At 63.5% G+C, this 55,817-nt stretch carries 54 protein-coding genes and 1 pseudogene (1 of these 55 cut by a window edge); 30 read left to right on the forward strand and 25 right to left on the reverse strand.

The window, feature by feature from the left end; translation table 11 throughout:
- The first annotated feature begins 129 nt into the window (after positions 1 to 129).
- On the forward strand, positions 130 to 1,158 hold the full coding sequence (locus tag P0R31_RS17360; RefSeq protein WP_275515100.1) for a glycosyltransferase family 2 protein: 1,029 nt from the start codon (positions 130 to 132) through the stop codon (positions 1,156 to 1,158).
- 11 nt (positions 1,159 to 1,169) lie between these two features.
- On the opposite strand, the gene P0R31_RS17365 is transcribed toward P0R31_RS17360, so the two are convergent.
- The gene (locus tag P0R31_RS17365; protein WP_275515101.1) at positions 1,170 to 2,162 is read right to left on the reverse strand and encodes a glycosyltransferase; all 993 of its coding nucleotides are present in this window, start codon (positions 2,160 to 2,162) and stop codon (positions 1,170 to 1,172) included.
- Between the two features lie 381 nt (positions 2,163 to 2,543).
- On the opposite strand from P0R31_RS17365, the gene P0R31_RS17370 reads away from it, so the two are divergent.
- Positions 2,544 to 3,935 (forward strand): O-antigen ligase family protein, encoded by a 1,392-nt coding sequence (locus P0R31_RS17370; protein WP_275515102.1) that lies wholly within the window; start codon positions 2,544 to 2,546, stop codon positions 3,933 to 3,935.
- Between the two features lie 71 nt (positions 3,936 to 4,006).
- Positions 4,007 to 5,152 carry a GNAT family N-acetyltransferase gene (locus tag P0R31_RS17375; RefSeq protein ID WP_275515103.1) on the forward strand — a complete coding sequence of 382 codons (1,146 nt, stop codon included), beginning with the start codon at positions 4,007 to 4,009 and terminating at the stop codon, positions 5,150 to 5,152.
- Positions 5,153 to 5,174: 22 nt separating this feature from the next.
- Here the strand turns inward: P0R31_RS17375 and P0R31_RS17380 are convergent, their stop codons facing one another.
- A complete protein-coding gene (locus P0R31_RS17380; protein ID WP_275515104.1) occupies positions 5,175 to 5,714 on the reverse strand; it encodes an RBBP9/YdeN family alpha/beta hydrolase in 540 nt (179 codons plus the stop codon).
- Positions 5,715 to 5,835: 121 nt separating this feature from the next.
- On the opposite strand from P0R31_RS17380, the gene P0R31_RS17385 reads away from it, so the two are divergent.
- Together P0R31_RS17385 and P0R31_RS17390 are read left to right on the forward strand one after the other, a co-directional pair.
- Positions 5,836 to 6,312: an Lrp/AsnC family transcriptional regulator gene (locus P0R31_RS17385; RefSeq protein WP_275515105.1), complete on the forward strand. Its 477-nt coding sequence runs from the start codon at positions 5,836 to 5,838 to the stop codon at positions 6,310 to 6,312.
- Between the two features lie 103 nt (positions 6,313 to 6,415).
- Positions 6,416 to 7,300 (forward strand): protein-L-isoaspartate O-methyltransferase family protein, encoded by an 885-nt coding sequence (locus tag P0R31_RS17390; RefSeq protein ID WP_275515107.1) that lies wholly within the window; start codon positions 6,416 to 6,418, stop codon positions 7,298 to 7,300.
- Positions 7,301 to 7,364: 64 nt separating this feature from the next.
- Here the strand turns inward: P0R31_RS17390 and wrbA are convergent, their stop codons facing one another.
- Both wrbA and P0R31_RS17400 read right to left on the reverse strand, forming a co-directional pair.
- Positions 7,365 to 7,964, reverse strand: coding sequence for an NAD(P)H:quinone oxidoreductase (wrbA, locus tag P0R31_RS17395; protein ID WP_275515109.1), 600 nt, complete (start codon positions 7,962 to 7,964; stop codon positions 7,365 to 7,367).
- A gap of 154 nt (positions 7,965 to 8,118) precedes the next feature.
- Entirely contained in the window at positions 8,119 to 8,817 is a 699-nt protein-coding gene (locus P0R31_RS17400) for a pirin family protein (protein WP_275515110.1), read from the reverse strand.
- Between the two features lie 115 nt (positions 8,818 to 8,932).
- Between P0R31_RS17400 and P0R31_RS17405 the strand changes: the two genes are divergently transcribed.
- Positions 8,933 to 9,868 (forward strand): LysR family transcriptional regulator, encoded by a 936-nt coding sequence (locus tag P0R31_RS17405; RefSeq protein ID WP_035997402.1) that lies wholly within the window; start codon positions 8,933 to 8,935, stop codon positions 9,866 to 9,868.
- Positions 9,869 to 9,988: 120 nt separating this feature from the next.
- Here the strand turns inward: P0R31_RS17405 and P0R31_RS17410 are convergent, their stop codons facing one another.
- Positions 9,989 to 10,246, reverse strand: coding sequence for a hypothetical protein (locus tag P0R31_RS17410; RefSeq protein WP_193760738.1), 258 nt, complete (start codon positions 10,244 to 10,246; stop codon positions 9,989 to 9,991).
- 501 nt (positions 10,247 to 10,747) lie between these two features.
- Between P0R31_RS17410 and P0R31_RS17415 the strand changes: the two genes are divergently transcribed.
- Positions 10,748 to 11,350, forward strand: coding sequence for a hypothetical protein (locus P0R31_RS17415; protein ID WP_275515112.1), 603 nt, complete (start codon positions 10,748 to 10,750; stop codon positions 11,348 to 11,350).
- A gap of 138 nt (positions 11,351 to 11,488) precedes the next feature.
- The gene (locus P0R31_RS17420) at positions 11,489 to 12,478 is read left to right on the forward strand and encodes a Bug family tripartite tricarboxylate transporter substrate binding protein (RefSeq protein ID WP_275515114.1); all 990 of its coding nucleotides are present in this window, start codon (positions 11,489 to 11,491) and stop codon (positions 12,476 to 12,478) included.
- Between the two features lie 8 nt (positions 12,479 to 12,486).
- Here the strand turns inward: P0R31_RS17420 and P0R31_RS17425 are convergent, their stop codons facing one another.
- Positions 12,487 to 15,102, reverse strand: a complete 2,616-nt coding sequence (locus tag P0R31_RS17425) for an autotransporter outer membrane beta-barrel domain-containing protein (RefSeq protein ID WP_275515116.1) — start codon at positions 15,100 to 15,102, stop codon at positions 12,487 to 12,489.
- A gap of 251 nt (positions 15,103 to 15,353) precedes the next feature.
- Between P0R31_RS17425 and P0R31_RS17430 the strand changes: the two genes are divergently transcribed.
- The gene (locus P0R31_RS17430; protein ID WP_275515117.1) at positions 15,354 to 15,689 is read left to right on the forward strand and encodes a hypothetical protein; all 336 of its coding nucleotides are present in this window, start codon (positions 15,354 to 15,356) and stop codon (positions 15,687 to 15,689) included.
- 6 nt (positions 15,690 to 15,695) lie between these two features.
- On the opposite strand, the gene P0R31_RS17435 is transcribed toward P0R31_RS17430, so the two are convergent.
- The 3 genes from P0R31_RS17435 to P0R31_RS17445 form a co-directional block, all read right to left on the reverse strand.
- Positions 15,696 to 16,163, reverse strand: coding sequence for a YbaK/EbsC family protein (locus P0R31_RS17435; RefSeq protein WP_275515118.1), 468 nt, complete (start codon positions 16,161 to 16,163; stop codon positions 15,696 to 15,698).
- Positions 16,164 to 16,204: 41 nt separating this feature from the next.
- Positions 16,205 to 16,936, reverse strand: a complete 732-nt coding sequence (locus P0R31_RS17440; protein ID WP_275515120.1) for a haloacid dehalogenase type II — start codon at positions 16,934 to 16,936, stop codon at positions 16,205 to 16,207.
- A gap of 159 nt (positions 16,937 to 17,095) precedes the next feature.
- Positions 17,096 to 17,977: a LysR family transcriptional regulator gene (locus tag P0R31_RS17445; protein WP_275515121.1), complete on the reverse strand. Its 882-nt coding sequence runs from the start codon at positions 17,975 to 17,977 to the stop codon at positions 17,096 to 17,098.
- Between the two features lie 150 nt (positions 17,978 to 18,127).
- On the opposite strand from P0R31_RS17445, the gene P0R31_RS17450 reads away from it, so the two are divergent.
- Positions 18,128 to 18,775, forward strand: a complete 648-nt coding sequence (locus tag P0R31_RS17450; RefSeq protein WP_275515122.1) for a hydrolase — start codon at positions 18,128 to 18,130, stop codon at positions 18,773 to 18,775.
- A 223-nt stretch (positions 18,776 to 18,998) separates the two neighbouring features.
- Here the strand turns inward: P0R31_RS17450 and P0R31_RS17455 are convergent, their stop codons facing one another.
- Positions 18,999 to 19,370, reverse strand: coding sequence for a winged helix-turn-helix transcriptional regulator (locus tag P0R31_RS17455; RefSeq protein WP_036021178.1), 372 nt, complete (start codon positions 19,368 to 19,370; stop codon positions 18,999 to 19,001).
- Between the two features lie 161 nt (positions 19,371 to 19,531).
- Between P0R31_RS17455 and P0R31_RS17460 the strand changes: the two genes are divergently transcribed.
- Entirely contained in the window at positions 19,532 to 20,266 is a 735-nt protein-coding gene (locus P0R31_RS17460; protein ID WP_275515125.1) for an SDR family NAD(P)-dependent oxidoreductase, read from the forward strand.
- A 330-nt stretch (positions 20,267 to 20,596) separates the two neighbouring features.
- Complete coding sequence (locus P0R31_RS17465) at positions 20,597 to 23,704, forward strand: ABC transporter substrate-binding protein (RefSeq protein ID WP_275515126.1); 3,108 nt, start codon at positions 20,597 to 20,599, stop codon at positions 23,702 to 23,704.
- An 85-nt stretch (positions 23,705 to 23,789) separates the two neighbouring features.
- Here the strand turns inward: P0R31_RS17465 and P0R31_RS17470 are convergent.
- From P0R31_RS17470 to P0R31_RS17480, 3 genes and pseudogenes are all read right to left on the reverse strand, one after another.
- Positions 23,790 to 24,389: pseudogene (locus tag P0R31_RS17470) on the reverse strand (amidohydrolase family protein); the annotation flags it as partial.
- A gap of 183 nt (positions 24,390 to 24,572) precedes the next feature.
- On the reverse strand, positions 24,573 to 25,097 hold the full coding sequence (locus P0R31_RS17475) for a hypothetical protein (protein ID WP_275515127.1): 525 nt from the start codon (positions 25,095 to 25,097) through the stop codon (positions 24,573 to 24,575).
- 671 nt (positions 25,098 to 25,768) lie between these two features.
- Positions 25,769 to 26,218, reverse strand: coding sequence for a hypothetical protein (locus tag P0R31_RS17480; RefSeq protein WP_275515128.1), 450 nt, complete (start codon positions 26,216 to 26,218; stop codon positions 25,769 to 25,771).
- A 288-nt stretch (positions 26,219 to 26,506) separates the two neighbouring features.
- Here P0R31_RS17480 and P0R31_RS17485 point away from each other — a divergent pair, with 288 nt between their 5' ends.
- From P0R31_RS17485 to P0R31_RS17495, 4 genes are all read left to right on the forward strand, one after another.
- Positions 26,507 to 27,067 carry a hypothetical protein gene (locus P0R31_RS17485; RefSeq protein WP_275515130.1) on the forward strand — a complete coding sequence of 187 codons (561 nt, stop codon included), beginning with the start codon at positions 26,507 to 26,509 and terminating at the stop codon, positions 27,065 to 27,067.
- Positions 27,068 to 27,202: 135 nt separating this feature from the next.
- The gene (locus P0R31_RS41085) at positions 27,203 to 27,997 is read left to right on the forward strand and encodes a serine protease (RefSeq protein WP_430516836.1); all 795 of its coding nucleotides are present in this window, start codon (positions 27,203 to 27,205) and stop codon (positions 27,995 to 27,997) included.
- Positions 27,998 to 28,019: 22 nt separating this feature from the next.
- Complete coding sequence (locus tag P0R31_RS17490; protein WP_275515131.1) at positions 28,020 to 28,754, forward strand: hypothetical protein; 735 nt, start codon at positions 28,020 to 28,022, stop codon at positions 28,752 to 28,754.
- Complete coding sequence (locus tag P0R31_RS17495) at positions 28,745 to 29,353, forward strand: hypothetical protein (protein ID WP_275515133.1); 609 nt, start codon at positions 28,745 to 28,747, stop codon at positions 29,351 to 29,353. The genes P0R31_RS17490 and P0R31_RS17495 overlap by 10 nt, the downstream gene beginning before the upstream one ends.
- Before the next feature lie 105 nt (positions 29,354 to 29,458).
- Here the strand turns inward: P0R31_RS17495 and P0R31_RS17500 are convergent, their stop codons facing one another.
- Complete coding sequence (locus tag P0R31_RS17500) at positions 29,459 to 29,887, reverse strand: hypothetical protein (protein WP_275515135.1); 429 nt, start codon at positions 29,885 to 29,887, stop codon at positions 29,459 to 29,461.
- A 137-nt stretch (positions 29,888 to 30,024) separates the two neighbouring features.
- Here P0R31_RS17500 and P0R31_RS17505 point away from each other — a divergent pair, with 137 nt between their 5' ends.
- The gene (locus P0R31_RS17505) at positions 30,025 to 31,626 is read left to right on the forward strand and encodes a hypothetical protein (protein ID WP_343299325.1); all 1,602 of its coding nucleotides are present in this window, start codon (positions 30,025 to 30,027) and stop codon (positions 31,624 to 31,626) included.
- A 126-nt stretch (positions 31,627 to 31,752) separates the two neighbouring features.
- Here the strand turns inward: P0R31_RS17505 and P0R31_RS17510 are convergent, their stop codons facing one another.
- On the reverse strand, positions 31,753 to 32,637 hold the full coding sequence (locus tag P0R31_RS17510; RefSeq protein WP_036021159.1) for an amidohydrolase family protein: 885 nt from the start codon (positions 32,635 to 32,637) through the stop codon (positions 31,753 to 31,755).
- A 341-nt stretch (positions 32,638 to 32,978) separates the two neighbouring features.
- Between P0R31_RS17510 and ykgO the strand changes: the two genes are divergently transcribed.
- From ykgO to P0R31_RS17525, 3 genes are all read left to right on the forward strand, one after another.
- Entirely contained in the window at positions 32,979 to 33,104 is a 126-nt protein-coding gene (gene ykgO, locus P0R31_RS17515) for a type B 50S ribosomal protein L36 (protein ID WP_006611362.1), read from the forward strand.
- A gap of 116 nt (positions 33,105 to 33,220) precedes the next feature.
- Complete coding sequence (locus P0R31_RS17520; RefSeq protein ID WP_275515136.1) at positions 33,221 to 33,856, forward strand: tetratricopeptide repeat protein; 636 nt, start codon at positions 33,221 to 33,223, stop codon at positions 33,854 to 33,856.
- A 124-nt stretch (positions 33,857 to 33,980) separates the two neighbouring features.
- Positions 33,981 to 34,241, forward strand: a complete 261-nt coding sequence (locus P0R31_RS17525) for a hypothetical protein (RefSeq protein ID WP_275515137.1) — start codon at positions 33,981 to 33,983, stop codon at positions 34,239 to 34,241.
- A 7-nt stretch (positions 34,242 to 34,248) separates the two neighbouring features.
- Here P0R31_RS17525 and P0R31_RS17530 read toward each other — a convergent pair whose 3' ends face one another.
- Complete coding sequence (locus P0R31_RS17530) at positions 34,249 to 34,431, reverse strand: hypothetical protein (RefSeq protein ID WP_028180446.1); 183 nt, start codon at positions 34,429 to 34,431, stop codon at positions 34,249 to 34,251.
- A 328-nt stretch (positions 34,432 to 34,759) separates the two neighbouring features.
- On the opposite strand from P0R31_RS17530, the gene P0R31_RS17535 reads away from it, so the two are divergent.
- Positions 34,760 to 35,716, forward strand: a complete 957-nt coding sequence (locus P0R31_RS17535) for an alpha/beta fold hydrolase (RefSeq protein WP_275515138.1) — start codon at positions 34,760 to 34,762, stop codon at positions 35,714 to 35,716.
- Positions 35,717 to 35,831: 115 nt separating this feature from the next.
- Here the strand turns inward: P0R31_RS17535 and cycA are convergent, their stop codons facing one another.
- Positions 35,832 to 36,227 (reverse strand): cytochrome c-550 CycA, encoded by a 396-nt coding sequence (gene cycA, locus P0R31_RS17540; RefSeq protein WP_275515140.1) that lies wholly within the window; start codon positions 36,225 to 36,227, stop codon positions 35,832 to 35,834.
- 229 nt (positions 36,228 to 36,456) lie between these two features.
- Here cycA and P0R31_RS17545 point away from each other — a divergent pair, with 229 nt between their 5' ends.
- Positions 36,457 to 37,950: an FAD-linked oxidase C-terminal domain-containing protein gene (locus P0R31_RS17545; protein ID WP_275515142.1), complete on the forward strand. Its 1,494-nt coding sequence runs from the start codon at positions 36,457 to 36,459 to the stop codon at positions 37,948 to 37,950.
- A 75-nt stretch (positions 37,951 to 38,025) separates the two neighbouring features.
- On the opposite strand, the gene P0R31_RS17550 is transcribed toward P0R31_RS17545, so the two are convergent.
- Both P0R31_RS17550 and P0R31_RS17555 read right to left on the reverse strand, forming a co-directional pair.
- Positions 38,026 to 38,796 (reverse strand): hypothetical protein, encoded by a 771-nt coding sequence (locus tag P0R31_RS17550; RefSeq protein ID WP_275515297.1) that lies wholly within the window; start codon positions 38,794 to 38,796, stop codon positions 38,026 to 38,028.
- Positions 38,797 to 38,908: 112 nt separating this feature from the next.
- Complete coding sequence (locus P0R31_RS17555; protein ID WP_275515143.1) at positions 38,909 to 40,486, reverse strand: cation:proton antiporter; 1,578 nt, start codon at positions 40,484 to 40,486, stop codon at positions 38,909 to 38,911.
- A gap of 98 nt (positions 40,487 to 40,584) precedes the next feature.
- Between P0R31_RS17555 and P0R31_RS17560 the strand changes: the two genes are divergently transcribed.
- From P0R31_RS17560 to P0R31_RS17580, 5 genes are all read left to right on the forward strand, one after another.
- Positions 40,585 to 41,343 (forward strand): tetratricopeptide repeat protein, encoded by a 759-nt coding sequence (locus tag P0R31_RS17560; protein ID WP_275515144.1) that lies wholly within the window; start codon positions 40,585 to 40,587, stop codon positions 41,341 to 41,343.
- Between the two features lie 309 nt (positions 41,344 to 41,652).
- On the forward strand, positions 41,653 to 43,044 hold the full coding sequence (locus P0R31_RS17565) for a tetratricopeptide repeat protein (protein ID WP_275515146.1): 1,392 nt from the start codon (positions 41,653 to 41,655) through the stop codon (positions 43,042 to 43,044).
- A gap of 367 nt (positions 43,045 to 43,411) precedes the next feature.
- Positions 43,412 to 45,322 carry a propionyl-CoA synthetase gene (locus tag P0R31_RS17570; protein WP_275515147.1) on the forward strand — a complete coding sequence of 637 codons (1,911 nt, stop codon included), beginning with the start codon at positions 43,412 to 43,414 and terminating at the stop codon, positions 45,320 to 45,322.
- Positions 45,323 to 45,442: 120 nt separating this feature from the next.
- A complete protein-coding gene (locus P0R31_RS17575; protein ID WP_275515148.1) occupies positions 45,443 to 45,709 on the forward strand; it encodes a hypothetical protein in 267 nt (88 codons plus the stop codon).
- 192 nt (positions 45,710 to 45,901) lie between these two features.
- On the forward strand, positions 45,902 to 46,648 hold the full coding sequence (locus tag P0R31_RS17580; RefSeq protein WP_275515149.1) for an OmpW/AlkL family protein: 747 nt from the start codon (positions 45,902 to 45,904) through the stop codon (positions 46,646 to 46,648).
- Positions 46,649 to 46,736: 88 nt separating this feature from the next.
- Here the strand turns inward: P0R31_RS17580 and P0R31_RS17585 are convergent, their stop codons facing one another.
- A complete protein-coding gene (locus P0R31_RS17585; RefSeq protein WP_275515152.1) occupies positions 46,737 to 47,432 on the reverse strand; it encodes a DUF1013 domain-containing protein in 696 nt (231 codons plus the stop codon).
- Between the two features lie 263 nt (positions 47,433 to 47,695).
- Between P0R31_RS17585 and ispH the strand changes: the two genes are divergently transcribed.
- Genes ispH through rnhA form a run of 3 tightly spaced genes read left to right on the forward strand, consistent with a single transcriptional unit; the run spans position 47,696 to position 50,115 of the window.
- The gene (gene ispH / locus P0R31_RS17590) at positions 47,696 to 48,664 is read left to right on the forward strand and encodes a 4-hydroxy-3-methylbut-2-enyl diphosphate reductase (RefSeq protein WP_157283056.1); all 969 of its coding nucleotides are present in this window, start codon (positions 47,696 to 47,698) and stop codon (positions 48,662 to 48,664) included.
- Between the two features lie 6 nt (positions 48,665 to 48,670).
- Positions 48,671 to 49,654 carry a homoserine kinase gene (locus P0R31_RS17595; RefSeq protein ID WP_275515153.1) on the forward strand — a complete coding sequence of 328 codons (984 nt, stop codon included), beginning with the start codon at positions 48,671 to 48,673 and terminating at the stop codon, positions 49,652 to 49,654.
- Entirely contained in the window at positions 49,651 to 50,115 is a 465-nt protein-coding gene (gene rnhA / locus P0R31_RS17600; RefSeq protein ID WP_057028258.1) for a ribonuclease HI, read from the forward strand. The genes P0R31_RS17595 and rnhA overlap by 4 nt, the downstream gene beginning before the upstream one ends.
- Before the next feature lie 109 nt (positions 50,116 to 50,224).
- On the opposite strand, the gene P0R31_RS17605 is transcribed toward rnhA, so the two are convergent.
- The 5 genes from P0R31_RS17605 to P0R31_RS17625 form a co-directional block, all read right to left on the reverse strand.
- On the reverse strand, positions 50,225 to 50,710 hold the full coding sequence (locus P0R31_RS17605) for a peroxiredoxin (RefSeq protein ID WP_028180275.1): 486 nt from the start codon (positions 50,708 to 50,710) through the stop codon (positions 50,225 to 50,227).
- Between the two features lie 108 nt (positions 50,711 to 50,818).
- Entirely contained in the window at positions 50,819 to 51,373 is a 555-nt protein-coding gene (locus P0R31_RS17610; protein ID WP_275515154.1) for a DUF924 family protein, read from the reverse strand.
- 15 nt (positions 51,374 to 51,388) lie between these two features.
- Complete coding sequence (locus tag P0R31_RS17615) at positions 51,389 to 53,074, reverse strand: long-chain fatty acid--CoA ligase (protein WP_275515155.1); 1,686 nt, start codon at positions 53,072 to 53,074, stop codon at positions 51,389 to 51,391.
- A gap of 190 nt (positions 53,075 to 53,264) precedes the next feature.
- Positions 53,265 to 54,809, reverse strand: coding sequence for a D-alanyl-D-alanine carboxypeptidase family protein (locus P0R31_RS17620; RefSeq protein WP_275515156.1), 1,545 nt, complete (start codon positions 54,807 to 54,809; stop codon positions 53,265 to 53,267).
- A gap of 189 nt (positions 54,810 to 54,998) precedes the next feature.
- Positions 54,999 to 55,817: the final stretch of a glucan ABC transporter ATP-binding protein/ permease gene (locus tag P0R31_RS17625; protein WP_275515157.1), read on the reverse strand. Its footprint extends 978 nt past the window's final position; only the last 819 of its 1,797 coding nucleotides appear in the window; its start codon lies beyond the right edge, outside the window; its stop codon occupies positions 54,999 to 55,001.

A 55,817-nucleotide genomic window follows, 5' to 3' on the forward strand; every position in this document is an offset into this window, starting at 1 on the left:
CGAACTTGGTGGCTTTGTACCGCGCGGCAGCCGTTCATTCTGAGACGCATCTGTCCCGCGGCGATGTGCCGTCGTGGGACGCGCGATCGAAGCAGGGATTCTTCAATACATCTCGGACATCTAGACCTCATGACATTGATCCCGACAGACCTGTCTGCGGCCCGGATCGCGGATGCCGTGCGCGATCCCAACCGGGAGATCGTGGCGAGCTCTCGCGTCATCGACCTGTCGGTCGGCATCATCGTCTGTGTTCCCTGCTTCCGTCGTCCGCAACACCTGCGCCTAACGCTGGAGTCGCTCGCGAACCAGCGCACTCCGCGTTCCTTTGCCGTCGTCATGGTCGAGAACGATGCGGTGCGGCGCGAAAGCGCGCCGGTTGCCGCGGAGTTTCTGGCCGCTGGAAGGCTCCAGGGCGTCTGCCTCGTCGAGAAGCGGCAGGGGAACTGCCAGGCGATCAATGCTGCCTTCGAGACGGCGCAGCAGCTGTTTCCCGCCGCCACCCGTTTCCTGATGATCGACGACGACGAGATCGCATCAAGCGACTGGCTCGAGCTGATGGTCCGCACCGCGGAGGCGACCGGCGCCGACGTGGTCGGCGGGCCGGTGCTGCCGGTCTTCGACGACGACAGCAAGCCCTGGCTTTCGCGTCATCCCGCCTTCTGTCCCGCCTACGACTACAGCGGTGCGGTGCCGCTGATCTACGGCTGCGGCAATTGCCTGATCACGCGTGCCGCCTTCGAGCGGTTCGACCGTCCCGCGTTCGACCTGCGTTTCAATTTTCTCGGCGGCGGCGACTGCGATTTCTTCGTGCGGTGCCGTGACGCCGGCATGCTGTTCCACTGGACGGCGGAGGCCGTCATCACCGAGACCGTGCCGCGTAGCCGCACCAGCCTCGGCTGGATCGCAAAGCGCGGATTGCGCATCGGCGCGATCAATTATCGTGTGCAGTACAAGGCCGCCTCGAGCGCAGCAGCGCGGGCGCGGGTGTTTGCGCAGATGCTGGGCCGCTTGCCGCTGTCGCTGCTTCGCGCCGCCGCCTTGTTGCCGTCGTCGAAAGCCGTCGTCGCGATGCATCCGGTGATGGTTGCGTTCGGCGCCGCCCTGGCGTCCCTCGGCCTCGAGCCGAAGCCTTACGAGGCCTCGAAGATCGCGTCCTGACGCGGCGGGAACTAGATGCCGAAACGGGCGAGGGCGACCCGGATTGCCGAGCGTGGCAGCGATTTGAGCGACTGCCGGCCGATCATCGCGAGATAAGCGAACGCCTGGCGATACCTGCCGAAGCGGACCGCTTGCATCGCCGAGTAGGTGACGAGGTGAATCTCGGCGGCAAGGCGCAGCCCGGCCGTCATGTGCTCGGGCAATCTCGCCAGGATCAATCCGTCATCGAACACCCGGGCGATGGCCGGGAAGAAGTCCTTCGGCGTCCGGACCGCGGCGTTCATGGTGTTGGCCGTGTGAAGACGATAGTCGAGCAGCAGCTCTGGCGCGAACGCGAACTCCCCGATCGCAGCGAGGCGGCACCAGCAATGCCAGTCCTCGCAATATTTGAGGGACGTATCGAAGCCGCCGATGGCACGGAAAGCTTCCGCGCGTGCGAGCGCGATGCCGCCATTGACGATGAAATTGCCGGCGGCGAGCCGCGTCAGCACGTCTCCGGACGGCTTCCGGCGCCCCTTCAAGAGGCCGCGCCGGCCGATCTGGCGGCCTTCGCTGTCGATGGTGTTGTAATCGCCATAGACGAGAACAGCGCGCGGCGCGCCACGCGCTGCAGCGAGCAGCGCCGCCACCGCGCCGGGGCGCAGGCGGTCGTCGGCATCGAGGAAGAGCAACCACTCGCCGCTTGCCTGTCTTGCGCCGAGATTGCGTGCGGCCGATACGCCCGCGGAATCGTTGTGGAACAAGTGCAGCCGCGAGTCACGCATGCCGCGGACGATCGCAACGGTTTCGTCGTCCGAGCCGTCGTCAACGACGATCACCTCGGTCACCTCGCGCTGCGCCAGTGCGCTGGCGAGCGTTTCGCCGACATAGGCCGCAACGTTCTTGGCGGGAATGACGACCGATACCGATGTGGTCGAGCCCGACGGCAGCGGCTGGCGTACCGCCGGAGCGACGCGTGTGGAGGCCGGCAAATCGAGTACGTCTTCGGCAATGATCTGGGCCACGGTTCGCCTTTAATAGTCTGTTAACCAGAGCGCATCTTGCGGAATGGGTTGATGCGATCGATCTGCAACATCGGCTGCGGATGATACCCACATTGCACCCGGATCGTTGCCGCGAAGGCGTGTGCCGGCGGAGTTTCGTCAATTAGCGTTAAGCCGCTGGCATTAAGCCTGTGGCAAAATTGGTAAGAGTGCGGAGCCGACCCCATGCGAGAATGCGCATCGGACTGCCGCGGATGGAATCCAGTGCCCGCAACGACATTCGAACACGATGCGATGGTCTTGAACCTGTTCTCCTCCGACATGCGTGTCGATCCGACAGGCGTGGGTCAGGACGTGGAGCTCTGCCTGCCTCTGCACCGGCCCCACCAGATGGTTTGAGCCATGCACCGCAGCGCCGCTACCGACACTGACCTCGAGGCCCGATCGTTCGGCCGCGTCCTGCGCGATGCCGTGGCGGAGCTGAACGCCGCGCTGGCGGCGCGCTGCCTCGTCGCCGTCGCGGCCCTGCTGCTGATGCTGGTGACGCTCGACCCGTTCCCAGACCTGCGCAATCCCGATGTCACCACTGTCGTCGGCGGGCGAATGGCGCTGACCTATATCGCCTGGGGGCTCCTGGCTGCAGTCGCGGTGCTGTTCGTTGCGTCGACGGATGCCCCCGCGCTGAAGACCTTGGTAACGCCGCTTCATCTCTGTCTCGTGGGCTGGCTGCTGATCAACATCGTGCTCTCCGAGAGCCGCGGGTTGTCGATCCAGCGCTTTGTGCTCCTCGTCAGCACGACCTCGCTCGCCGTCCTGTTGCCGTTGCTGCCGCCGACGCGGCGCAGCTTCAACCTTTGCCTGGGCAGCGCCGCGCTCGTGCTGCTCGCGCTGTGCTATCTCGGCGTCTTCCTCGCGCCGCAATATGCGGTCCACACGGCGCTCGACGTCACCGAGCCGCAGCTTGCCGGCGACTGGCGCGGCAGCTTTGGCCACAAGAACGTCGCCTCCGCCGTAATGACCATCCTGGTCTATGTCGGCATCTACCTGTCCGCCGTCGGCTCGTTCGTGATGGGGCCTGTGACCGCCGTGCTGGCCGGCACCTTCCTGATCTTCACCGGGGGCAAGACGTCCTCGGTGCTGTGCCTTGCGATCTACGTGCTCGCTTCGCTGGTCTACGTCACGCCAAGCCTGTGGCTGAAGCGGCTCATCTGCTTCGTGCCGCTGATTGCGATGAACCTGTTGACCGTCGGCAGTGTCGTCAGTCCGGTGCTGGCGGCGATGACACGGCTGCTTCCGCTCGATCCCACCTTCACCGGACGCTCCGCGATCTGGGACTTCGCGCTCGCGGCCGTTGCCGAGAAGCCGATCATCGGCCACGGCTATTCTGCGTTCTGGGACGACGTGAGTGCGCGGGCCACCGCGGAAGGAGCCGAATGGGCGACATCGGCGGCGCACAGCCACAATAGCTACCTCGATCTCGCGGTCACGATCGGTCTGCCGGGGCTGCTGCTGGTGATCCTCATCTTCGTGCTCGCCCCGCTCCGCAATTTCCAGACGGCGCAGGCTCACAGCCGCAGTGGCGCGCTGGCCAAGCTGTTCCTGACCGTGTGGCTGTTCGGCCTGTACTACGGTGCCACCGAGACCTTTCTGCTCGAACGACAGAATCCGATCTGGTTCATGTTCGCGCTGGCGGTGGCCGGCCTGCACTTCCTGGCGAGGTTCCAATGCATCGAGCAGACCGAGCCGAAATGCGGACAGCTTGTCGCAGGTGGCAATGATGCCGCGATCGGTTAACGGGCCGTCAGGCTGTGCTCGGCAATAAACATCGGCTATCTGGAGCCATTCAGCAATCGCATGCCCCGCGCATGACCTTCCTCAGCATTGATCAGCCCGACGATTTTGCGTCCAGCGCGTCGGCCATCGCGGTCGATTTCCTGCGTGACTGGCGGCGCGCGGCCTCGCGCCTGAGCGCCGGGCACCGCACCGCCTTCCAGCATGCCGACTGGCTCGGCGCCTGGTACGAGGCGTTTCACGACGTCGCGCCACTGATCGCCGTGATCTCCGATGCTGCCACCGGCAAGGACATCGCGGTCGTGCCGATGATCAGCCATGTCAGGCGCGGCATCCGCATCGTCGAGTTCGCGGACCTCGGCGTCTCCGACAACAACGCACCGATCCTGGCGCTCGATGCCGCGTTGGATGCGGGAACGGCGGACGCGATCAACACGGCGCTGATCGGCGCGTTGCGCGCGCTGCCCGATCGCCTCGATCTGCTCCGCCTGAAGAAGATGCCGGCGGAGGTCGGCGGCAAGCCGAATCCGCTGGTATCGCTCGGCCGGATCGGATCCTCCTCGCTCAATGGCAATCTCGTGTTGATGGGCGACGACTATGGCGGCTATCAGGCCGCGATCAAGCGCCTGCAGATGCCGCGCTGCTGGCGGGTCTTCAGCCGTCATGCCGGTGCGCGGTTCGAGATCGCCGCCGATGTCGCGCGTGCGCACGAGCTGTTGGACGTGATGGATCTCCAGCAGCAGGCACGCATGCAAAAGCTCGGCTCGCGGTTCGTTCTCAACGACGAAACCCATGCGCGATTCTATCGCGAGGTCGTCCGCCGGGGCCTCGCGGGAGGTCATGCCATGGTCTCGGCACTGGTGTGCGAGGAAGGCATTGTCGCCACCGCGCTCGGCGTCAAGCATGGCGCGACCTATGTCCTGCTGCGCATCAGCCATGGCGGCGATCAATGGTCGAGCTGCTCGCCGGGTCTGCTCGTCACCGAGCGCACCATGGCGGCGCTGCATGCGCAAGGCCTGCGCCGTTTCGACCTCAGCATCGGCAATCAGGACTACAAGCGGCGCCTCGGTGCCGAGAGGGTGCCGCTGACCGATGTCAGCGTCGCGCTGTCCTGGCGCGGCCTGCCCTTCGTCTGGCGCGATCACGCCGCGCAGGGCCTTCGGCGCTATCCGAAGCTCGCCTCCCTCGCGGCGAGGGCAATGGGCAAGGGAGTACGCTGACGCCGCGCCGTCTGTTTCGCCATCACCTCGGAAGGCCCGCCCGGAAAGCATCCAGCAACGCGCGTCCTTGCGGCCAGTCGCCGAGCCCGCTCGCGGCATTGATGTGGCCGAGCGCGCCCGGCACGATCAGGCCGGACTGCCAGTCCTGCGCCCGCCGCCGTGTCACCTCGAGCGCTCCATAGGGATCATTCGTGCTCGCGATGATCAGCGCGGGAAAGCGCAACGCGCGGCGGGGGACCGGCTTGAACGCCACAGCTTCCGCGGGAAAATCGCCGCCATCGGGATCGGGCACGGCGACCAGAAAGGCGCCCGCAATCGCGGAGGGGAAGCGCGCGGCCCAGTGCGCCACCAAAAGGCAGGCGAGGCTGTGTGCGACCAGGACGGGCGGCCTGGCGCAGCGCGCGACCGCGTGCTCCAGGGCTTGCTCCCAGTCGTCGAGCTCCGGCTGGTCCCAGCTCGACGGCTGGAATCGCGTGAAGCGCGCATCAGCGCGCTCCCATAGCGTCTGCCAGTGGGTATCTCCGGAGCCGCCGAGCCCGGGCAATGTGATGATGTCGTGCATGAACGTCCGTGATATCTGAGGTGACGCCGCAGTGTGACCGATCGCGGTCCTGCATCACATGGCAAGTCATCGGCGAAATCGACCATCTGCCGATGATCTCAAGGTGGAACGGAGAATTGAGTTGGATCGCTTCGGGAGCATCGATGCCAAGGATTTGAAGATCCTCGAGGCGCTGCAGGCCAATGCGCGCGTGCCGCTGTCCGAGCTCGGCCGTTCCGTCGGGCTGTCCCAGCCGGCCGTGTCCGAACGCGTCAAGCGGCTCGAGGAGGCCGGCATCATCGAGGGCTACGGCGCCCGCATCAACCCGCGCGCCCTCGGGCTCGGCCTGATGGCGCTGGTGCGCCTGCGCACCTCGCACGAGCACATCAAGACCTGCCTCAAGCGGTTCAGCGAAATCCCTCACATCATCGAAGTCCATCGCGTCACGGGCGATGACTGTTTCGTGCTCAAGGTGCTCGTTCCGGCGCCGGAGGATCTCGAGACCATCGTGGATCGCATTGCCGGTTTTGGCGCTGTGACGACCTCGCTGGTGCTGCGGAGCGAGCCCGTGCGGCCGATCGGCAGGGACCTCGTCAGGAAGAAGCCAGAACTGAGTTGAGGCGCGGCCACGTCACCGCGCCGTCACAACGGCCGCGATTGCGCAAGCCTTCCGATGATCGTCCTCGTTGTGTTATCGTCGCTTTCGTTCCCCCGGAGGCGACATGGAAGACCGTTCGGCAAAATATCGTGCATTCTATGCGCAGTTGATTTGCGCGGCGGCGAAGGCTGCGGACCCTCGCCTCGAGCAGGCCTTTCGGACCGTCAGGCGCGAGCCGTTCGTCGGGCCCGGGCCATGGTCGATCGGTCTCGGCGGTCATCCCTATGTGGTGACGCCTGACGATGATCCCGCCTTCCTCTATCAGAACGCGCTGTTGGCGCTGGACCCGGCGCGCGGTCTCAACATCGGCATGCCCGGCGCGCACGCCTACTGGCTCAGCGGCTGCGCCGTGAAGGAAGGCGAGACCGTGGTCCAGATCGGCGCCGGCAGCGGCTACTACACCGCGATTCTCGCGCATCTCGTCGGTCCCGGCGGCCGCGTTTACGCCTATGAGCTCGATGAACGTCTTGCGGGACTTGCGCGCGACAATCTGAAGGACATCGCCCATGTGGACGTGCGCGGACGCTCGGGCATCGCGTCGGATCTGCCGGCGGCCGACGTGATCTATGTCTGCGCGGGCGCGGCACAGCCGGCGGCGGAATGGCTCGATGCGCTGCGGCCCGGCGGGCGGCTGGTGTTTCCGCTCGCGCCCGAAGGCATGCTCGGCGGCATGTTGATGATCACCCGGCCGGATGACGGTGCGATCTGGCCGGCGAAATTCCTCAGCCGCGCCCAATTCATCGGCTGCGCGGGATTGCAGGACGCCGAGGCCGGCCGGCGATTGGGCGAGGCGTTCGCGAAAGGTTGGGAAGGGGTGCAGTCGTTGCGGAGAGAGGGCGCCCCCGACGAGACATGCTGGTTTGCCAGCGAGGGCTGGTGGCTTTCGACGGCGCCCGCACCTCTACCGACGGAGCCGGTTCGGCCTCACGCCGACATCACGCAGATTTAACGGTGACCGTATCCCAATCCCGGATTGGCGGCATTCCCGGCTGAGAATGCCGCCAGGGGTCGCATCAGCCATGCAGCTTTTTGGCGGTCTCCGCGATCTGGCGGCCCTGATAGCGCGCGCCGGCGAGTTCGTTGGCGCTGGGCTGGCGGCTGCCGTCGCCGCCGGTGATCGTGGTGGCGCCATAGGGCGCACCGCCCGTGACCTCGTCGAGCTTCATCTGGCCGGCAAAGCCGTAGTTCATGCCGACCACGACCATGCCGAAATGCAGCAGGTTGGTGATGATCGAGAACAGCGTGGTCTCCTGGCCGCCGTGCTGGGTCGCGGTGGCCGTGAAGGCGCCGCCGACCTTGCCGTGCAGCGCGCCCTTGGCCCAGAGCCCGCCGGCCTGGTCGAGGAAGTTCGCCATCTGCGAGGCCATGCGGCCGAAGCGGGTGCCGGTGCCGACGATGATCGCGTCGTAATTGGCGAGGTCCTCGATCTTGGCGACCGGCGCGGTCTGGTCGAGCTTGTAATAAGAGGCCTTCGCGACCTCGGCCGGCACCAGCTCGGGCACGCGCTTGATGTCGACGGTCGCGCCGGCCTCGCGCGCGCCTTCGGCGACGGCATTGGCCATCGCTTCGATATGGCCATAGGCAGAATAATAGAGGACGAGAACTTTGGTCATGGTGGTCTCCGTTGGGATTGGGTGAGATGAGCCGTTCTGTTCGGTGTCGTTGCCGGGCCTGACCCGGCAACCCATCGCTCTTCGAAAGCTTCATGCGAAGGCGATGGATGCCCGGCTCAAGGCCGGGCATGACGAGTTGGTATGTGGATGAGCTCTAAGCCGCGTCGACGAGCACGAGCTCGGAATCTTCGAGCGCCGTGATCTTCAGCCTGGCCTCGTCGCGGATCGCGGCGCCGTCGCGGGCATTGACGCGGACGCCGTTGATCTCGACGGCGCCTGCCGCCGGCACCAGATAGAGATGCCGCGACGTCTGCGGCTCATACTCCGCGCTCTCGCCCGCCTTCAGCGTGGTGGCGAGCACCCGGGCATCGGCGCGGATCGGCAGTGCGTCCGTGTCGCCCGCAAAGCCGCTCGCGATGGTGACGAGCCTGCCGGAGCGGTCCGCCTTCGGGAACGGCTTCGAGCCCCAGGTCGGCTGTCCGCCGCGCATCGCCGGCTCGATCCAGATCTGGAAGATCCGTGCCCTGGTCGGCTCGAGATTGTACTCGGAGTGGCGGATGCCGCTGCCGGCGCTCATCACCTGCACGTCGCCCGCTTCGGTGCGGCCCTCGTTGCCGAGGCTGTCCTGATGGGTGATCGCGCCCTCGCGCACATAGGTGATGATCTCCATGTTGGCGTGAGGATGGGCGGGAAAGCCGGTGTTCGGCGCGATCTCGTCGTCATTCCACACCCGCAAGGCGCCGTGGCCCATGTTGTTCGGGTCGTAATGGCCAGCGAAGGAGAAATGATGCTTGGCCTTGAGCCAGCCGTGATCGGCGCCGCCGAGTTTTGCGAAAGGTCTGAGTTCGATCATCTGTGCAATTCCTTGATGTCCGATTGACCTCTTGGATAAGCCTTCGCCTGTGGTATAGAAATAGAAACTGTTGAAACGCATTGTTTCCTTAAATGTCCCACTAGGACCGGCTGCCATGGCAAAGCTCCCAGACTTCGAAGCGCTCGCGATCTTCGCCAAAGTCGTGGAGCTGCGATCATTTGCGGGGGCTGCGAGCGAGCTCGGGATGTCCAAGGCCACGGTGTCCAAGGCGGTCACGCGATTGGAGGAGCGGCTCGGCGCCCGGCTGTTCAACCGCACCTCGCGCCGGCTGGCGCTGACCGATGCCGGCCACAAGCTGGCCGAACGCGCGACGCGCCTCTTGGCCGACGGCGAGGCCGCCGAGAACGAGGCGCTGGCGCAGTCGGTGGCGCCGCGCGGCCTGGTGCGGCTCGCCGTCCCCATGACCTTCGGCATCAAGGCGGTGGCGCCGCTGCTGCCCGAGTTCTTTCAGGCCTATCCGGAAGTCTCCGTCGACCTGCATTTGAGCGATGCGACCGTCGACCTGATCGGCGAGGGTTTCGACATGGCGGTGCGGATCGCGCGGCTGCCGGACTCTTCGCTGATCGCGCGGCGGCTCTTCACCATGCCGCGGTACACGGTCGCCGCGCCGTCCTATCTCAAGAAACACGGCCGGCCGACGCACCCGATGCATCTCGCCGCGCACAAATGCTTCAGCTACGCCTATCTCTCCACGCCCAACGCCTGGCACTACACCAATTCGGCCGGCGAGCAGGCCAGCGTGCGCCCGGGCGGCCAGCTTCGCGTCAACAACGGCGAAGCCGTGATGCCGGCATTGATCGCAGGCCTCGGCATCGCCGAGCTGCCGGAATTCATCGTCGGTGAGGCGATCTCGTCGGGCGAGGTTGAAGTCATCCTGAAGGACTGGAAGCAGGCCGAAGGCGCCGTGCACCTCGTGACCCCGCCCGGCGGCCCCCGCCCCGCGCGCGTCGAAGCGCTCGCCGATTTCCTCGCAGCCAAGCTGCCGGGCACGTGCAAGCGGCGGCCGCGCGGGAAAAGCAAAGCGTCGTAGGAGCGCGCGCGGCTTCAACGCTCTCCGTCATTGCGAGCGCAGCGAAGCAATCCAGAATGTCTCCCCGGAGGGATTCTGGATTGCTTCGTCGCAAGGGCTCGTCGCAATGACGGTGTTTGACTACGACACCTTCACGCCATGGATCGCGACGACGCGCAGGCTGGGCTTCAGCGTTTCCTCCAGCTGCGCCTTCAATTCGTGAACGCGCGGGTCGCTCGAACGCTTGGCACAAACGGCATATTGATGGACGGATCGCGCCAGCGCGCGCCGCGCTTCCGGCGTCTGCGTCAGTTCGGGCTTTGAAAGCCGCAACACGATCGCTGCGAGATTCACCAGCATCTCGTCCAGCGCGACGTCGATGGTTCCAAGATTGTGCATCATCCACTCTCCCGAGAAGGCAACAGCGGGTCCGGACATGCGTTCCTGAAGGAGCCCGACATGGCTAACGCTTCGTAAACGTCTTGTTCTTGCCGCCTGGCGCGTTAGGCTGACAGCGAAACAAGAAAAATCAGGGGAGGGCATCATCATGGATCGACGCGGTCTCTTGCGTGCGGCTGCGGCATTGCCGCTGACGGAGTTTTTACCCAAGCAGTTTGCCAAGGCGAAGAGACGCTAGGCGCCGTCGCGTTGCGGTCATGAACTTTGTTGTCTATATCCGCGCCGCGTTTTGCTTCCTGCTTCGTGTTTCTCAACAACTCGATCGACCGCCACATGATGCTTCGTCTTGTTTGCCTCGTCCTGTTCGCACTGTGCCTGGCCGGTCCCGCGCAGGCGCAAACCAGCCAGCCGGCGACGGTTGCCAAGCCGGCAAAGAACGCGCCTTCCAAGCCGGCACCTGCTTCGCGGTCCACGCCGCAAGCTGCAGGACCGTGCGTCGGCGTGATATCGCTGCTGGGCGATCGCTTCATCGTGAAGAAGATCGGCGTGACCGTGTTCGGCAACGAGAACAAGGAGGTTCCGGTCGACGGTTTCGGGCTCGATGACCTCGTTGTTGAGCGTGTGAGGGCCGCGGTCGGCTCCGGTTTTGTCGTCCGCAGGATCGCTGCCGATACATCCGCATTCAGTTCCTACGATCCCGGGCTTGGGATGTTCGCTCGCAGCGACAAGGCCGGCGCCATCGTCCGACAAGTTGCCGGTCAGGCCGGATGCAAACGCTATGTCGTCGTGATCAAGGGAATACGCCAGGGTGGATTCTTCGGCATCGGTGTCATGAAGGGCAGCCCGTTGTACAACATGGCCGACATCTACGCGGTAATACGGATCTACGTTCATGACGGGCAAAGCTTCGATATTCTGAAGAGCGGCGAAGGCTCGATCAGCGGAAGCAACTTTATGACCGGGCCGCCGACGCTGCGTATCGATTGGGCGCAGTGGCCAGAACCGCCGGAAGCCGCCAACAATCCAGTGATGCGCGCGTCGACGCGGCAACTGCTCGGCAACGTCCTCGACAAGAGCCTGCCCACCTTGTTGCAGTCGCAGTAGTTGAGGAGATGCGGCCAACCGGTCGACACCCCCCTCCAGGCCCCCGCCGGGGAGGGCGCAAGCGCACGGCTATCGCACACAATCCATTCCGGTTACGCTGCCTCCCAACAACGAAAACAATCGGGGAGGTACCAACCAATGAACCGCCGCGAACTCCTGAAGGCCGCTGCCGTGCTGCCGCTCGCACAGGCAGCTTGCTCTCAATCAAGCCTTGCCCAAGCTCTTTACCCCTCGCGTAACATCACCATGATCGTGCCGTTTCCGGCGGGCGGGCAGGCCGATCTCGCAGCGCGACCGGTTGCGACGGCGTTGGAGCGGATCCTCGGCAAGCCCGTGATCGTCGACAACCGGGCGGGAGGCGGCGGCGGATCGGTCGGCAATGCGGCGGCCGCGCGTGCCGAGCCCGACGGTTACACGCTGCTGATGACGCTGTCCTCGCTCGCGGTGCTTCCCGAGGCCGACCGGCTGTTCGACCGTCCCGTTGCCTACGAGGTCTCGCAGTTCATGCCGATCGCGCGCGTGCTCGCCGATCCCACGCTGCTCGCGGTGCCGGCCTCGGCGCCTTGGAAAACCGCGCAGGATTTCGTCGAGGATGCATCGAGGCGCCCGGGCCAGATCGCCTATGGCTCGTCCGGGCCGTACGGCACGTTGCATGTGGCCATGGAGATGTTCGCAAACAGTGCCGGCATCAAGCTGCTGCACGTGCCGTTCCGCGGCGCAGGGCCCGCGCTGACTGCGATCCTCGGCGGCACCGTGCAGGCGATCGCCGCCGCACCCGGCACGCTGAAGCCGCAGGTCGACGACGGCAGGCTGCGCGTGCTCGGCAATTGCGGCGCGCAGCGCATCGCCAGCTTCCCCGACCTGCCGACCTTCCAGGAGCTCGGCTACAAGGATGTCGAGTTTTACATCTGGGCCGGGCTGTTCGCGCAGAGCGCTCTTCCTGCGCCGATCGCGACCCGTCTGCGCGACGCGATGGCGCAGGTGATGACGAGCCCTGATGTCCTCAAGGCGTTCGAGACCTCGGGCAGTCTCGTCGCCTATCAGGACGCGCCGGCCTTCTCTGAGTTCGTCGCGACCGACAGCGCGCGTCTGATCGCGGCGGTGAAGAAGATCGGCAAGGTGGAGTAGGGCGAGGTTCAGAATTCGCTGCGGACGAGGCCGCGCAGCGTGTGACGGTCGTATCCCGGCGCGAACGCCCCCTCGTACGAGGCCTTGAACGATGTCGTGGTCGTCAGGTCCCACCGGATTTCGGCGCCGGCGAGCGCCACCGTGCGCGCGCGCTCGACGCCGGTGATCGCGAACGGAATGCCAGGTGCGCCTTCCAGCGCCGCCGTCGTGGTTGCCGCGCTGCCGGTAAACTCATGACGAACGGCAATGGTCGCGCCGAACTGTGCCGCGTGGCCGTTCGGCATCATCATCCGCTGGCTGCTGCGCAGGCCGACCGTGCCATAGCCGAGGTCGAAACTGCCGCCTCGCACCAGCTGATTCACCCCCGGCGCGCCGGCCTCTGACAGACTTCCCTGGCGTGTCGCGTACCAGTCAGCCTTGGCAAAGGGTTCGGCGACAAGACCCCATCCTGTCTGGAACGGCCGCGAGATGCCCAGCGAAGCGGCAAAGGTGTTTGCGCGCGAGGCGGCAGTTGCCGTCTCGCCGAGGAACGCGATCGTGCGCGAGGAGTCGAGCGCCGCAAAGGAATAGCTGATCGCCGATGCGAGATTGAAGCCGCCGGCTTCGCCGCGCGCGTAGATGCCGGCATGCCCGGCATTGGCCTCGATACGGTCGGCGCGGCCCGCCATGCGCAGCTGGCCGGTCGATGCGCCGACCGCAAGGCCTGCCGTAAAGCCCGGCATGTGCCAGAGGTCGGCGCCGAGCGCGGCGCCGGCGATGGTCGTATTGGTTCCGAAGGCAATGTCGCTCGCGGCCACCTTGTCCCAATTGCCATAGCCGCCAAACCAGACGCTCTGCATCGGCGCCGCGCGGCGGCGGTTCAGCGCCTTGCCGATCGGGTCCGTGGGCTCCGGCGCATAGGCAGACGCGGTCATCCGAACGGTCTCGCCGCGCGACTGCGTCCCGGCATTCCACATGAAGCTCTGGAACATGTCGGCCTGATCCGCGACGAAGCGGCGTCCATCGGCGTGGATTTGACCGGCCAGATCGTCGAGGCCGGCCTTGATGCCCGGCGTATTGAGCGCGGCAAGCGTGTTGATCGCGGTCGTCAGCGCTCCCGATGCGCCGCCGAGCTGGGCCTGGTCGAGTGCGCCGGCCACCGCAGTCTGGTTCGGCGTCAGCCCCGACAACGTTCCGAAGCCGCCGATCTGCTGCAGCAGGAAATAGACGTTGTTGGCATCGTAGCTGAGCTGCCCCGTGACCAGCGGGCTGCCGGAGCTTGTCAGCGCCGCGAAGGTGCCGCTGACACCGCCTGCCGCCGTGAGGATGGTGTACTGCGTGTTGGCGATAAAGCCTGCGCCGAGCGGCACGATCTGCACGGTGCCGCCGTTGAGCGTGGCGGTGCCCGTCGCTGCGATCCTGTCGGACTGGCCGGCGGGGTTGATCTCGACCTGAAAGGTCGAGCCGGCATTGAAGGCGACGTTGCCATTGACGTTGAGCGTCCCGATCGAGTTGCCGGGTGCGACCGTGCCGCCATTGTTGACGACGACTCCGCCCACCGTGCCGGTGCCGCCGAGATAGCCGCCATTGACGGTGACCACCGATGGCAATGTGCCATTCACGACCAGGCCGCCCGCGTCCACCGTCGTCGCGCCGTTGAAGGCGGTGGCGCCGGTCAGCGTCCAGACAGAGTTGCCGTCCTTCTTCAGTTGCTCGAACTCGTCATATTGCAGGCCCGGGGCGAGATTGCCGAGGTCGAACGAGGCGCTGCCGATGCTGCCGAAGTTCAGCGTGTCGGTACCGCTCCCGCCGCGAACATTCCCGGTGATCGTCGCCCCCGGAGCGAGGCCGAGCAAATCATCGCCGCCATTCAGCTCGATCGCTCCGCTGCCGCCGCCCGAGATGGTGCCGGAGTTGAAGATGGTGTCGCTGCCGGAAGAGCCCTGGATGGCGATGAAGAAGCCGCCGGAGATCGTGCCGCCATTGATGAGTGTATTCCCGCCGGCGATGAATTGCACGCCGGTATGGCCGCCGCCGATCGATCCGCTGTCATAGACGAGGACGACATTGCCGCTCGACGTCCCGCTGATCCGGAGTCCCGTCGTGTTTGCCCCGGTGCCGACCGCCGTCCCGCGAATGTTGACGAGATTGTCGTTCGAATTGTCGATGACGATGGCTGCTTCGGCATTGCCAGTACCCTCCGCGATCCCACCGACCGCGATCGTCACATTGTTGTGGGTCGATCCGTTGGAGAGCAGAACCGCTCCGCTGGAGGTCGAGGCTGTCGCCTGATTGTTGACGGTGATGTGCGAGCCGATGGTGCCGTCGAAAACGACCGCAGGTATGCCTGCGCCCGGCACCAGCGACGTCGCGGTGCCGTCACCGACATTCACGGTGACGTTGCTGCCGCCGGTGGCGTTGATGTGGTCGGTGTTGCCGAGGCCGGTGCAGGTTGCGACATCGCCCGAATTGAGCGCGCCGATCGTGCCGGTGCCAGCCACGGTGCAGGCGGCGCGCGCCGGGCTGGACGTCAGGACCGGGAAGGCCAGCACGAGGGGCGCCAGCGCGGTGGTGACCAGCAGCTTGCGACGAAAGTTTGCGGCCGTGGCGGCGTGTTGCGCACAAACCGGTCTTGCAGGCGGCATCGACATTCCCCTCATTGCAGCCCATTGCTAGCGCGAGCGCCCTCATGCTTCTTGGCCTTAGGCGAAATGCCTTATGGCGAAAGCCGCAAGATGCCGGTTTGCTTCGGCCCTGTTGCTGGGGCGCCACGGACCAAAGCGTCAGCGAGAGCTGCCATGGTTCCTGACCCGTTTTCACGTTTTGTTGTTGAAGCAGAACCTTCCTGCGCCTCATTGATTGAGGAGCTTTTGAATGAACCCGGAAGGATCTGGACATGCGAACAGAGCGGATCGCGCTAGGTGTGGCGCTTGCGGTCGGCGGCATCGTGGCGCAGAGCGCTGCATCCGCGCAGGAATACCGCGGCACGATGGAACAACAGATGGCCTGCACACCCGATGTGTGGCGCCTGTGTAGCGATCAGATTCCCGATGTGAACCGCATCGTCGCCTGCTTGCAGCAGAACACGCCGCAGCTTTCGAGCGGCTGCCGTGCGGTGTTCCAATCCAGCAACCAGGTGCCGCCGCAGCAGGTGCCGCGCAATCGCGCCGCCCCGCCGCCACGCTACATTGCTCCGCCGCCTCCACAGCGGCCTTACGACGAGGATGAATAGCGCCGCTTAGGGCCTGTGCTCGCAGACGTCGACCCATTCGGCGGCCGTGAGCTCGGCCATCCGCTCCGGCGTGATGCGCACTGCGCTGTGGGTCGAGCCGGCCGCCGGGACCACGACGTCGAACGCCTTCAGCGAGACGTCGCAATAGACCGGCAGCGGCGACTTCAGCCCGAACGGGCAGACGCCGCCGACCTCGTGGCCGGTGATCTCGGCGACCTCCTCCAGCCCCAGCATCTTCGGCTTGCCGCCGAATTGCGCCTTGACCTTCTTGTTGTCCATGCGCGAGGTGCCGCTCGCCACGATCAGGATCACGCGTTCGCCGATCCGCAACGACAGTGTCTTGGCGATCATTCCGGGCTTGACGCCATAGGCTTCGGCCGCCAGCGCCACGGTCGCGGAGCTGATCGGGGATTCGATGACGGAGATGTCGGGGGCTTTCTCGGCGAAGAAGGCGCGAACGGATTCCAGGCTCATTCCGGGCAGCTCATTCCAATCTTACAGGCGGGCGACGACCCCTAAGCGATTCCCGGCAGCTCGGAGAGGGCGCGGACGCGATGATCCGGCTCAAAGCCGAGCTCGTCCATCTGGGTGCGGATCGCCTTGAACATGGTGAGCGGTGCCACGAGTTCATTCTCGACGCAAGCCAGCGCCATCGCTTCGGGCGTCACCCGCTCGATCCAGGCAACCTTCAGTCCGAACGACTTTGCCCCGGCGGCGTCCCATGGATTGGAGGAGACGAACAGAACCTCATCAGGCGCGGTGCCGAGCACCTCGCCGATCAGCTCATAGGCCTGTGGGCTCGGCTTGAAGACCTTCTTCGCGTCGACGCTGATCGTGGCATCGAGCAGGGCATCGAGGCCGGAATTGCGCACCAGCGCATGGAGCATGTCCGGGCTGCCGTTGGAGAGGATGGCGAGCTTGCGTGGTCTCAGGGCCGCAAGCGTTTCCGCCGCATCCGGATAGAGATCGAGATGCAGATACTTCTCGATGACGCGCTCGAAGGCCTCGCTCTCATAGGCGAGCCCGAGCACACGCAGCGTATAGGCGAGGGAATCGCGCGTGACCGCGTCAAAATCCTGGTAAGCTTGCATCAGCGAGCGCAGCCAGGTGTATTCGAGCTGCTTGATGCGCCAGACCTGCGTGATGATCGCGCCATAGCCCGGAAACGCATCCTCGGTGACGTCGGCGACCGACTGGATGTCGTAAAGCGTGCCATAGGCGTCGAAGACGACGGCTTTGATGGGCATCGGCTGTCCTTTCAGGCCGTTGTGCTCACAGGAACTCCGATTGGGGAGTGCGCATCATCGTCAGCTTACCAGAGCAAAGCCGACGTCTGCGACTGCAAAGGACCGGCGGCCTGTGACCCAAGGCGATCCATGGGCGCGAGAAGTGCGGCAGCACGAAGCTCACGCAAGGTACGGATTGTCTCCAAGACATTCGATCAGCAATTCTGTCAGGACTCGCACTTTCCGTGAGGGGTGCTGGCCCGGCGGACGGACAACGTATGCGCCCGCCGACGGCGGTGGATGGTGTGTCATGATTGGAACAAGGTCGCCGGAGGCCACGAAGTCGTTGATGACGCAATCGGGAAGCCAGGCGATGCCGAGTCCTGCTGCCGCAGCCACGGCGAGAGCGGTGCCGTTGTCCGCCTTAAAGCGCCCTTGCGGGTGGATCGTGACGATCTTGTCGCCGTCCATCAATTGCCAGGATTCTGTTCCCTGCATCAGGGCTTCGTGGGCGATGAGCTCGTCCAATGTCTCCGGAGCGCCGTGCGTTTTGATATAGCCGGGGCTCGCGACAAGCTTGCCGGAGATCGGCCCAACGCGCTTGGCGATCAGATTGGAGTCCGGGAGATAGCCTACCCGGATGGCGCAATCAAATCCCTCAGTGATGAGATCGACGAAGCGATCACTATAGGCGGCATGGACGTGAAGTTGCGGGTGGCGTCGCGCCATTTCCGCGAGTACGGGAGCGAAATGGGTCGGCCCGAAAGAAAGCGGCACGGCAATTCGCAAACGGCCGCGAAGTTCGCCGGCGGGCAGGATCGTTTCCTTGGCTGCCTCGATCTCGGCGCGCACTTTGGCTGCATGATCTCGAAACGTGATCCCAGCTTCTGTGAGAGCAGCGCCACGGGTCGTTCGTGCAAGCAGCTGGACGCCCAGTTCGGCTTCGAGCCGGAACAGCCGACGGCTGACGATCGACTTCGAGACGCCGAGTCGACGAGCGCCGGCCGAAACGCCGCCAGCATCAGCAACTTCGACGAATGCAATCAGGTCTTCGACGTCCAATTCGGCGTTCCCCATTCTGCGACACAGCTTGGCACAATAGATCGCTATCGTATCGCAAACGGCAATGACAGTGTTCGTGCTCTCAGGTTGCGCGGCAGTTCGGCGCACGCCTCCCGCAAACCACTCACAACCACAGCAAAGGATCTGTCGATGAGCTTTCGTAATGGGCTTGCTTCGCTTCTTCGTCCCCAAGACTCGGTACTTGTTTTGATCGACCACCAGCCTTACCAACTCGCGAACGTGAACAGCCACGAACCGCAGATGGTGATCAACAACACCGCGGGTTTGGCAAAAGCCGCCAAGGCATTCGGCGTTCCGACCATCCTGACGACCGTCATCGCAGAGCGCGGCGGTCTGCTCTTTCCCCAGATCACCGATGTATTCCCTGGACAGGAGGTCATCGACCGGACCTTGATCAACACCTGGGAGGACCGGAAGGTGGTGGACGCGGTCAAGGCGACGGGCCGCAAGCAGCTGATCATCGCTGGACTGTGGACCGAGGTGTGCGTCGCGATGCCGACGATTCAGGCTCTCGGTGAGGGCTGGGATGTCACTGTCATCACCGATGCGTGCGGAGCCGTTTCGGTCGAGGCCCACCAGGTCGCCATCCAGCGCATGATCGCGGCCGGCGCTAACATGATGACCTGGATGGCGTTGGCGGCCGAATGGCAGCGCGACTGGGCCCGGACCGAACAGGCCGTCAAGCTGACGGAAGTGATTACGCAGCACGCCGGCGGTAGTGGCATTGCGTTTCTGTGGGAGCAGCAGCTGCTCAACACGCCCGTGCCGACCGCTTAGAGAGATCGAACCGCGGATGACGAGAAACCCGAACGATGATGAGTTGCGCCACCGCGCTGCAATCGGCGGCGGAGCAGACCTCGGACGACGAGCTGCGCAAGCTAGAGCGGAATGAAACGAGGCTTCATCGTTCCAATGACGGAGGTGCGCTCCCTCTCCCGCTTGCAAGCGGGAGAGGCTGCACCGAGCCAGCGGCAATCGATTCGACCTAAAGCATTCCGCTCTAGCCGGTCGGCTGACGTCCTGGCCGCGTCCAGGTCGCCCGCTCTGCGAACACCCGGCTGACCTCCGCCATGTGCTCGGTGCCCCAGGTGCAGAGCGGCACCAGCGCTTCGGCGAGGCTCTGGCCCAGAGGCGTGAGGCTATAGTCCACCCGCGGCGGCACCTCCTTGTAGTCGGTCCGCTTCACCAGGCCATCGGCCTCAAGTTCCTTGAGCTGCTGGATCAGCACCTTGTCGCTGACGTCACGGATGGCGCGCCGAAGCTCGCCGTAACGGGTCGGCCCGTCCTGGGCCACGAAGTACAGGATCAGCGGCTTCCACTTGCCCGAGACGACCCGCAGGGTCGCATCCAGGCCGCACGTGAAGCCGGGCAGGTTCGGCGTGCAACGCTGGACGTCTGCTTGAGCTTGCGCCGGCGTTGAGATGAGGTCTGAACGATCTGTCGACATTTTTTGGACACTTACCAAAAGGTGCATACTTGTCGATAGGTGGGTACGCCGCCAGCTCAGTGCAACCTCAATGAAGGGAGCACATCATGAGCAGACTACAAGGCAAGACGGCGGTGGTGACGGGCGGTGGAACGGGCATCGGGCTTGGAGCCGCCAAACGGTTCGTCGATGAAGGCGCGTTCGTCTACATTTTCGGGCGGCGGCAGGAGCAGCTCGACGCTGCGCTCGCGCAGCTGGGGTCCTCGGCGCGCGCCGTCAGGGGATCGGTCACCGATCTGTCCGACCTCGACAGGCTGTATGCGACGGTGAAAGACGAACGCGGCAACGTCGACGTCCTGTTCGCCAATGCGGGGACCGGCGCATTTGCGCCGCTCGGCCAGATCACGGTCGAGCATTACGATCAGATCTTCGACGTCAACGTGAGGGGGCTGGTGTTCACCGTGCAGAAAGCCCTGCCGCTGATGCGCAGGGGATCGTCGATCATCCTGACCGGCTCGAGCACGGGCGTGATGGGAACGCCGCAATTCAGCATCTACAGCGCGACCAAGGCGGCGATCCGCAATCTGGCGCGCAGCTGGGCGCTGGACCTGCGCGGCACGGGCATCCGCGTCAACGTGCTGTCGCCGGGGCCGACCAAGACGGAGCTGGCGCTGGAGGTCGTGGGCGAGGAAGCCTTCGACGCGCTCGGCAGCTCGACGCCCATCGGGCGCGTCGGCGACCCCAGCGAGACGGGCGCGGTGGCCGCGTTCCTGGCGTCCTCGGACAGCAGCTACATGACCGGCGGCGAGGTCTTCGTCGACGGCGGCTTGGCGCAGGTCTGAGCCGCGCGCACGTGAGGCTGAGGGCTTCGACCGCGGATCGAAGCCCTCAATGCTCTGATTCAAACGGTTGGTGCGACAGGCGTCAGCGTCCTCTGTCGACGTCTGTCGGAGCCTTGACCCAGATCAAAGGTCGGACGGTGCGAAAAAATAGCTTTTTGGGGCCCCGCATGCCTGACACAAACCCGTCCCGGACCGATGCCCGCTCCAGCGCGCCCGATGCTCTTGCGAATGCGAAATCGGGTCTCAGGGCCGCTCGTCGGCGCATTGCTCCGGCTCCTCGGATTTCTGCTGTTCTGGATTGCTCCCGGGCAAGCTCAAGCCCTCGAAAGAGTGTCTCTGCAACTCAAATGGCTGCACCAGTTCCAGTTCGCCGGCTACTACGTTGCTCTGGAGAGGGGCTTCTATCGGGATGCCGGGCTTGATGTCGAGATCAGGCCGGGCGGCCCCGGCATCGATGCGACGATCGACGTCGGCTCGGGCAAGGCCGATTTCGGCGTCTGCATGACCGGCGTCCTGTTGCCCCAGCCCGGCCTTGCGAAAATGACCGTGCTGGGCGTGATTTTTCAGCACTCTGCCGCAAACATCCTCGTCCCGAGCCGCGCCCGCATCAACGCTCTTTCGGAACTTACCGGCCACCGCCTGATGGATGCATCGGGCAGTGACGATCTTGCCGCCATGCTGAAGCAGCAGGGTGTGGACTATTGGGCGCTGCCGCGCGTCGAGCACACCGGCAACCCGCTCGACCTGGTCACGGGCAAGGCGGACGCGATGGTGTCCTATGTCACGAACGAGCCGTTTGTGCTCGAGCAGAACGGCGTTCCCTATCGTTCGTTCACGCCGAGAACTTTCGGCTTCGACTTCTATGGTGACAATCTGTGCACCACAGAGGGGCTATTGCGCCGCAAGCCGGAGATGGTGCGGGCTTTTCTCGCCGCGAGCCTGAAGGGCTGGGAGCAGGCCCTGGCCGACAAGCAAGAAACGGTCGAACTGATCCTCCGCAACTATCCCGTGATCAAGTCGCGCGAAGCCTTGATGTTCGAGGCGGTGCGAACCGAGGCCTTGATACAGCCGGGATTGATCAGGCTCGGCAGCCAGACGCCCGAGCGCTGGAGGGCGATCGCAAAGATCTATCAGGATCTCGGCCTGCTTCCGAAAGGCCGGTTGCCGGCACCGCCATTTCACGAACCTCTATCCGACAGGCTGGATCGCTGGATGACTCTCGCCGCGATCGGTGCAGTTCCAACGCTGGCCATCGCCGCGGCAATCGTCGCGTATCGCCGGTTTGCCTGGTCGAATTCCAGACAGCTGCGCCTGAGCCTCGTGATGGCCGGCTTGTTCGTCTGCCTCAGCATCCCGATTCTCATCTTCATCCTTGGCTTCAATCACCAGAAGAACAGCGAGGCCATCGTCGCGTTGCTGAAGGAGCAGACCGATAAATCCCGCTTCGCCACAATCGAGAGCATCGAGAACTTGATGCGCGGCGTCAACGGCATGCTCGGGCTGCTCTCCGAAGCAGTGGCGGCGCAGCCCTCCTTCTTCCGAACGGAGGACAGCCGCGATGCGCTCTATCGCGTCCTAACCTCGTCGAGCCAGATTGATGCCGCCTATGTCAGCTTCGAGGACGGCTATCATCGCGTGGTGACGCGCGTCGACCAGGATCGCAAACGGTCGGACAAGCAAATCCCGGCGGACGCCAATTGGCATTCGAGCTTTGTCGACCCGTTCTCCCTCGGGAATAATCGGAAGCGGTACCGCACATTCTACGATACTTGGCCGCACGCCATCGCGGCCTATGACGCACCATCCTCTCTCGACGTGCGGGCTCTCCCGGGCTACGGCGCAGCGCGCGATTCCAGAACGCTCTACGTCACGGCGCCCGCCATCAACCCGGATACCGGCTATCCCATCATTTCGGCGCGCTACCCGATCTACCGGGGAGACGGCCAATTCCTCGGCTGCGCGTCCGTCAACATCACTTTCGATGTCCTCTCGCGGTACCTCGCCAAGCAGCGGCCGAGCGTCAACAGCATGACGATCATCGCGGATCCCAACGACGGCAAAGTGGTCGCCTCGTCGGAACGCGAGAAGGTGATCAGCCTGGCGACAGGCTCGTTGCAGATTGCGACGCTGGCGAATATCGATGACCCAGACGTCCGTGAGGCCTACCGCCTGCACATCGAAACCAACCGGGATGATTTCGTGTTCACCTCGCGCCGGGACGGCCGCGAGATCAGCGCCTCGTTCGCCCGGTTTCCCGAGAGCTTCGGTAGCCCCTGGCAGTCGGTCATCCTGACGCCGACGGACGATTTCGTCGGGCAGTTGCGCGAGACGAACCAGAAGATCGTCCTCACGATCGTCCTGTTGACGGCGGTCGAGTTGATGCTCATTTTTCTGCTGGCGCGGCGGTTGACCCGTCCGCTGGAGAAGGTCACGCGCGAATTGGAGGCGATCGAGGATCTCTCCTTCGAGAAGCGGAGTGCAACCTCCTCCAGGATCAAGGAGATCGCTCAGCTGCAGAGCGCGGCAACGCTGCTGCGCAGCTCACTGCAGTCCTTCTCGTCCTTCGTTCCGGTCGAGGTGGTGAAGGGATTGGTCAAGTCCGGTGTCCCCCTCGCGCTCGGCGTAGAACGACGCTGCCTGACGATATTCTTCTCCGACATCGAGAACTTCTCGACCCTCGCAGAGCAGAAGGACTCGGACGTGCTGCTGCAGCAGATGTCCGCCTATTTCGACGTCGTGTCCCGCGCGATCGGCGAAGAAGAAGGCACCGTGGACAAGTTCATCGGCGACGGGGTGATGGCATTCTGGGGCGCGCCGGCCGTGATGGCTGAGCCGGCCTTGAATGCATGCCGTGGCGCGCTCCGTTCCCTGCGCCGAATCGAAGGCCTCAACGCGGGCTGGGCCGCGCAGGGGCTCTCGCCCTTCCGCGTGCGAATCGGGCTGAATACCGGCGAGGTATTGGTGGGAAATGTCGGATCGACCGACCGTTTCAGCTATACGGCGATGGGCGATGGCGTGAATGTCGCCTCACGGCTGGAAGGGCTCAACAAGCAGTTCGGCACCAACATCTGCGTGAGCGCGAGTGTCGTGCGTGCAGCCGGTGAAGCCGTCCTCGTGCGGCCGCTTCGTCAGGTGACCGTCAAGGGACGCGAGCAACGCTTCATGATTTACGAATTGCTCGGCATCGCGGGAGCCGACGATCCCGACCTGAGCGCACCGATGGGCGCCGCCGAACGGATCCAGTTGACCTCGCAGGCATCCGCGTTGTTCGAGGCTGGCAAGCTCGGCGATGCCCTGACCGCCTATCAAGCGCTACTTAGCCGATTTCCTGACGATCCTGTTGCCAAGGCGATGCTTTCGGCGCCCGAACTGCTTGCCGAAGCCCGGAGCGCCCTGGGAATGCCGAAGACGCAGCATGGCATCAACGATGCGCGATAATCGTTGACGATCTGTCGGTCCATGTTTGCGCATGAGAGCTTCGTTGCTCCGAAGCTCTCGATGCGCAGCGGCGATGATGGCCCGCTCAGATCCCCAGCAGCTTGCGTGCGTTCGCCTTCAGCACCTTCGGCCGGATCTCGTCGCGGATCTCGATCTTGGCGAAATCCGACAGCCAGCGGTCCGGCGTGATCACCGGCCAGTCGGAGCCGAACAGCATCTTGTCCTGCAGAATCGAGTTGATGTAGCGCACCAGGATCGGTGGGAAATACTTTGGCGACCAGCCCGACAGGTCGATGTAGACGTTCGGCTTGTGGGTTGCGACCGAGAGCGCCTCTTCCTGCCAGGGGAAGGAGGGGTGGGCGAGGATGATCTTGAGGTCGGGGAAATCGGCCGCGACGTCGTCCATGTACATCGGGTTGGAATATTTCAGCCGCATCCCCATGCCGCCGGGCATGCCGGAGCCGACGCCGGTCTGGCCAGTGTGGAACAGAGCGATCGCGCCGCCATTGTTGATCTCTTCGTAGAGCGGATAGGCCATGCGGTCGTTGGCGTAGAAGCCCTGCATGGTCGGATGGAATTTGAAGCCGCGCACGCCGTATTCCTCGATCAGCTTGCGCGCCTCGCGGGCCCCGAGCTTGCCCTTGTGCGGGTCGATCGAGACGAAGGGGATGAGGCGAATGTCCAAGACCATGTCTAGCTCCCTCGGCTCACGCCGGGGTCGGCTCAAGACAGGGAGCAATCTAGTTGTGCTAAGTAGGTCAGTATTCACCTTGCAGAGTGCTGTCGGAGATGATCCCACACGGCGTAGACAGCGAAGAGTTGCGGGCGCGCTGCCTGCTTACATGGCGGAGCAGGTTGTGCCAGCCCATTACTTCTTCTGAAGATGAATCTCGATAGGCGCATCACCTCGCAAGGAGCTTTCGGCTATTGTGGTACGTTCCGAGAAGCGATGACCTATCCGCGAAACTAGCTCAGCGTCGAGCGTGAGTGGGTATGCCGTTATTTTCTTGATTGGGATTTCAAGCAGGTAAGGCGGGCCATCTTGCTTCGTCGAGTTGTGGGATTTGCTCACCTTGTGACCCTTAGCATCAGTGATGGTCACCGTAATATCACTTCCACGAGGAACAGACAGCTTTTCAGAGTACGTAACCCGTATCTTAAACGAACTGCGCAAACGAGGGATAGCTGGCCCCTGGTTTCCAGCCGGCGGATCCGGTGCCGCTACCCCTTCTCCCTGCTGCTCCTGACTTTTGCCGGTCGGAGGCGATTGAGTGAATTCGTCAGATGGGGACTGTTTCGGGGGCGTAATTTGCTCGCTCGGTTGATCCTGAGACATCGACGGCCGCCCCGAGACTACGAAGCTTGCGGCGATCAACAGCGCGACAACGGTCATTTGTCTCATGCGACGCTCAGAGTTTTTCAATTGCGAACCCGCGAAGAACCCTATGCTGAATCAAAAGCTTTGGAAATAAGTCGGCTCGCCGAAGTGATGGTCAGGGGACGCGGGTTCGCCTCAACGCTAGATACTCTTGATCTCAGGGGCGGCAACATAAGGCGGTTGTTTTCTTTGGAGTTCAGCACAAAACATGAAGCGGGGCGGTACCCGCCGCGAGCTGTCGACCGGTCCCATGGAGATCTAGCGGCTTGGCGCGGCGCGCTTAGTTATCGCGGAGACATTCACGAAATCCCAGCGGCCCTCTGAACCTGCCCAATAGAACACGTACCGACCCGCAAGACTTGCACTTACTATTCTTTTCGTGGTGCCGTCATCGAAAGACACCTGCACTACCTCCGAGCACCGAGAACAAGGAATAACTGTCGTTTGACCGGGAGCTATTTGTGTCGCCCTCCATGATGAAGCGCCGTCCCAGGTAGAAAAAGCGAGCGTCTGATCGGCGAGGTTGGTTACTAGTATCGAATGGGAATCAATCGCACGGGGCGCATTCAGGAGAGCCTCCGGGAACTGCCGATTTGAGGGCTCTAATGGTGGCCGAGGGCTCTGGGCAAGCACTGACGTAGCCGCGATGACGCTTATGCAAACAACAAGTCTGCCGATTGGCTTTCTCATTGAGGCCCTCGAGGTGTGACGTCGTTTTCGCTCTGTTGCTTCTGGTTGGGGCGGGTAGTTTCCAGTTTTCCCAGCATGTAACCGATAATGGTGCCGAACAGGCCAAATGCAGGAGCAATCTGGTCGTTGCTATACCCAGCTGTCACCAGCACCAGAGTGCCAACAATTACGATTACAACAGTGACCGCCTTTGCGACGTCCTCGGTGTTTCGATTGGGGACGCTCCTGAAATGCGATAGTAGGAGTAAGATTATGATCAGGCCAAAGCCCAAGATGATGCATGTCAACCAGAACTCGTAAGGCGTTCTGGAGCTGAAGAACTGCGCTAGATCCAGGTTCTGCAAGTTGCCTCCCGTTTTCGGATTGGGCAGATCTGGCGGTGGTGGGATTGCCTGAACTTGCACCCAAGGATTTGGCAGGACCAGATCAAGTCGATGAAGGATCATGTGCAAGCTCCCCGAACTGGCTGGTCGTGATCTTCTTTGATGGTATCGGAAGACGCTGCAAGGCGGACGCGTTGGCCGATAGAACGCAATGGGTCAGCGGGGCTGCCTGCTCGATAACTGCTGTGACGTCGGAGCCTGATGGGCGCACGTTCGCCGATCTCATTCAAAGGTGTGCGATCAATTTTAGGTAGAGTCTGACCCGAATGATACTTGAAACTTCTGATGGTCAGTATAAGGTTCGGGGGGTTGGTAGGATAGACATGCCTGAACCGTCCCGAGGCGAGCTATATGCGAGCGGGGCTTGCTAGTTTTGGATTATTGATTTTTCAGGTCATCGCAGCTGACCTTCAAGCAGCGTCGGCTGCTAATGAAGGATGCGTAGCCGTTTGGGCCACTAGATTGAATGAACCCCATGAGTTCGAAAACCGTCGGACTCAGTTTCGAATAAGTGATCAGTTTGTGCTGTGCATCAGACTAGACATCGATGCCTATGTAAGTATTTGGGATGCCCCTCCTCATGGCGACGTATCAAGACTATATCCAAACATAGCTACTCACAGGGATAACGCGACAGTCCGTGCGGTGAAGCTATCGCCGAGCAAGCAGCAGTGCTTTGGATTGCCTGGTACATTCCCACTATTTTTCCCATCTGAGCAGGGCGTGGGCACGGGTAAGCTTTCCGTCGTTGTGACGACTTCTTTGGATAGTCAGCCGCCGTTGCAGGCCTACAAGATTCCCGGCGAGACGATAGCACCCGCTGCCAAAGAGCAGGTTTCAAGAAACTATCGGAGCGCCGCAACCTGCGGAGACAAGATAGAAGAATATTTGGAATACGCGATATCGCGGTAGTCTCGAATCCATATTACGCGCTGTCCTTGGGCAATTGAGATGAAGAGCAAGTTCGACAACTCGTCTGACGCGAGGCTTATACGAGGTGTCTTGTCGCTTCCTCTGGCCTTCGGGGTGCTTGTATCTGGACAGTCAATGAGCTTCGGAGAGGAGTTTTCCTGCATTGAGCCTGTGACGAAGCAAGGACAGTATCGAATCGTGGGAGGGACGGACGCCGATCCGGCCCAGTGGCCGTTCTTAGTAGGGATTTTTGCACCAAACTTCGGGGCTCCCTTTTGCGGAGGCAGTCTCATCAATAGGCAGTGGGTAGTGACGGCTGCGCATTGCGTGGTTGTCAGTCCAGGCGTGGTCAAATCATCGATGAGCGTGCGCCAGTCGGCGCCAAACGGCCAACCCAGGGGTACAACGTCCCAAGTGGCGCGCGTCATCCCCCATCCGGAATTCGACAGCGCCGCACGTAAGAATGATGTGGCGTTGCTTCGACTGGTCGCCCCACTAAATATTGAGACCAGGAAGGTTGCAATGCTCGCAACGCCCGACACAGAAAATGCCTGGAGTGGGGTGAGCGCTTGTGCGGCTGTTGCGGGCTGGGGCTGGAGGCTGACCGTTGAACGTTCAAGCATTCCGGGACGTCTACAAGCAGTGAACGTTCCGATAGTTGACCAGCAAGATTGCAGAACAGCATACCAACCTAACTACGACGTCCAAGCGAAGGCACATATATGCGCTGGATACATGCGAGGCGGGAAAGATAGCTGCTTTGGCGACAGTGGCGGTCCGTTGATCGTAAGAGCGGGCCCAACCGGAGCACTGCTAGTTGGTATTGTTAGCTTCGGCGAAGGCTGTGCCCTCCCCAATCAGCCTGGCGTGTACACGCGCGTTTCCAGCTATGTGGACTGGATTACCTCGACTATCGAGCAGAATCGGTAGCCTCGGCTGAGGGGAGGTCAGAATGTCGATCACAAGCGAGCGGCGACAATTCATCAAAGCACTATTGATTTGTGGCTGCACAGTTTGCCTGTTGCCCCCGGAACGAGCGAAAGCCCAAGGACGAAGCTACTGCGGTGCCTCTAGCAGTCGAGCAGCGCTTAAGGACCTTGTGCCGCTGCAGTCGTACTCAAATCCGGCAATTTCTGTTTATGTATCGCGTGAGGATGACTACCTTGCTGCTTTTTTCGGAACGCGCGCCGGCATCTATATCGATGAAAGCGATCCAAATGCTTACATGGACTACGATCGCAACCTGATTGCCGTGGGTGGGCGTTACTTGAAGAGATATGCTCCTCAGCCTTTTGGTCTACTCAAGATCTCTGGAATATTGGCGCACGAGGAGAGCCACATTTTTCAAATCAAGTGGAAAATCAACTCTATGCTTGAAGATGTCCGAGGGCACGAAATCAAGTTTGTCGAGCTTCACGCTGATTACTTGGCCGGCGCCTATATGGCATGGCGCCAATCCTACCGGGGCGTCGATCCTGCTGAAATATCAGCTCTCTTCTTTGAACTTGGCGACAATTCGGTCGGCACGATCAGTCATCACGGAACGCCTCAAGAGCGCTTCCTGACATTTCAAAGCGGCTATCGCGAATTTCTCGGTGCCAGGCAGAAAGATCCTTCTGCCGATGTCATCACAGCAGCCACGCTCGGCCTAAAGTTCTTGGGCTCCATGATGAAGAGTTGGGGCTGAACATGTGTTTAGTAGTTCGATTGTTTGCCGTTGCGGCATTGGGTATGGCAACCGTCTTCACGATCCAGCACGCTAGCGCGCAATATCGAGCGAGTGTTGGCTGTTCTGCCGAAAAGATTGATAGCTTGAGTGAGGCGGCCTCGCTCGAGGAGCTTGAGTGCAAGTGCTTCAACAGATGTCCACAGCCTTCGCCCCTTCCGACGCCGTCCCCTGCAAACGTGTTCGGGTGTGAGAAAGGGAAGTTGATCGCGTGGCTCGACAACCACGGTGTTTACGGCGGTCAACTTGACCCCTCCATCTACGATGATCAGGTCGATTGGATAGTCGGCGGAAAGCTGTCGACGAAGAAGCGGTCTGAAATTGCCAAGGAGGAGGAGGACTTCAGGAAGGTATATCCAGTGCAGAGCTATATCACGAAATCATCTTCAGCAGCAGTGGTCGGGGGGCAATGCGTACTCACGCAACGACTTGATGTCCATAAGCAAAGGTCTAATGGAAAGGAAGTGTTCGGTACCTTTCGGATTGTGTTCGGTATCAGGACGAACGTCGACCCGCCGCGTATCGTGCAGCAGTACATCGATGTGCTGTCGGGCCGCTAGCGTAGATTTCAGCCTCTGATGGCCGATAGCTCAGGGGATATAGCTCAGCGGACAATGCGAGAGAACGACAATCTCCTGGGGGCTGCACGACCCAGCGCGGCCGTATTACTGGGGTTTCATCCGAATTTGGATGATTCCGTGTGCTTCCGATTCCGCAAGCGTGACGTTCTCGTTAAAATGGTGACCTAGCTTGGAAGCAAGGTTGGCATCAATCGTCAGAGGATATGCCACAGAACTCTTCATTGGGACTGTCACAACATAAGGAGGCGCGTCTTGGGTCGTTTTGACCGCTTTCGCAAAAATATTCCGACCTGCCGCGTCCTGGATCTTTATCGCCAGGTCACTGCCGCGCGGGACCAGTATTCGCTGCGAGTACGTTAGCTCGAGGTTCAGAGACGGTGATGCTCGGCTGTGGGAGCGGGCTTCGGGCTCAACGACAGCAGCAGTCAGGTACTCATTCGCACAAGCAACCGCACTGCCCACGACCATGCTGCTGATCAGGGCAAATGAAAAGAATGAGGAGCTCTTTTTCATATCTAACACCGCCGGTCCACGACGAGGTTAGGACAAGATAGTTAAAAGTCGGTGACCAAACCTTGATTTTCCGATGGTGTAAATGTGGCGATTACGAAGCGAAAAGAGATACTTGAGCTTCCTCAGGAGACGTGGGCATGAGCGGCGACTTTGGCGGCCACCAGCGTCCGGCCGTCAGCGAGAGGACCATGCTCCGGAAACCTCCGCGGTTCCGCTGGTGGATGGTCTACTCCGCGCTACTATTTTGTCTCCTCGCGGCCGTCTGGATGCGTCGCACGACGCCGACTGAAAGCGTCGCCCCGGCGAGGGTGGATGGCGGCAACCATGAAACAGAGCTCAGACAACGCGGCGCAGCGATGCTGATCGCTGCGCAAAAGGCAAGGCTGAAGGGCGCGGCGCTGGGACCACAGCCGGATACGATGGCCAGGCGGCAGGCCGGAGCGCCAGATCCGGAGCCGGACACAGTTGCGACTTCGACCGCGCCGCCGGCGACAGCACCGGCCACGATCGCATCACTACCCGAGCCGCAAGGATCGACGCCGGCCCCGGCCGTGTCGCCTGATGTTCAGCCGCCAGGATCGGAACAGGAAGCGATACGGCGACAACCTGAAGCCCAAGCACCAGCCCAAGCCCCGCCATCGAACGCCGTCACGCCGCCGACAGAGGATCTGGCACCGCGATCCGACACGATCGAAACATTGCCTGATGCACAGGGATCAAAGCCGGAGACGGCCGTGACTTCACCCGACGTGCAGACATCAGAGCCGGAGGTCGACATAGCCACGCCGCAACAAGCCATGGAGCAAAGACCGAGGTTGAAAACGCCCGCTCCGCCCTCCGATAAGCAGAGACCGGGCAGCCAAGGTCAGGGCAGGAAGGAAGAGAAGGACCTCAATGCAGATAAGGTTCTTGCCGTGCCGCAACTCAATTTGCCAGACGATGTAGCCCAGAAGGTTGGCCACAAAGTTTGGCTGAACGAAACGGGTGGCAATCGTGATGCGATCACCTCATGGAACGCAGGCGAGGAGTTTGCATCACTTGGCATAGGCCATTTTCTCTGGTTTCCGGCGGGCAAGCCGGCGCCGTTCGAGGAGAGTTTTCCGCCGATGCTCGAGTTCCTGCGCCAACAAAATGCGCATCTGCCTTCTTGGCTCGACCAGACTCCCATTCCCCCCTGTCCCTGGACAAATCGTGCGGATTTCCAGAAGAACTTCAACTCGCCTCAAATGAGGGAGTTGCGCCAGTTCTTGCTCGACACCGTTGCAGGTCAGGCCCAATACTTGGTGACGCGAGCGCAAGGTGCGCTGGCCAAGATCTTGCAAACCTCGCCGGACGGCGCGCAGCGCACGCACATCATCACCCAGTTCTCGCGCATGGTACAGGCTTCGAAAGATCTCTATCCTCTTGTCGACTACATCGAATTCAAGGGGGAGGGCATCAACCCGGAAGAGACGGCATTCGACAAGCAAACCGGCGAGCGCCAAGGCTGGGGTCTGAAGCAGGTGCTTCTCAAGATGAATGGCACGACAACGGATTCGAGGGCGGTGCTCGCTGAATATGCCGATGCCGCGCAGTCCGTTTTGCGGCAGCGGGTTCGCAATATTCCAGCCAACCGCGCGTGGGAACCCGGCTGGTTGCGTCGCGTCGATACTTATCGTCGCCCCCTTGTCGAGGTGGCGTCGAACTCCAAATTGGCAGGAGGCAAGTTGTCGCGCGCAAAGAGCCGGGAGCGCAAATAGCATTCAGTAGCTGTTGGTGGGATGCAATCGGCCAGAATGATTTCGATCCCCCCGGAAGTCTGAGGCTTTGAGCATCCAAACGAAGGGGCTTCGATCGTCGCGATCGAAGCCCTCGATGCCTTGATGCTAGATCCCCAGCAGCTTCCTTGCGTTGGCTTTCAGCACCTTCGGTCGGATCTCGTCGCGGATCTCGATCTTGGCGAAATCCGACAGCCAGCGGTCCGGCGTGATCACCGGCCAGTCCGAGCCGAACAGCATCTTGTCCTGGAGAATCGAGTTGATGTAGCGCACCAGGATCGGTGGGAAATATTTCGGCGACCAGCCCGACAGGTCGATGTAGACGTTCGGCTTGTGGGTCGCGACCGAGAGCGCCTCTTCCTGCCAGGGGAAGGAGGGGTGGGCGAGGATGATCTTGAGGTCGGGGAAATCGGCCGCGACGTCGTCCATGTACATCGGGTTGGAATATTTCAGCCGCATCCCCATGCCGCCGGGCATGCCGGAGCCGACGCCGGTCTGGCCGGTGTGGAACAGCGCGATCGCGCCGCCATTGTTGATCTCTTCGTAGAGCGGATAGGCCATGCGGTCGTTGGCGTAGAAGCCCTGCATGGTCGGATGGAATTTGAAGCCGCGCACGCCGTATTCCTCGATCAGCTTGCGCGCCTCGCGGGCCCCTAACTTGCCCTTGTGCGGGTCGATCGAGACGAAGGGGATGAGGACATCGAGATGCTCGGAGGCGATCTCCAGCATCTCCTCGTTCTTGTAGCGGCGGAAGCCGGTCTCGCGCTCGGCATCGACAGGGAAGATCACCGCGGCGATGTTCTTGGAGCGGTAATAGGCCGCAGTCTCCGGCACTGTCGGCGGATGCTTGTGCGGCGACTTGAAATACTCCGCCATCTGCGCCTGGAAGTCGTCATAGCCGTCGTCGGGATGGGTGCCGCAGGGCTCCTCGGCATGGGTGTGGATGTCGATGGCGACGACTTTATCGATATCAGGCAGCTTCAGCTTTGGCATGGTGTCCTCCCGACGGGTTGCCGAATTGATTATAGGATATAACGAATTTGGCAAGGCGCTGGCGGCGGCGAAAGCGCAGGCCCCGACAGTCTTTGCCGGGCCTGACCTCCAATGCGCCGGATAGGGCCGATCCGGCCGCTTCTACTGTGCATGGGGTTGTTTTCACAATTTTGCTCGTTGGAGGCCAGGCAGTTAACATTGACATGACCTCCCGCCATGCCTTAAGAACCGCTCCGTCCCGGGCGGTCGGTCCGCCAGCGGGAAAAATCTCATTTTGCCACATTCGCGCGTGCCGAAACGGTAGTGCCGAACACGGCCTTTCGAACGTTCAGGATTCTGCCATGAAGGTCCGTAACTCGCTGAAATCGCTGCGCGGTCGCCATCGCGCCAACCGCCTGGTCCGCCGCAAGGGCCGGGTCTATGTGATCAACAAGGTGCAGCGCCGCTTCAAGGCGCGCCAGGGCTGATCTGAGCGGCTGATCCCGGCCGGGCGCCGCTGCGCGCCCCGCAAGACCACGGTCTCACACGAGTTTGACGCCGCCTTTGCTTTGCAAGGGCGGCTTTGCGCGTTTAGACTTTCACCATGGCAGTGAGATTCCGTTTCGCGCGCACCCTGTGTCTGGCCCTTGTGCTGGGAACCGCCGGCCTTGCTCCGGCCGCCCTGGCCCAGCAGGTCGAGCCGCCCGGCAAGCAGAAGAAGCTGCCCGAGGCGCCGTCGAAGCTGCCGAAGGTCGACCGCAGCAAGAATCTCGATTTCCTGTTCGGCGCGCTGAAGGCGGCGCCCGACGAGGCCAGCGCCAAGCATGTCGAGGCGCGGATCTGGGCGATCTGGCTGCAGACCCCGAGCGACACCGCCGCGCTCCTGATGTCTCGCGCCAAGACCGCGGTCGATGCGAAGAAGATCGACGTCGCGATCAAGCTCCTGGATTCGATCATCAAGCTCAGGCCCGATTACATCGAGGCCTGGAACCGGCGTGCGACGCTCTATTACATGCAGAACGACTATGGCCGCTCGCTCGCGGACATTCAGCAAGTGCTGATCCGGGAGCCCCGCCATTTCGGCGCGCTCGCCGGCCTCGGCATGATCATGCAGGAGGTCGGGGACGAGAAGCGCGCGCTCGAGGCCTACCGCAAGGCGCTCGCCGTCAATCCGCACCTGGAAAAGATCCCCGACCAGGTCAAGGCGCTGACCGAGAAGGTCGAAGGCCGCGACATCTAGCTATAACTCGATCATTTCTTGAGCGATCGCGGCCGGCGCGGATTAACCACGATCCGAGCCAGGGCGTCGCAAGGACTATTGCGGGGCCTGTTGCAGGCCTACCTGCATGGCAGGAGCGAAAGCCATGAAGCGTTTGATGGTCGCAGCGATCTTGCTGCTCGCGTCGGGAACGGTGAGCTTCGCCGACGGACTGTTCTGGGTGGTCGGCAACCGCGCCACCGGCAAATGCACCATCGTGACCAGCAATCCAGTCATTTACGGCGACATCTGGTTCGGCGACGGTCCCTACAAGTCCAGGGCCGATGCCAAGCTTGCCCGCTCGACGATCCGCGCCTGTCCCCCGGTCACGCCCGAGGAAGAAAAGCAGGAGGACGGGACGAACTAGCCGGCCTTCAGTGCAGAACGCTGCTGCCGCGCTCGACCAGGCCGCGGTCGGCGGCTGCGGCGTAGGCCTTTGCCAGCTCGGTCTCGAGATGCTCATTGATCAGGAGCAGCGCCCGCACGGCACCGCGCAGGTCGCCGTTGCAGCTCGCCACGATTTCGTCGATTGCAGTATCGTTCGATCTGAAGCTCATCGAAAATTCTCCGGTTCAAACCAGGACAATCCTGCCGGTCTTTCCCGCGTCCCCTGACGTTGCGAGGAGGATCGGCGCCCACCCGCGCCTAGATGGCGGAACCGACCATGGCGATTATATGGAAGCTGCGATGACGCCCGCATGAAGCTGGTCCGAAGCCTGCGCCCGGCTTAGAATGGCTCTGATTTCATTAAGTTTTCTCGATCAGCAATTATGCACATATCCACAGCCCCAGCATTTTTGGTGGAAGCGCGCACCGCCGGCGGCGAAACTGCCGCCCGATCAGACCCGTAACTGCCCCGTGCCCAGGATCACCCGGATTCTCTCCATGATCGTGATGTCAGTCGTGACGGCGCTGGTCCTGCTGGCGCTGCTCACGCAGGCCGGAGTCGTCGCCGTGCAGCGGGCCTTTCCGCCGCAGGGGCGCATGATCGAGGTCGAGGGCGCCGCGCTTCACGTCGTCGAGATCGGCCCGCGCGAGGCCGCCCCGCCGATCGTGATGCTGCACGGCGCGAGTTCCAACCTCGAAGCGATGCGGCGGCCGCTCGGCGATCTCCTCGCCCGGGATCATCGCGTGATTCTGGTCGACCGCCCCGGCCACGGCTGGAGCACGCGCGCCAGCCGGCAGGATTCGACCCCGCAGATCCAGGCGCGCATGATCGACGAGGCGCTCGGCAAGCTCGGGATCGATCGTGCGGTCTTCGTGGTGCATTCCTGGAGCGGCGCCCTCGGCGCGCGGATCGCGCTCGATCATCCGCGCCGCGTGGCAGGTCTCGTGATGCTCGCGCCCGTCACGCATCCCTGGCGCGGCGGTGTCGGGCGCTACAACGAGATCATCGCAACGCCCGTGATCGGCCCGCTGCTCGCCTACACCATCACGCTGCCGCTCGGCTATTTCATCACCGAAGCCGGCGCCCGCAACGTATTCCTGCCGCAGACCATGCCGGATGGTTTCGTGCAGGACTCCGCGACGCCGCTCTTGCTGCGCCCGCGCGAGTTCATCGCCAATGCCTATGATCTGGTGACGCTGAAGGAGGCGGTCGCCGCGCAAGTCGCGCGCTATGGCGAGATCACGGCGCCTGTCACGATCATTGCCGGCGAGCCCGACAAGACAGTGAGAACCGCCATCCACGCGCGTCCGTTCGCTGCGGCGGTGTCGAATGCAAAGCTGATCGTGCTGCCCGATCTCGGCCACATGGTGCAGAACGCCGTGCCGGATCTCGTGAAGGCGGAGATCGAGACGATGATCGGACACATCGCCCCGGTGCAGGCGGCCGCCGACTAAACCGTTCTCGAGCGAGGTGGAAACCGGTTCGCGTGAAGAAACGCGTCAGAACAAGAAAGCCAGAGCTTCGATCTGACCCAATCAGAACCGAAGCTCCAGCATCCGCCTCGTGCGCTTACTGCTTGATCTTCCCATCCTTGTCGTATTGGGCAAGGAAGGCCCACAGATTGTTGATCTCCGTCTCGTTCTTGATGCCGGCGAACGCCATCTTGGTGCCGGGGATCTTGGCCTTGGGATCCTTGATGTATTCCTTGAATGTGGCCTCGTCCCAGGTGATGCCCGAATTCTTGTTGGCATCCGTGTAGCTATAGCCCTCAGCCGCTCCCGACTTGCGGCCGTTGAGGCCGTTGAGCTCCGGGCCGACCTTGTTCTTGGCGCCTTCGCCGATCGCGTGGCAGGCCAGGCACTTGTTGAACGATGTCTTGCCGGCCGCGACATCCTGCCCCATCGCGGCGGGTGCGGTGGCAATGACGGTGAGGATCGTCAGCGCGCCGAAAGTCAGTTTTGTCATAAGTGTGCTCTTCGTCTCTTCCCGGGTCAGATGGAGGGTCGTGGTTTTGGCAGGTCCGATGCAAGTGGACAAGCCGCGAAACTTTGACAGGTTTCCTGCTAGCAGACTTGCCCCAGAGAGAACTTGCGCTGCAACAAAGCAATGCGACCTTCGGAGGACCTACCCAAAGGCGACGAGACGTGATTGATTTGCCGAGATAATTCCATCCGTCGGACGAAGGCTTCTTAAAATGGCCATCATGATGCCAGCAAGCGACCAGGCCGTGCTGGCGCGTCGCAGCGAAATCGTCGCCGCCCTGCGCGCAATCGTGCCGGGCGAGGGCGTGATCGACAGCCTCGCCGAGATGCGGGCCTATGAATCCGACGGGCTGACCGCCTATCGGCAGCCGCCGATGGTTGTGGTGCTTCCGGATACGACCGAGCAGGTCTCGCTCGTCCTGAAATATTGTGCCGCGCAGAACATCAAGGTGGTGCCGCGCGGCTCCGGCACTTCGCTGTCCGGCGGCGCGCTGCCGCTCGAGGACGGCGTGCTGCTCGGCCTCGGCAAGTTCAAGCGCATCCGCGAGATCGATTTCGACAACCGCGTCGTCGTCACCGAGCCCGGCGTCACCAACCTCGCAATCAGCCAGGCGGTCGCCCATGCCGGCTTCTATTACGCGCCCGATCCGTCCTCGCAGATCGCCTGCTCGATCGGCGGCAACGTGGCGGAAAATTCCGGCGGCGTGCACTGCCTGAAATACGGCATGACCACCAACAACGTGCTCGGCTGCGAGATCGTGCTGATGAGCGGCGAGATCCTGCGCATCGGCGGCAAGGGCTGCGAGAATCCCGGCTATGACTTGATGGGTGTCATCACCGGTTCCGAGGGCCTGCTCGGCGTCATCACGGAGATCACGGTGCGCATCCTGCAGAAACCCGAGACGGCGCGCGCGCTGATGGTCGGCTTCGCGCAGGTCGAGGCGGCCGGCGAATGCGTGGCCCGCATCATCGGCGCCGGCATCATCCCCGGCGGCATGGAGATGATGGACAAGCCCGCGATCCACGCCGCGGAGGCCTTCGTCCATGCCGGCTACCCGCTTGATGTCGAAGCGCTGCTCATCATCGAGCTCGACGGGCCCAAGATCGAGGTCGACGAGCTGATCACGCGCGTCGAGGCCATTGCGAACGCCTGCGGCTCGACCACCTGCCAGATCTCGACTTCGGAGGCCGAGCGCAACCTGTTCTGGGCCGGCCGCAAGGCCGCGTTCCCCGCGGTGGGCCGCATCTCACCCGATTATCTCTGCATGGACGGCACCATCCCGCGCGGCGCGCTGCCGAAGGCGCTCGCCCGCATCCGCGAACTCTCGGAAAAGTACCAGCTCGGCTGCGCCAACGTGTTCCATGCCGGCGACGGCAATCTGCACCCCCTGATCCTCTACGATGCCAACAGGCCCGGCGAGATCGAGCGCGCCGAAGCCTTCGGCGCCGATATCCTGCGCGCCTGCGTCGAGTTCGGCGGCGTGCTCACCGGCGAGCACGGCGTCGGCATCGAGAAGCGCGACCTCATGCCCGACATGTTCAGCGAGATCGACCTCAACCAGCAGCAGCGCCTGAAATGCGCCTTCGACGCGCAGGGCCTGCTCAATCCCGGAAAAGTATTTCCGACCCTGCACCGCTGCGCCGAGCTCGGCCGCATGCACGTCCACGCGGGCAAGCTGGCGTTCCCGGATTTGCCGCGGTTCTAGGCTCCACCGTGACGGGTGCAACCTCTCCCAGGATGACGGATTTGATGCTCGGGACGACAGCGGCGTGTTGGCCGCCTACTGCGCCAGCGCCAGGATGCCGCCGGCAAATGCGCGCCACGCCGCCGTTTCGCTGACCGGCCAGTTGAGCACCTTCACCGCCAGAAGCGCGAGCGTGCCCGTGATGTACACCGGGTGCACGCGGCCCTCGGCGCACCAGTCGCGCACCATGGCGACGACGAGCAGAAGGGAGGCGACCACAGCAGGCGCGATCGTCACGGGCACCGGCGGCGGGCCGGGCGGTCCTGATGGTGCGAGGAAGGTCAGGAACCAGCGCGCGATCGCGGCGTCGAGGATCGAGACCGCCGCGAGCAGCATCAGGCGCTTGTGAACCTCGAGCCTGCGCGTGTTCATGACGGCGAGCGCGAACACCACGGCAAAGAATGCGATGCCGCTCAGCGGCACGATCGAGAAGGCGATGCCGGCATCGGCCTGTCCGAGCGCCGCGGCGTTCTTCATCGAGGTCACGGACGCGAAGAAGCCAAAAATGACCATCGCGGTCGCAAGCGAGACGCCGACGATGCCGAACGAGCGGTGGTTGACCACACGGCCGGAGGCTGCGAGCCAGGTCTGGAGCACGAAGTACAGCGACCAAGTGAAGAACAAGAGTCCGTGAAAATGGATCACCGGGCTTGTGGACAATGTCCGGTGAGCGAGCGGCACCCAATAGGTCGGTGCGAAGCCGAGAAAGGCAGTGGCGGCGCAGGCGAGCGCCATGTGGAGATAAAAATATCGTGCAGGCGAGGCATCACGCGCGCGTACACGACGGTCGTCGATCAGGGTCGTCATCATGGGTGAGTCTGGAGAGGCGGGGTTTGGTTCAAGCTTCGGGATGCTGTGTGTGACTCGGCGCACGTTGCTGAGCGCCGAAACTCTTGTCCGGGGCGACAGCGGAGAGATATCATCCGCCCGCGCTCAATTCTGCGCGATCAAGTTCCTCCTCGAGCCGATGAAACGCATCGTCGCCGATCACCTCGGTGGCGCGCAGGTCGAAGATCGCTTTGCGCGCGGCCTCGATAGCGCGGCGGCGCAGGGGATCGGCGGGCAGTTCGCCGTTGCTGATGCCGCCGTTGGGATCGGTCTCGGCCTGCATCAGGATGGCGCGATATTCGAGCCGCAGGATTTCCGCCTCCTCCGACGGATCGCTCTCGATCGCATCGAGCGCGGCGCGATAGGCCACGGCGCGGCCGCGGGCGACCTCGATGCCGACGGGATCGTCGTCCTTGAGGTTGAAAGCGAGGATCAGCGGCCGCAGCGTCAGGCCCTGGATCACCAGCGATCCCAGCACCACCGCAAACGCGATGAAGACGATGAAGTCACGATAGGGAAAGTTTTCCGGCAGGGCAAAGGCGGTGGCGAGCGTGACGAGGCCGCGCATGCCGCACCAGGAGATGATGAGCCCGCCCTTGGGCGAGGCCACCTGCTGCGGATCCTTGGGCTGATAGACCCCCTGCGCGATCAGCACCCGCAGGCTCGTGCGATAGAACGTCACCCAGAACAGGCGTACCAGGATCACCGTAAGCAGGATCCAGGCGGCGGCCACGCAGTATTCCCAGCGCACGTCCGCATCCAGCCGCGTCCAGATCGGCCGCATCTGCATGCCGATCAGCATGAAGGCGAGCACGTTGAGCACGAACACGGTCGTCTCCCACACCGCATAGGACGGCACCCGCAGCCGCGCCGGGATGCGGGCCGGCGCGGTGCGCGCGACCGTGATGGCGTAGACCACGATGGTGAGGATGCCGGAGAGGCCGAGATGCTCGGCGGCGATCCAGACCATGAAGGTGGTGGCGAACTGCACGATGATGGCGCTCGGCGCCTCCGTCACCCGCTCCATGAACAGCGGAATGATGCGGCCTGCGGCCAGACCCGCGATGACGCTGCCGACCAGCGCCAGCGCCATGGTCGGGGCGACCTGGCTCCAGGTCAGATGCTCGGTGGCGACCGCGCCGACGGCGATGCGATAGATCAGCAGCGCGCTGGCATCGTTGAGCAGGCTTTCGCCCTCCAGCACCTTGACCATGCGGTGGGGCAGCTTGACCTGGCTCAGGATCGCAACCGCAGCGGCCGCATCCGGCGGCGCCACGATGGCGCCGAGCGCGACCGCGGCGGCCCAGGGCATGTCGGGCATCAGCCGGTGCGCGACATAGGCCACGGCGGCCGTGGTCAGGCCGACCGCGGCCACCACCAGGGTCGAGACCGGAACCCAGTTCTTGCGAAGGTCGCGCAGCGACGTGTCGAAGGCGGCATCGAGCAGGACCGGCGCGACAAAAAGGGCAAGGGCGAGGTCCGGCTCCAGCGTCCAGGACGGGCTCGACGGCACGAAGGCGATCAGCGCGCCGCCGATGGCGAGAAAGGTCGGGTAGGGCACCTTGATCCGCCGCGCCAGCGCCGATAAGCCAACCGCGCCGAGCAGCAACACAATGATCCATTCGAATGTCGACACGATGATCCCCGAAGCCGATTTCAGCGGCGCCACAAGCTAGCACCAATCCGGCCGTATGATGGATAGTGCGGCTTCAAGGCAAGAGCTTAACCAAGAGCTTAACATCGACGACAAGGCTTCGACTGCAACGCATGCGTTCTCTCATTCAGCTGATCGGCGCCGGACTGCTCTATGCGCTCTCGTTCGCCCGGGCCGATGCCGCGACCGGCGGCGAGCCGGTGGCTGTGACGCAGGTCGATGTCGCGCCCTGCCTCGCCGCGGCCGCAGCCGATGACATGGACAAGGCCGCCACTGCCTGCGCCGAAGTGATCGACAACGAGAAGACGGCGAAGGGCGATCTGATCAAGGCCCTGATCGCGCGCGGTGAGCTCTATGCGCGGCACGATCAGGTCGACCGTGCCATCGCCGACGACAGCCGTGCTCTTCTGCTCGATCCCGGCCTTGCCGACGTCTTCAATGCGCGCGGCGAACTCTGGCTGAAGAAGGGTGACAAGCCGAAGGCGGTGCAGGATTTCGGCGCAGCGCTCAGGATCGATCCGAACCACGAGAAGGCCAAAGCCAATCACAAGGCGATGGCGCGCGAGATCGAGCGGATCGGCGCGCAGATGGCGGTCGCCGGCAAGCCCAGCTTCAATTGCGGGCGAGCGCGTCGGGCGGTGGAACGGGCGATCTGCGGCAATCGCGAGCTCGCCGATCTCGATCGCGAGGTCTTTGCCTCCAATGCCCGTGCGATCCGGGAGGCGCGCAATGCGGCCGAGGCCAAAGCGCTCCAGCGCGAGCAGGACGAGTTCATCGCGCGCCGCAATGCCGATTTCGGCCGGCCGGGATACGACCTGAAGAAGGCGATGCAGCAGCGCTTGCAGCGGCTGAACGGTATGGATGGATATTGAGTCCTTGCCTCTCCCCTGCGTGCACGCCTCGTCCTTCGAGACGGCGCTTACGCGCCTCCTCAGGATGAGGCTAATTGGCGTCAGTGCCCGCTGAAACTGCAGCCGTGCACTCCGTCCTCATCCTGAGGAGCCCGCCTGAAGCGGGCGTTTCGAAGGATGCTGCAGGGAAAAGCTCTCATATGCGATAGTCCCAGCCCCAAGCGGGGCGAGGGAGAGCCGGCAGCGCTCCGTCCCTCCCAGGCCCGGTTTGAACCCATCGCTTGCCAGCTGCGACAACGGTGAGAACCCGACGTCACGGAGCCCAATGTCATGTGCGGCACTCACGCCTCCGCGCAAGCGCTTTCGCCTGCCAAAATCTCGCTTCGCGCCCTCTTTCTCGGCGCGGCCATGAGTTTCGTTCTCGCGGCTCCCGCCGCGGCGAGCACCGAGTGCGTGCTGGGAAGCAAGGCCGCCCCGGCCGAGTTGATCTCCGCGTGCAGCGCCATCATCGACCAGACCGCCAATTCGGCCGCCGAACGCAGCGCGGCCCTCGTCGTCCGCGCCGAAGCCAATGCGCAGACCCTTGGAGGCCAGTCACAGGCGCTGCGGGATCTCGACCGCGCCATCGCGCTCGACGGCAAGAACGCGAAGGCCTGGCGCGTGCGCGGCGATCTCCTACGCGAGGCCGGCGGCGACCTCAATCGCGCCGCGGCGGATCTGACCAAGGCGATCGAGCTCGACCCGCAGGATGCCGAAGCCTACGAGTTGCGCGGCGTCGTCTACACCAATCAGCGCCGTCTCGACCGCGCGCTCGCCGATTACGACCAGGCGATCAAGCTGAAGCCGGACGATGCGCAAGCCTGGTCTGACCGCGGTGTGGCCTATTATCTCGGCGGCGACAACGAGAAGGCGATCAGAAATTTCGACGAGGCGCTGCGGCTCGATCCCAACCGCGCGCGCACCTACACCAATCGCGGCGCGGCCTACAAGAAGCTCGGCCAGCTCGACAAGGCGGTCGCCGACGACGGCGAGGCGATCAGGCTCGACCCGAAGGTGCCGGAATATTACGACAACCGCGGCCTGACCTATGCTGCGATGGGCGAGTACGACAAGGCGATTGCCGACTACGACCAGGCGATCCGGCGGGAGCAGCGCGCCAACTTCCTGACCAACCGCGGCGATTCCTACCAGTTCAAAGGCGAGCTCGGGGCGGCGCTGAGCGACTACGAGGCTGCGCTGAAGCTCGATCCGAATTTCGCGAAGACCTACAATAACCGCGCGGTGCTCTACAAGAAGATGGGCGAGCGCAAGAAGGCGCTTGCCGATTATGAGACGGCGCTGAAGCTGGATCCCGGCAACGAGAATGCAGCGAACGGCCGCCGCAGCATGATTGCCGAGATCGCCAGGTTCGGCGCGGCGTCGCCGGGCCCAATGCATGCGCGCTCGGCCGACGATAGCGGTCCGTCCTTCAACTGCGCCACCGCCAAGCGCGAGGTCGAGAAAGTGATCTGCGCCGATCCGCAGCTCGGCGTGCTCGACCGTCAGATCGCCGAGACCTATGAACGCGTGCTGAGGGCTTCCAAAGGACGTTCCGCTAGCGACCTGCGCAAGACCCAGCGCGAGTTCCTCACGACGCGCAATGCGAGCTTCCGCCGCCCCGGATACGATCTGAAGAAGGTCATGCAGGACCGCTTGCAGCGGCTGAACGCGATGGAGAGCTGAGAGGCGAAGGAGCTGAAGCCTTGCGGCTGGTTCCGTAACCTCTCCCGCCTGCGGGAGAAATCGACGCGCTCGGAGAGCGCGGCGGGTGAGGGCTCTCTCCTCTTGGGGACCTCATGAATTTTGCACGATCCCAACGCGGAGACACCCCCACCCTAACCCTCCCCGCAAGCGGGAGAGGGAGCCGACTGCCGATGCCGCGCAAGCTTCACGCCTCTCCGCCAAAAAACCCATCCTTTTCAGCTTGAACCGCGGCCCGTTCCCGGGAAAATGGCTCCAAACAAGGCCGGCAATTGATCCTGGTCATGGCGGGGCGCCTGTCCTGCCACGAGGTTCAAGCCAGGTGAATAAAGGGAACGGGAGCGCGGGAATGAACATCCAGGGCAAAGGTCGTTATCACGAGGTCCACGCGCGCTCGCTGGCGGATCCGGAAGGCTTCTGGGCCGAGGCGGCGAAAGAGATCGACTGGATCGAGCCTGCGACGAAGATCTTCGATCCCTCGCAAGGAACCTACGGCCGCTGGTTCGCCGGCGGCGTCGTCAACACCTGCTACAACGCCCTTGACCGCCACGTCGAACGCGGCCGCGCCGACCAGGTCGCGCTGATCCATGATTCGCCGCTGACGGGCTCGGTCACCAAGCTCACCTATGCCGAACTGCTGAACGAGGTCCAGGCGCTCGCCGCAATCATGCAGGATTTCGGCATCGCCAAGGGCGATCGTGTCATCCTCTATATGCCGATGGTGCCGGAGGCGGTGGTCGCGATGCTCGCCTGCGCGCGGCTCGGTGCGGTGCACTCGGTGGTGTTCGGCGGCTTTGCCGCGAAAGAGCTTGCCACCCGCATCGACGATGCGCAGCCCAAGCTCATCCTGTCCGCCAGCTGCGGCATCGAGCCCGGCCGCATCGTGCAGTACAAGCCGCTGCTCGACGAGGCGATCAAGCTTGCCAGCAGCAAGCCGAAGGCCTGCATCGTGCTGCAGCGTCCGCAGCTCACCTGCGAGATGACGCCGAGCCGCGATTACGACTGGGCCAGCCTGCGCCGCAAGGCGCTGAACGACGGCAAGCGCGCGGCTTGCGTGCCTGTCGCCGCGACAGACCCGCTCTACATCCTCTATACCTCGGGCACGACGGGCGTGCCGAAGGGCGTCGTGCGCGACAATGGCGGGCATCTCGTCGCGGTGAAATGGTCGATGTTCAACCTCTACGGCGTCGAGCCGGGCGAGGTCTGGTGGTGCGGCTCCGACATCGGCTGGGTGGTCGGCCACAGCTACATCGTCTACGGCCCGCTGCTGCATGGCGCGACCACGATCATGTACGAGGGCAAGCCGGTCGGCACGCCCGACGCCGGCGCGTTCTGGCGCGTGATCTCCGAGCACAAGGCGGTGGCCTTCTTCACCGCGCCGACGGCCTTCCGCGCCATCCGCAAGGACGACCCGGAAGGGAAATTCATCCGGCAGTACGACCTCTCGAAATTCCGCACGCTGTTTCTCGCCGGCGAGCGTGCCGATCCGCCGACCGTCGAATGGGCGGAGCAGCAGCTGAAGGTACCGGTGATCGACCATTGGTGGCAGACCGAGACCGGCTGGTGCATCGCCGGCAATCCGGTCGGTCTCGGCATGCTGCCCGTGAAGCACGGCTCGCCGACGGTGCCGATGCCGGGCTATCAGGTCGATGTCGTCGACGAAGCGGCAAAGCCGGTCGGCCCCAACACCATGGGCTCGATCGTCATCAGGCTGCCGATGCCGCCGGGCTGCCTGCCGACGCTGTGGAATCAGGACGCGCGCTTCAAGGAGGCGTACTTGAGCGAATTCCCCGGCTATTACAAAACCTCCGACGCCGGCTACAAGGACGAGGACGGCTATGTCTTCGTGATGGGCCGCACCGACGACATCATCAACGTCGCCGGCCATCGCCTCTCCACCGGCGGCATGGAGGAGATCTTGGCCTCGCATCCCGATGTCGCCGAATGCGCCGTGCTCGGCGTCAAGGACGCGATCAAGGGCGAAGTGCCCTGCGGCTTCCTGGTGCTGAAGGCGGGCGTGAAGCGCCCGCCCGCCGAGATCGAGAAGGAGATCGTCGCGCTGGTGCGCGACAAGCTCGGCCCGGTCGCCGCGTTCAAGCTCGCCATCACGGTCGGCCGCCTGCCCAAGACGCGCTCCGGAAAGATTTTGCGCGGGACCATCAAGAAGATCGCCGATGGTGAATCCTGGACCATGCCGGCGACGATCGAGGATCCCAAGGCACTCGACGAGATCGGCGAGGCGCTGAAGGGACGGGTATGAGTTTGCCCTGCTGTCATGCCCGGGCTTGACCCGGGCATCCATCAATGAGCAAGCACTTGCCATGATTTCGATGGATTGCCGGGTCAAGCCCGGCAATGACGAATGAGACAGGACGATCAAATGTCAGCCAAACTCGCGCAATATGGGGCAATCTCTCTGCTCGCCGTCGCTCTCTCCGCCTGCTCGGCGCGCTACCAGAATCCGGTGGCGGTGGGCGGCGACGACGACGATGCCGTCTGCCAGAGCCGGGGCTATGCGCAGGGCTCGCCGGAATACGTGGCCTGCCGCAAGGACCGCGACGTCCAGCGCAACGCCGCCACCGCCCGTGCCGACCGCCGCCAGCGCGATCTCGGCGAGTACATGCTGAACAATCCCGTGCGGCCGTGATGTGAGCTACGGCACTATGCTGCCGCGCCACCCGCTTCGCATTCGCGCTTTCCGTGACACATCTGCAACGCCGGGGCCAAATCGCGTCGCGATAGTCCTGGTTTGATCGGCATCAAATCCTTCGCCATCCTCTTTCTGCTCTGACGCTGATGTCGCGCAACGACGCGTGGACATGGTTGAAGGGGATTGAAAATGGTTGGAACGATAAGAAACGTGGCGCGGGTCGCGACGCTCGGCGTGATGCTCGTGGGCACTTTTGCATCAGTGCAGGCGGCAGATCTGCCGGTCTACAAGAAGGCGCCGGTGCCGGTGGAGGCGTTCAATCCGTGGATGGTGCGCTTGCGGGTGCTCGGCGTATTGCCGGATGCGGGCGGGAGTACCGTCAATGTCGCCGGCGTGCCTTCGCTGTCGTCGCCGAATTCGGGCCTGTCGATCAGCGACCAGGTCGTGCCCGAGCTCGATATCAGCTATTTCTTCACCAAGAACATCGCGGCCGAATTGATCCTGGGCGTGACCAGGCATTCGATCAGCGGCACCGGCTCGCTCGCGAATCTGCCGATCGGCAAGACCACGCTGCTGCCGCCGACGCTGACGCTGCAATATCACTTCGACCAGTTCGGCGCGTTCAAGCCGTATGTCGGCGCGGGCGTGAACTACACCGTGTTCTTCAACAATTCCGCCGCCAACGTGCCGGCCGCAATCGTCGGACCGCCCGCGATCGTCGCCACCACCACCAATCTGCATGTCAGCAATGCCTGGGGCGGCGCGGTCCAGTTCGGCTTCGACTACATGATCGACCGGCACTGGGGTCTCAACGTCGACGTCAAGAAGCTCTGGCTGCGCCCGAACTACAGCGCCACCGTTTCTGGCCTGCCGGTCACCGGCACCGCGCATATCGATCCCTGGCTGGTCGGCGCGGGCGTGACGTACAAGTTCTGACCCGACGCCCGGCTCTGGCGCAAAAACAAAAGCGCGGCAGGTTTTCCTGCCGCGCTTTTTGCGTTTGAAACGAATGACGAGAGGAGGATTACTCCTCCTCTTCCTCCTGCTTCTTGCCGCCGAGCGTCTTCAGCTTGGCGAACACGGCGTCGACGTTGAGGTCGTCGCTGGACTTCTCCGCGGGCTCGTACTCGTCCTTGCGGGTGGTCTCGGAGGCCGGCAGCAGGGTGGCGCCGCCATAGGCTGCGTCGATCGGCTTTTCCTTCGCCGCGCGCTGCACCTCGAAATCGAGTTCGATCTGCGAGCACAGACCGAGCGTGACCGGGTCGATCGGGGTCAGAGCCGACGTGTTCCAATGGGTACGGTCGCGCACGCTCGCGATCGTGCTCTTGGTGGTGCCGACCAGGCGCATGATCTGGGCGTCCTTGAGCTCCGCATGGTTGCGCAGCAGCCAGAGGATGGCGCTCGGGCGCTCATGGCGGCGCGAGACCGGGGTATAACGCGGGCCCTTGCGCTTGGGCTGGGGCGGCAGCACCACCTTGCTCTCCTGAAGGCGGAGCCGATAGTCCGGGTTCTTCTCGCCCTTCTCGATCTCCTCGCGGGTCAGCTGGCCATTGGAGAGGGGATCCATGCCCTTGATGCCCTGGGCGGCGTCGCCGTCGGCGATGGCGCGCACCTCGAGGGGATGCATCTTGGTGAAATCGGCGACCTGGTCGAAGGTCAGCGCGGTGTTGTCGAGCAGCCAAACGGCGGTCGCCTTGGGCATCAGAGGTGCGTTGCTCATGGCAAATCTCCTTTGTGCTTCGCCCACCCCTCTGGAGGCGAAACCGGTGGTCATCAGCGATGACAGGGAATTCGCGCTATATAAGCCTTGAGGGGGTAGCCATGCAATGGTTCTGCTATAGATAGTGCCTTGACACCGCCTGAAAGGGGGCCCAATTCCCTTTGAACCGCTGTAGGGTTCAAGCCGACAGTTTTAAGCCCAATTCCATCCATCGACCGCCCCCGCCAGAAGGCGAACGGGTGATTCGGTCCCGAGATCGCTCAATGTCAGCCAAACCAGACCTCAAGATCGTGCTTTGTTCTCCTCGCGGCTTCTGTGCCGGGGTGGTCCGGGCGATCGACACCGTGGAACGAGCGCTCGATAAGTACGGCGCCCCCGTCTATGTTCGCCACGAGATTGTGCACAACAAGTACGTCGTCGATGGGTTGAAGAAGAAGGGCGCCATCTTCGTCGAGGAGCTCGCCGAAATCCCGGAGAATACCACCGCCCCGGTGGTGTTCTCGGCCCATGGCGTGCCGAAGTCGGTTCCGGCCGACGCCCAGTCCCGCAACCTGTTCTCGCTGGATGCGACCTGCCCGCTGGTGACCAAGGTGCATCGCGAGGCCGCGATCCATTTCAAGCGCGGCCGCGAGATCTTCCTGATCGGCCATTCCCACCATCCCGAGGTGGTCGGCACGCTGGGCCAGCTGCCGCCCGGCGCCGTGACACTGATCGAGACCGCCGAGGACGCCAAGACCATCACGCCGAAGGACCCCAACAACCTCGCCTTCGTGACGCAGACCACGCTGTCGATCGACGACACCGCGGAGATCGTCGCGCTGCTCAAGGAACGCTTCCCCAACATCAACGGGCCGCACAAGGAAGACATCTGCTACGCCACCACCAATCGCCAGCTCGCCGTGAAGAAGGTGGCGCCGGTGGTGGACGCGCTCATCGTGGTCGGTGCTCCCAACTCGTCGAACTCGCAGCGCCTGCGCGAGGTTGCCGAGCGCGAGGGCTGCAAGATCGCGGTGCTGGCGCAGCGCGCCACCGACATCGACTGGGGCAGGTTCGGCAACATCAAGAGCCTCGGCATCACCGCGGGCGCGTCCGCGCCGGAGGTGATCGTCGAGGAGATCATGGACGCCTTCGCCGAGCGCTATACGCTGCACGTGGAGACGGTCTCGGCCGCGGAAGAGAACGAGTTCTTCCCGTTGCCGCGTCAGGTGCGCCCCGAAGCTGCCGCCGAGTAGACCTTGATGGCGGTCTACACCGACGTCGCCGCCGACGAGCTTGCGGATTTCCTGAAGCAATACGATCTCGGCGAATTGCTCTCCTACAAGGGCATCGCCGAGGGCGTCGAAAATTCCAACTTCCTGCTACACACGAGCAAAGGCTCGTTCATCCTCACGCTGTACGAAAAGCGCGTGGCGAAGAACGATCTGCCGTTCTTTCTCGGACTGATGACGCACCTCGCCGAGCACGGCGTCAATTGTCCGCTGCCCGTGAGGGGACGCGACGGCGAGGCGTTGCGCGAGCTCGCAGGCCGGCCTGCCGCGATCATCACCTTTCTCGAAGGCGTCTGGCCGCGCAAGCCGAACGCGACCCATTGCGCCGGGGTCGGCGAGGGGCTGGCCCGGATGCACCTGGCCGGCGCCAATTTCGCGGTTCCGCGCGCCAATGCACTCTCGGTCGCCGGCTGGCGGCCGCTGTTCGATGCGGCTTCGGATCGTGCAGACGAGGTGCAGCCGGGGCTGCGCGCCTTCCTCGCCGCCGAGCTCGATTATCTCTCGAGCGGGGTCTGGCCGAGCGACCTGCCCGAAGGCGTGATCCACGCCGACCTTTTCAACGACAACGTCTTTTTTCTCGGCGACAAGCTCTCGGGGATCATCGACTTTACCTTCGCCTGCAACGACATGCTGGCCTATGACGTCGCGATCTGCCTCAACGCCTGGTGCTTCGAGCCGGATCATTCCTTCAACGTCACCAAGGCGCGCGCCTTCCTCAACGCCTATGGCCGCGTGCGCAAGCTGAGCGAAGCCGAAGAGGCCGCGCTGCCGCTCTTGGCGCGGGGCGCTGCGATCCGCTTCCTGCTGACGCGCCTGGTCGACTGGCTCAACGTGCCCGCAGGCGCGCTGGTCAAGCCGAAGGATCCGCTCGAATATGTCCGCAAGCTGCGCTTCCATCAGAGCGTGACGAGCGTGCGCGATTATGGGTTGACCCCGTCGGGGCTGGTGGCGTGAGCGAGCTACCCAATGTCACGATCTATACCGACGGCGCCTGCTCGGGAAATCCGGGGCCGGGCGGCTGGGGCGCGATCCTGAAGTTCGGCGACAAGGAGAAAGAGCTGAACGGCGGCCAGCCGCACACCACCAACAACCAGATGGAATTGATGGCGGCGATCTCGGCGCTCGAAGCGCTGAAGAGACCGTGCACGGTCGATCTCTACACCGACAGCCAGTATGTCCGGCAGGGCATCACCGGCTGGATCTTCGGCTGGAAGCGCAACGGCTGGCGCACCGCCGACAAGAAGCCGGTGAAGAATGTCGAGCTATGGCAGCGCCTCGACGCCGCGCTGAAGCAGCACGAGGTCCGCTGGCACTGGGTCAAGGGCCACGCTGGCCACCCCGAGAACGAGCGCGCCGACCAGCTGGCGCGCGATGGCATCGTCAAGGCGCGGTTGCAGCAGCGGGTGAGGGAGTAGGTGTCATTCCGGGGCGCCCGAAGGGCGAGCCCGGAATCCATTCCTTACGCGTTGTGACGTGAGATGGATTCCGGGCTCGCGCTGCGCGCGCCCCGGAATGACCAGAGTCTTACAGCTGCCCGAGCAGCGTATCGCCGCCGGAGACCTCGACCTTGCCGGGCATCGCCTCGAGGTTCAACTTCTTGACCACGCCGTCCTCGATCAGCATCGAATAGCGCTTGGAGCGGATGCCGAGGCCGTTGGCGGAGGCGTCCAGCTCCATGCCGATCGCCTTGGTGAAGTCGGCATTGCCGTCGGCGAGGAAGACGGCCTCGTCGCGCTGGTCGGTGTCGCGCTTCCAGGCGTTCATGACGAAGGCGTCGTTGACGGAGACGATGGCGATGGTGTCGACGCCCTTGTCCTTCATGGCATAGGCGTTGAGGAAGATGCTCGGCAGATGCATCTTGTGGCAGGTGCCGGTATAGGCGCCGGGCACCGCGAACAGCGCCACCTTCTTGCCCTTGAAGATGTCGTCGGTGGTCTTCACCTGCGGGCCTTCCGCCGTCATCACGCGGAATTTCGCCTCGGGCAGCTTGTCGCCAATCTGGATCGCCATCGTCAGTCTCCCTGAAAATCGGTCCCGCTTTTTAGACCGGGCGGCGGGTCTGCACAATATTGCCGGCGGGGAAAGCGGCAGGGCCCCGTGGCCCTCACCGTGATGTCATCAGCCGGCAAAACCGCCGCCGTCGAGGAAGGCCTGCTCCTCCTCGGTGGTGTCGCGGCCGAGGAGACGGTTGCGGTGGGGAAAGCGGCCGAACCGCGCGATGATGTCGGCGTGGTCGCGCGCGTATTTCAGGCTTTCGGCATTGTCGGTGTTTTGAAACAGCGCGACGCAGTGCAACTGGTCGGCCAGGTGCTCGGAATGCATGAAGGGCAAATAGAGGAATTCGAGCAGGAGGGGATCGACTCTGCGATCGACGCCGCGCGCGATGGCGCGGCGGACAACGTCGCGCGCCTGCGCGTCGCTGGCAAAGGCCTGCGGCGTGCCGCGAAACATGTTGCGGGGAAACTGGTCGAGCACGATGACGAGCGCGAGCGCGCCGTCGTCGCTCGCCTCCCATGACGCCAGCTCGCCAGCGGCCGCCCTCTGCCACAGCGAGAGAAAGCGGCGTCGTATCTCCGCATCGAAAGCATCGCTGCGCTCGTACCAGCGTTCGCGCCCGGCCTCTCGCCAGAAGGCGAGAACGCCTGATGGCGTGATGTCGTGGGCGTCAGCCATGAACGGAGGCGCGCCTTACGCCGCCTCCGCCTTCTTCTCGTCGCGCAGCTGCCGACGCAGGATCTTGCCGACATTGGTCTTCGGCAGGTCGTTGCGGAATTCGACGTGCTTGGGCACCTTGTAGCCGGTGAGCTGGTCGTGACAGAACTTGATCACGGCATCCGCCGTGAGGTTCGGGTCCTTCTTCACCACGAAGGCCTTCACCGCTTCGCCCGACTTGGAATCGGGGATGCCGATCACCGCGCATTCGAGCACGCCCGGATGGCTCGCGATGACTTCCTCGACCTCGTTCGGATAGACGTTGAAGCCGGAGACCAGGATCATGTCCTTCTTGCGGTCGACGATCTTGATATAGCCTCTCTCGTCCATCACGCCGATGTCGCCGGTGCGGAAATAGCCGTCCGCGGTCATCACCTTGGCGGTCTCCTCCGGCCTGTTCCAGTAGCCCGACATCACCTGCGGACCCTTGGCGCAGATCTCACCCGCCTGGCCGAGCGGCACCTCGTTGCCCTCGTCGTCGCGGATGGAGATGTAAGTCGACGGCACGGGGATGCCGATCGAGCCGGCGAAATCGGTCGCCGTCGGCGGATTGCAGGTCAGGACAGGCGACGTCTCCGACAGGCCGTAGCCCTCGGCGATGCTGCAGCCCGTGATGTTCTTCCATTGCTCGGCAACGGGGCGCTGCACCGCCATGCCGCCGCCGTTCGAGATTTTCAGCTTGGAGAAGTCGAGCTTTTTGAAGTCGGGATGGTGCATCAAGGCGTTGTAGAGCGTGTTCACGGCCGGGAAGGTGTTAACCTGGTATTTCGCCAGCTCCTTGATGAAGCCGGGTATGTCGCGCGGGTTCGGGATCAGCAGGTTGCAGCCGCCGGCACGCACAGCCAGCAGATAACAGGCCGTCAGCGCGAAGATGTGATAGAGCGGCAGCGCGCAGACGATCATGAGCTGGTCGACATGCGGCGGCGCGGCGAGCGCCGGCTGCAGCCACGCATCGTTCTGCAAGACGTTGGCGACGATGTTGCGGTGGAGCAGGGTGGCGCCCTTGGAGACGCCGGTGGTGCCGCCGGTATATTGCAGGAAGGCGACGTCGCCCGGCGACAGCTTCGGCTTGTTGAACGTCATGCCGCGGCCGGCGGATAGCGCGTCGTTGAAGGAGACCGAGCCTGGCAGCGACCAGGCCGGTACCATCTTCTTGACCCGGCGGACGACGAGGTTGACGATCACGCCCTTGAAGCCGAGCAGGTCGCCCATGCTGGCGACGATGACGTGCTTCACCTGCGTCTTCGCGATCACCTGCTCGACGGTGTGGGCGAAGTTTTCCAGCACGATGATCGCTTCGGCGCCCGAATCCTTCAACTGGTGCTCGAGCTCGCGCGGCGTGTAGAGCGGGTTGACGTTGACCACCGCGAAACCGGCGCGCAACACGGCGGCCGTCGCGATCGGGTATTGCAGCACGTTCGGCATCATGATGGCGATCCGCGCGCCGCGCTGCAGCCCGCGGCCCTGCAAGTAAGCGGCAAGCGCGACCGACATCTGGTCGAGGTCGCGATAGCTGATCGACTTGTCCATGCAGATGAATGCCTTGCGGTCGGCGAACTTGATGAAGCTCTCCTCCAGCAGGTCGACCAGCGATGCGTATTGCGTCGGCTCGATATCGGCGGGCACGCCGGGTGGATATTGCTTGAGCCAGATGCGCTCCATGGAAGACTCCCCTCATTGACCAAGGCCCGTTGTTCTCGGGCTTGCCTCGTTGCCGCCAGTATCCAGCTTGCCGGAACGGGTGGCAAGCGGTCGTGGCTTAGGGCAAAGGTCGGGGCGTCGCTACTGGAATCGTCGCAAAACGGCGCTGCCGCACGTGCGAAGCGCGGGCGCGATCAGCTCCGAAGGGACGTCAGCTGTTGTTGGCCGGCTTGGCAGGGGGCTTGGCGGCCGCGGGCTTGGTCGCTGCGGGGTTGGTCGCTGCGGGGTTGGTCGCTGCGGGGTTGGTAGCTGCCTTGGGCTTGGCAGGTTTGAGGGTCTGGTCGCCCGCTGCCGCCGGCTTTTCGGCAGGTTTCGCCGCGTCGGGTTTGGCTGCGGTATGCTTGGGTCCGGCCGGCTTGGCTGCGGCCGGTTTGGCTGCGGTCTTGCCGTCGCTCTTGCCGTCAGCCTGCTTGGCGTCGGGCTTCGTGGCCGCTGTCTTGGCCTCCTTGGGCTTATCTGCCGGCTTGTCGGCAGCGTCCGGCTTGTTGGCGACGCGCGACTTCTTGCCACGCGGTTTGGACGCCGCCGTCTGCTGGTCGGCATCGGCCGCGACAGCTGCAATCAGCGCCGTCCCGGTGCGGGTCGGGCCCGTATAGACCAGCACAGGCTCCGTGGCCGCCGGCGCCGAGGCCATCAGCTCGGAGGCCTTCATCATGGGCGGCTGGAGGCTGGCGGTGAAGAAGGTGAACTGGGCTTCGCCGCCGGTGGTCGAGGCCGATCCGGACGTGGCGCCATTGGCCGCGATCAGGGCACCGTCGTCGTCGCTGGCCGGACGCTTGCGGTGAGGCCCGCACATCTCGTCGCGCAGGTTCGGCGGCGTGGCGTCGACCGGCACGAGATTGTCGACCGTGCCGAGCGAGGGGCGCAGCCAGGTGAGGTTGTCCGGAGCGAAGCCACGCTCCAGCAGCTGCGCCGCCTTGACCGCGCGCGCGGTGCCGGAGTTCGCACCGAGCACCACCGCGATCAGCCGGCGGCCGTTGCGCGTGGCCGAGGCGACGAGGTTGTAGCCGGAGGCGCAGATGAAGCCGGTCTTGAACCCGTCAGCGCCAGGGTAGCGGCCGATCAGCTTGTTGAAATTGCCGGTGACGCGCTTGCCGAAGCGGATCGCCGGGATGTGCACGAAGTACTCGTATTCCGGCAGGTCGCGCAGGAACGAGCGCGCCAAGATGCCGAGGTCGCGCGCCGAGGTGATCTGGCCTTCGGCGGGCAGGCCGTTCGGATTGACGTAGCTCGTCTGCGTCATGCCGAGCTTCTTCGCGGTGTCGTTCATTACCGCGGAGAAGCCGTCGACCGAGCCGGCGACGCCTTCGGCGAGCACCACGGCCATGTCGTTCGCCGATTTGACCATCATCATCTTCAGCGCGTTGTCGACGGTGACTTGGGTTCCCGGGCGGAACCCCATCTTGGATGGCGATTGCGAGGCCGCGGTCGGCGACACCGTGAGCAGCGTGTCGAGCGTCAGCCTGCCGTCCTTGACCGCCTTCAGCGTCACATAGGCGGTCATGATCTTGGTGACGGAGGCCGGGTACCAGGGAAGGGTCGCGTTTTCGGCCTGCAGCACCTTGCCGCTGTCGGCCTCGATCAGCAGCAGCGCTTCGGCGCTCGCTGTGCGCGGCGCGAGCATCGCGGCACAGGCGAGCATCGCAGCGAAGAGGTTGAACAGGGATTTGCGAAGCAGCGGGCGAAGGGCGTGCACTATCCGATTCCGGTCCTTGGAGATCCGCCCGATACGGCCGGTTCTCGTGATCTGATTGTCGGTTCTGAAATCCAGCGCCGCCGCTTGCGGCGTCGCAAACCTATACCGGCTGGTGCGTCGAGAATAGGGGGCTGGGCGCGGTATTCCGCAACGAAGTAGGCCGAATTTCGACGGTCCTCTCGGGACTTGCTAGGGGGATTTGACAGCTGTCGCGGCAGCCTCGGCGGCCGTCACGCTGGCCCGTGCGTTCTCCTGCACCATGAACTGGGCCTTGGCCATCTCCGCAAAATGGCCGCCTTTGGCCACGAGTTCATCGAAAGTTCCGGTTTCGATCACCCGTCCATTCTCGAACACTAGGATCCGCGTGGCGTTGCGGATGGTAGAGAGGCGATGGGCGATCACGAAGGTGGTGCGGCCCCTCATCACTTCGTCGAGAGCGGCGTTCACCTTGACCTCGGTGACCGCGTCGAGCGCGGAGGTCGCCTCGTCCAGGATCAGGATCGGCGGGTCCTTCAGCAGGGCGCGGGCGATCGAGAGCCGCTGCCGTTCGCCGCCGGAGAGCATGCGGCCGCGCTCGCCGGCATTGGTCTCGAAACCGCCGCTGCGCTCGATGAATTCCAGCGCCTGCGCGCGCTCCGCCGCCTTACGCATCTCGGCCTCGGTCGCATCCGGCTTGCCGACGCGCAAGTTCTCCGCGATCGAGCGGTTGAACAGCAGCGCTTCTTGGAACACGACACCAATGTTCCGTCGCAGCGAGGTCAACGTGACGCCGCGCACGTCCATGCCGTCGATCTTGATGACGCCGGATTGCGGATCGAAAGCGCGGTGCAGGAGCGCAATCGCGGTGGACTTGCCGGCCCCGGTCGGGCCGACCAGCGCAATGGTCTGGCCCGGCAGCGCGGTGAAGGTGAGGTCCTCGATCGCCGGCCGCTTGCCGTCATAGGAGAACGTGACGTCGTTGAACTCGACGAGGCCCGACAGCCTGCCGGCATCGATTGCGTCGGGACG

Origin of the sequence: Bradyrhizobium yuanmingense (assembly GCF_029167105.1) — a bacterium.
Lineage (GTDB): Bacteria > Pseudomonadota > Alphaproteobacteria > Rhizobiales > Xanthobacteraceae > Bradyrhizobium > Bradyrhizobium yuanmingense_A.

Bases quoted from the DNA above. Each gene is read 5' to 3' on its own strand.
- P0R31_RS17425 (WP_275515116.1), bottom strand. From the start codon at position 15,102: ATGCCGCCTGCAAGACCGGTTTGTGCGCAACACGCCGCCACGGCCGCA.
- P0R31_RS17570 (WP_275515147.1), top strand. From the start codon at position 43,412: ATGAACATCCAGGGCAAAGGTCGTTATCACGAGGTCCACGCGCGCTCG.
- P0R31_RS17460 (WP_275515125.1), top strand. From the start codon at position 19,532: ATGAGCAGACTACAAGGCAAGACGGCGGTGGTGACGGGCGGTGGAACG.
- P0R31_RS17535 (WP_275515138.1), top strand. From the start codon at position 34,760: ATGATCGTGATGTCAGTCGTGACGGCGCTGGTCCTGCTGGCGCTGCTC.
- P0R31_RS17575 (WP_275515148.1), top strand. From the start codon at position 45,443: ATGTCAGCCAAACTCGCGCAATATGGGGCAATCTCTCTGCTCGCCGTC.
- P0R31_RS17500 (WP_275515135.1), bottom strand. From the start codon at position 29,887: ATGAAAAAGAGCTCCTCATTCTTTTCATTTGCCCTGATCAGCAGCATG.
- ispH (WP_157283056.1), top strand. From the start codon at position 47,696: ATGTCAGCCAAACCAGACCTCAAGATCGTGCTTTGTTCTCCTCGCGGC.
- P0R31_RS17430 (WP_275515117.1), top strand. From the start codon at position 15,354: ATGCGAACAGAGCGGATCGCGCTAGGTGTGGCGCTTGCGGTCGGCGGC.
- P0R31_RS17440 (WP_275515120.1), bottom strand. From the start codon at position 16,936: ATGCCCATCAAAGCCGTCGTCTTCGACGCCTATGGCACGCTTTACGAC.
- P0R31_RS17560 (WP_275515144.1), top strand. From the start codon at position 40,585: ATGCGTTCTCTCATTCAGCTGATCGGCGCCGGACTGCTCTATGCGCTC.
- P0R31_RS17475 (WP_275515127.1), bottom strand. From the start codon at position 25,097: ATGACCGTTGTCGCGCTGTTGATCGCCGCAAGCTTCGTAGTCTCGGGG.
- P0R31_RS17410 (WP_193760738.1), bottom strand. From the start codon at position 10,246: ATGCACAATCTTGGAACCATCGACGTCGCGCTGGACGAGATGCTGGTG.
- P0R31_RS17510 (WP_036021159.1), bottom strand. From the start codon at position 32,637: ATGCCAAAGCTGAAGCTGCCTGATATCGATAAAGTCGTCGCCATCGAC.
- wrbA (WP_275515109.1), bottom strand. From the start codon at position 7,964: ATGACCAAAGTTCTCGTCCTCTATTATTCTGCCTATGGCCATATCGAA.
- P0R31_RS17595 (WP_275515153.1), top strand. From the start codon at position 48,671: ATGGCGGTCTACACCGACGTCGCCGCCGACGAGCTTGCGGATTTCCTG.
- P0R31_RS17375 (WP_275515103.1), top strand. From the start codon at position 4,007: ATGACCTTCCTCAGCATTGATCAGCCCGACGATTTTGCGTCCAGCGCG.
- P0R31_RS17610 (WP_275515154.1), bottom strand. From the start codon at position 51,373: ATGGCTGACGCCCACGACATCACGCCATCAGGCGTTCTCGCCTTCTGG.
- P0R31_RS17565 (WP_275515146.1), top strand. From the start codon at position 41,653: ATGTGCGGCACTCACGCCTCCGCGCAAGCGCTTTCGCCTGCCAAAATC.
- P0R31_RS17545 (WP_275515142.1), top strand. From the start codon at position 36,457: ATGGCCATCATGATGCCAGCAAGCGACCAGGCCGTGCTGGCGCGTCGC.
- P0R31_RS17585 (WP_275515152.1), bottom strand. From the start codon at position 47,432: ATGAGCAACGCACCTCTGATGCCCAAGGCGACCGCCGTTTGGCTGCTC.
- P0R31_RS17605 (WP_028180275.1), bottom strand. From the start codon at position 50,710: ATGGCGATCCAGATTGGCGACAAGCTGCCCGAGGCGAAATTCCGCGTG.
- P0R31_RS17580 (WP_275515149.1), top strand. From the start codon at position 45,902: ATGGTTGGAACGATAAGAAACGTGGCGCGGGTCGCGACGCTCGGCGTG.
- P0R31_RS17360 (WP_275515100.1), top strand. From the start codon at position 130: ATGACATTGATCCCGACAGACCTGTCTGCGGCCCGGATCGCGGATGCC.
- P0R31_RS17400 (WP_275515110.1), bottom strand. From the start codon at position 8,817: ATGATCGAACTCAGACCTTTCGCAAAACTCGGCGGCGCCGATCACGGC.
- P0R31_RS17520 (WP_275515136.1), top strand. From the start codon at position 33,221: ATGGCAGTGAGATTCCGTTTCGCGCGCACCCTGTGTCTGGCCCTTGTG.
- P0R31_RS17435 (WP_275515118.1), bottom strand. From the start codon at position 16,163: ATGAGCCTGGAATCCGTTCGCGCCTTCTTCGCCGAGAAAGCCCCCGAC.
- P0R31_RS41085 (WP_430516836.1), top strand. From the start codon at position 27,203: ATGAGCTTCGGAGAGGAGTTTTCCTGCATTGAGCCTGTGACGAAGCAA.
- P0R31_RS17420 (WP_275515114.1), top strand. From the start codon at position 11,489: ATGAACCGCCGCGAACTCCTGAAGGCCGCTGCCGTGCTGCCGCTCGCA.
- cycA (WP_275515140.1), bottom strand. From the start codon at position 36,227: ATGACAAAACTGACTTTCGGCGCGCTGACGATCCTCACCGTCATTGCC.
- P0R31_RS17505 (WP_343299325.1), top strand. From the start codon at position 30,025: ATGAGCGGCGACTTTGGCGGCCACCAGCGTCCGGCCGTCAGCGAGAGG.
- P0R31_RS17530 (WP_028180446.1), bottom strand. From the start codon at position 34,431: ATGAGCTTCAGATCGAACGATACTGCAATCGACGAAATCGTGGCGAGC.
- P0R31_RS17525 (WP_275515137.1), top strand. From the start codon at position 33,981: ATGAAGCGTTTGATGGTCGCAGCGATCTTGCTGCTCGCGTCGGGAACG.
- P0R31_RS17615 (WP_275515155.1), bottom strand. From the start codon at position 53,074: ATGGAGCGCATCTGGCTCAAGCAATATCCACCCGGCGTGCCCGCCGAT.
- P0R31_RS17480 (WP_275515128.1), bottom strand. From the start codon at position 26,218: ATGATCCTTCATCGACTTGATCTGGTCCTGCCAAATCCTTGGGTGCAA.
- ykgO (WP_006611362.1), top strand. From the start codon at position 32,979: ATGAAGGTCCGTAACTCGCTGAAATCGCTGCGCGGTCGCCATCGCGCC.
- P0R31_RS17370 (WP_275515102.1), top strand. From the start codon at position 2,544: ATGCACCGCAGCGCCGCTACCGACACTGACCTCGAGGCCCGATCGTTC.
- P0R31_RS17405 (WP_035997402.1), top strand. From the start codon at position 8,933: ATGGCAAAGCTCCCAGACTTCGAAGCGCTCGCGATCTTCGCCAAAGTC.
- P0R31_RS17550 (WP_275515297.1), bottom strand. From the start codon at position 38,796: ATGACGACCCTGATCGACGACCGTCGTGTACGCGCGCGTGATGCCTCG.
- P0R31_RS17450 (WP_275515122.1), top strand. From the start codon at position 18,128: ATGAGCTTTCGTAATGGGCTTGCTTCGCTTCTTCGTCCCCAAGACTCG.
- P0R31_RS17485 (WP_275515130.1), top strand. From the start codon at position 26,507: ATGCGAGCGGGGCTTGCTAGTTTTGGATTATTGATTTTTCAGGTCATC.
- P0R31_RS17490 (WP_275515131.1), top strand. From the start codon at position 28,020: ATGTCGATCACAAGCGAGCGGCGACAATTCATCAAAGCACTATTGATT.
- P0R31_RS17390 (WP_275515107.1), top strand. From the start codon at position 6,416: ATGGAAGACCGTTCGGCAAAATATCGTGCATTCTATGCGCAGTTGATT.
- P0R31_RS17380 (WP_275515104.1), bottom strand. From the start codon at position 5,714: ATGCACGACATCATCACATTGCCCGGGCTCGGCGGCTCCGGAGATACC.